General features: G+C 63.6%; 53 protein-coding genes, 1 tRNA gene and 1 pseudogene (1 of these 55 running past the window's edge). 27 read left to right on the top strand and 28 right to left on the bottom strand.

What is annotated here, in order from left to right; translation table 11 throughout:
- The 8 genes from K678_RS06375 to K678_RS17620 all read left to right on the top strand — a co-directional run.
- On the top strand, window positions 1-1,759 hold the 3' portion of the coding sequence (locus K678_RS06375) for a chemotaxis protein CheA (RefSeq protein WP_021131638.1). 386 nt of this gene lie to the left of the window's left edge; only the last 1,759 of its 2,145 coding nucleotides appear in the window; the start codon falls outside the window, past its left edge; its stop codon occupies window positions 1,757-1,759.
- 40 nt (window positions 1,760-1,799) lie between these two features.
- Entirely contained in the window at window positions 1,800-2,264 is a 465-nt protein-coding gene (locus tag K678_RS06370) for a chemotaxis protein CheW (RefSeq protein WP_021131637.1), read from the top strand.
- A 59-nt stretch (window positions 2,265-2,323) separates the two neighbouring features.
- On the top strand, window positions 2,324-4,750 hold the full coding sequence (locus K678_RS19720; RefSeq protein ID WP_021131636.1) for a methyl-accepting chemotaxis protein: 2,427 nt from the start codon (window positions 2,324-2,326) through the stop codon (window positions 4,748-4,750).
- Window positions 4,751-4,764: 14 nt separating this feature from the next.
- Entirely contained in the window at window positions 4,765-5,661 is an 897-nt protein-coding gene (locus tag K678_RS06360) for a CheR family methyltransferase (RefSeq protein WP_081673183.1), read from the top strand.
- Window positions 5,658-6,293 carry a chemoreceptor glutamine deamidase CheD gene (gene cheD / locus K678_RS06355; RefSeq protein WP_021131634.1) on the top strand — a complete coding sequence of 212 codons (636 nt, stop codon included), beginning with the start codon at window positions 5,658-5,660 and terminating at the stop codon, window positions 6,291-6,293. Before K678_RS06360 ends, cheD begins: the two co-directional genes overlap by 4 nt.
- Window positions 6,294-6,301: 8 nt before the next feature.
- Window positions 6,302-7,354 (top strand): protein-glutamate methylesterase/protein-glutamine glutaminase, encoded by a 1,053-nt coding sequence (locus K678_RS06350; RefSeq protein ID WP_021131633.1) that lies wholly within the window; start codon window positions 6,302-6,304, stop codon window positions 7,352-7,354.
- 64 nt (window positions 7,355-7,418) lie between these two features.
- Complete coding sequence (locus K678_RS06345; RefSeq protein WP_021131632.1) at window positions 7,419-7,937, top strand: hypothetical protein; 519 nt, start codon at window positions 7,419-7,421, stop codon at window positions 7,935-7,937.
- Entirely contained in the window at window positions 7,937-9,061 is a 1,125-nt protein-coding gene (locus K678_RS17620; RefSeq protein ID WP_021131631.1) for a ParA family protein, read from the top strand. Before K678_RS06345 ends, K678_RS17620 begins: the two co-directional genes overlap by 1 nt.
- Before the next feature lie 107 nt (window positions 9,062-9,168).
- Here the strand turns inward: K678_RS17620 and adhE are convergent, their stop codons facing one another.
- From adhE to K678_RS06315, 5 genes and pseudogenes are all read right to left on the bottom strand, one after another.
- The gene (gene adhE / locus K678_RS06335; RefSeq protein ID WP_039852251.1) at window positions 9,169-11,829 is read right to left on the bottom strand and encodes a bifunctional acetaldehyde-CoA/alcohol dehydrogenase; all 2,661 of its coding nucleotides are present in this window, start codon (window positions 11,827-11,829) and stop codon (window positions 9,169-9,171) included.
- A 285-nt stretch (window positions 11,830-12,114) separates the two neighbouring features.
- A complete protein-coding gene (locus K678_RS06330; RefSeq protein ID WP_021131629.1) occupies window positions 12,115-12,918 on the bottom strand; it encodes a glycoside hydrolase family 25 protein in 804 nt (267 codons plus the stop codon).
- A gap of 174 nt (window positions 12,919-13,092) precedes the next feature.
- Window positions 13,093-14,511 carry an efflux transporter outer membrane subunit gene (locus tag K678_RS06325; protein ID WP_021131628.1) on the bottom strand — a complete coding sequence of 473 codons (1,419 nt, stop codon included), beginning with the start codon at window positions 14,509-14,511 and terminating at the stop codon, window positions 13,093-13,095.
- A gap of 9 nt (window positions 14,512-14,520) precedes the next feature.
- Window positions 14,521-17,657 (bottom strand): annotated as a pseudogene (locus tag K678_RS06320) (multidrug efflux RND transporter permease subunit).
- 24 nt (window positions 17,658-17,681) lie between these two features.
- On the bottom strand, window positions 17,682-18,827 hold the full coding sequence (locus tag K678_RS06315; RefSeq protein WP_039852231.1) for an efflux RND transporter periplasmic adaptor subunit: 1,146 nt from the start codon (window positions 18,825-18,827) through the stop codon (window positions 17,682-17,684).
- A gap of 138 nt (window positions 18,828-18,965) precedes the next feature.
- Here K678_RS06315 and K678_RS06310 point away from each other — a divergent pair, with 138 nt between their 5' ends.
- The 4 genes from K678_RS06310 (at window position 18,966) to K678_RS06295 (ending at window position 22,653) form a co-directional block, all read left to right on the top strand.
- Window positions 18,966-19,685, top strand: a complete 720-nt coding sequence (locus K678_RS06310) for a response regulator (RefSeq protein ID WP_021131626.1) — start codon at window positions 18,966-18,968, stop codon at window positions 19,683-19,685.
- Window positions 19,682-20,737: a sensor histidine kinase gene (locus K678_RS06305; RefSeq protein WP_021131625.1), complete on the top strand. Its 1,056-nt coding sequence runs from the start codon at window positions 19,682-19,684 to the stop codon at window positions 20,735-20,737. The genes K678_RS06310 and K678_RS06305 overlap by 4 nt, the downstream gene beginning before the upstream one ends.
- A gap of 131 nt (window positions 20,738-20,868) precedes the next feature.
- A complete protein-coding gene (locus K678_RS06300; RefSeq protein ID WP_021131624.1) occupies window positions 20,869-21,681 on the top strand; it encodes a hypothetical protein in 813 nt (270 codons plus the stop codon).
- A 159-nt stretch (window positions 21,682-21,840) separates the two neighbouring features.
- A complete protein-coding gene (locus K678_RS06295) occupies window positions 21,841-22,653 on the top strand; it encodes a hypothetical protein (RefSeq protein ID WP_021131623.1) in 813 nt (270 codons plus the stop codon).
- A gap of 102 nt (window positions 22,654-22,755) precedes the next feature.
- Here the strand turns inward: K678_RS06295 and K678_RS06290 are convergent, their stop codons facing one another.
- Window positions 22,756-23,397 (bottom strand): TetR family transcriptional regulator, encoded by a 642-nt coding sequence (locus K678_RS06290; RefSeq protein ID WP_021131622.1) that lies wholly within the window; start codon window positions 23,395-23,397, stop codon window positions 22,756-22,758.
- A gap of 92 nt (window positions 23,398-23,489) precedes the next feature.
- On the opposite strand from K678_RS06290, the gene K678_RS06285 reads away from it, so the two are divergent.
- The 3 genes from K678_RS06285 to K678_RS19715 all read left to right on the top strand — a co-directional run bounded on the left by K678_RS06285 (window position 23,490) and on the right by K678_RS19715 (window position 27,658).
- Complete coding sequence (locus tag K678_RS06285) at window positions 23,490-24,158, top strand: O-methyltransferase (RefSeq protein ID WP_021131621.1); 669 nt, start codon at window positions 23,490-23,492, stop codon at window positions 24,156-24,158.
- Window positions 24,159-24,427: 269 nt separating this feature from the next.
- A complete protein-coding gene (locus K678_RS06280) occupies window positions 24,428-25,321 on the top strand; it encodes a LysR family transcriptional regulator (RefSeq protein ID WP_021131620.1) in 894 nt (297 codons plus the stop codon).
- A 297-nt stretch (window positions 25,322-25,618) separates the two neighbouring features.
- Complete coding sequence (locus K678_RS19715; protein WP_039852228.1) at window positions 25,619-27,658, top strand: methyl-accepting chemotaxis protein; 2,040 nt, start codon at window positions 25,619-25,621, stop codon at window positions 27,656-27,658.
- A gap of 54 nt (window positions 27,659-27,712) precedes the next feature.
- On the opposite strand, the gene K678_RS06270 is transcribed toward K678_RS19715, so the two are convergent.
- The 3 genes from K678_RS06270 to K678_RS06260 all read right to left on the bottom strand — a co-directional run bounded on the left by K678_RS06270 (window position 27,713) and on the right by K678_RS06260 (window position 31,766).
- Window positions 27,713-28,975, bottom strand: coding sequence for an ABC transporter substrate-binding protein (locus K678_RS06270; protein ID WP_021131618.1), 1,263 nt, complete (start codon window positions 28,973-28,975; stop codon window positions 27,713-27,715).
- Between the two features lie 9 nt (window positions 28,976-28,984).
- The gene (locus K678_RS18545; RefSeq protein ID WP_021131617.1) at window positions 28,985-29,260 is read right to left on the bottom strand and encodes an energy transducer TonB; all 276 of its coding nucleotides are present in this window, start codon (window positions 29,258-29,260) and stop codon (window positions 28,985-28,987) included.
- 499 nt (window positions 29,261-29,759) lie between these two features.
- Complete coding sequence (locus K678_RS06260) at window positions 29,760-31,766, bottom strand: TonB-dependent receptor plug domain-containing protein (RefSeq protein ID WP_196802544.1); 2,007 nt, start codon at window positions 31,764-31,766, stop codon at window positions 29,760-29,762.
- Window positions 31,767-32,252: 486 nt separating this feature from the next.
- On the opposite strand from K678_RS06260, the gene K678_RS06255 reads away from it, so the two are divergent.
- The 6 genes from K678_RS06255 to nikR all read left to right on the top strand — a co-directional run bounded on the left by K678_RS06255 (window position 32,253) and on the right by nikR (window position 35,351).
- Window positions 32,253-32,786, top strand: a complete 534-nt coding sequence (locus tag K678_RS06255) for a hypothetical protein (protein WP_155804475.1) — start codon at window positions 32,253-32,255, stop codon at window positions 32,784-32,786.
- Complete coding sequence (locus K678_RS06250) at window positions 32,783-33,319, top strand: hypothetical protein (RefSeq protein WP_021131614.1); 537 nt, start codon at window positions 32,783-32,785, stop codon at window positions 33,317-33,319. The genes K678_RS06255 and K678_RS06250 overlap by 4 nt, the downstream gene beginning before the upstream one ends.
- A gap of 4 nt (window positions 33,320-33,323) precedes the next feature.
- Entirely contained in the window at window positions 33,324-33,788 is a 465-nt protein-coding gene (locus tag K678_RS06245; protein ID WP_021131613.1) for a hypothetical protein, read from the top strand.
- Window positions 33,789-33,822: 34 nt separating this feature from the next.
- The gene (locus tag K678_RS06240) at window positions 33,823-34,347 is read left to right on the top strand and encodes a hypothetical protein (protein ID WP_051185858.1); all 525 of its coding nucleotides are present in this window, start codon (window positions 33,823-33,825) and stop codon (window positions 34,345-34,347) included.
- Complete coding sequence (locus tag K678_RS06235) at window positions 34,344-34,784, top strand: hypothetical protein (protein ID WP_021131611.1); 441 nt, start codon at window positions 34,344-34,346, stop codon at window positions 34,782-34,784. The genes K678_RS06240 and K678_RS06235 overlap by 4 nt, the downstream gene beginning before the upstream one ends.
- Window positions 34,785-34,856: 72 nt before the next feature.
- Window positions 34,857-35,351: a nickel-responsive transcriptional regulator NikR gene (gene nikR / locus K678_RS06230; protein WP_021131610.1), complete on the top strand. Its 495-nt coding sequence runs from the start codon at window positions 34,857-34,859 to the stop codon at window positions 35,349-35,351.
- Between the two features lie 27 nt (window positions 35,352-35,378).
- Here nikR and K678_RS06225 read toward each other — a convergent pair whose 3' ends face one another.
- From K678_RS06225 to K678_RS06190, 7 genes are all read right to left on the bottom strand, one after another.
- Entirely contained in the window at window positions 35,379-36,035 is a 657-nt protein-coding gene (locus tag K678_RS06225; RefSeq protein ID WP_039852225.1) for an energy-coupling factor ABC transporter ATP-binding protein, read from the bottom strand.
- Window positions 36,036-36,037: 2 nt separating this feature from the next.
- Window positions 36,038-36,853 (bottom strand): cobalt ECF transporter T component CbiQ, encoded by an 816-nt coding sequence (cbiQ, locus tag K678_RS06220; RefSeq protein WP_021131608.1) that lies wholly within the window; start codon window positions 36,851-36,853, stop codon window positions 36,038-36,040.
- Window positions 36,850-37,455: a hypothetical protein gene (locus K678_RS06215; protein WP_021131607.1), complete on the bottom strand. Its 606-nt coding sequence runs from the start codon at window positions 37,453-37,455 to the stop codon at window positions 36,850-36,852. Before K678_RS06215 ends, cbiQ begins: the two co-directional genes overlap by 4 nt.
- Entirely contained in the window at window positions 37,452-38,093 is a 642-nt protein-coding gene (cbiM, locus tag K678_RS06210) for a cobalt transporter CbiM (RefSeq protein ID WP_021131606.1), read from the bottom strand. The genes K678_RS06215 and cbiM overlap by 4 nt, the downstream gene beginning before the upstream one ends.
- A gap of 53 nt (window positions 38,094-38,146) precedes the next feature.
- Window positions 38,147-38,926, bottom strand: coding sequence for a DUF4198 domain-containing protein (locus tag K678_RS06205; RefSeq protein WP_021131605.1), 780 nt, complete (start codon window positions 38,924-38,926; stop codon window positions 38,147-38,149).
- Between the two features lie 347 nt (window positions 38,927-39,273).
- Window positions 39,274-39,504, bottom strand: coding sequence for a hypothetical protein (locus K678_RS06200; protein ID WP_021131604.1), 231 nt, complete (start codon window positions 39,502-39,504; stop codon window positions 39,274-39,276).
- Window positions 39,505-40,640: 1,136 nt separating this feature from the next.
- Window positions 40,641-40,716, bottom strand: a tRNA-Lys gene (locus tag K678_RS06190).
- Between the two features lie 186 nt (window positions 40,717-40,902).
- Between K678_RS06190 and K678_RS06185 the strand changes: the two genes are divergently transcribed.
- The gene (locus K678_RS06185; RefSeq protein WP_021131601.1) at window positions 40,903-41,574 is read left to right on the top strand and encodes a glutathione S-transferase family protein; all 672 of its coding nucleotides are present in this window, start codon (window positions 40,903-40,905) and stop codon (window positions 41,572-41,574) included.
- A 27-nt stretch (window positions 41,575-41,601) separates the two neighbouring features.
- Here K678_RS06185 and K678_RS06180 read toward each other — a convergent pair whose 3' ends face one another.
- On the bottom strand, window positions 41,602-42,507 hold the full coding sequence (locus K678_RS06180; RefSeq protein ID WP_021131600.1) for a lysylphosphatidylglycerol synthase transmembrane domain-containing protein: 906 nt from the start codon (window positions 42,505-42,507) through the stop codon (window positions 41,602-41,604).
- Window positions 42,508-42,726: 219 nt separating this feature from the next.
- Between K678_RS06180 and K678_RS06175 the strand changes: the two genes are divergently transcribed.
- Window positions 42,727-42,924 (top strand): hypothetical protein, encoded by a 198-nt coding sequence (locus K678_RS06175; protein WP_021131599.1) that lies wholly within the window; start codon window positions 42,727-42,729, stop codon window positions 42,922-42,924.
- Window positions 42,925-42,967: 43 nt separating this feature from the next.
- On the opposite strand, the gene K678_RS06170 is transcribed toward K678_RS06175, so the two are convergent.
- The 7 genes from K678_RS06170 to K678_RS06140 all read right to left on the bottom strand — a co-directional run bounded on the left by K678_RS06170 (window position 42,968) and on the right by K678_RS06140 (window position 47,626).
- Window positions 42,968-43,300, bottom strand: coding sequence for a cysteine-rich small domain-containing protein (locus K678_RS06170; RefSeq protein WP_021131598.1), 333 nt, complete (start codon window positions 43,298-43,300; stop codon window positions 42,968-42,970).
- 160 nt (window positions 43,301-43,460) lie between these two features.
- Window positions 43,461-43,961 (bottom strand): thiol peroxidase, encoded by a 501-nt coding sequence (gene tpx, locus K678_RS06165; protein ID WP_021131597.1) that lies wholly within the window; start codon window positions 43,959-43,961, stop codon window positions 43,461-43,463.
- A 74-nt stretch (window positions 43,962-44,035) separates the two neighbouring features.
- Window positions 44,036-44,374, bottom strand: a complete 339-nt coding sequence (locus tag K678_RS06160; protein WP_021131596.1) for a hypothetical protein — start codon at window positions 44,372-44,374, stop codon at window positions 44,036-44,038.
- Between the two features lie 89 nt (window positions 44,375-44,463).
- Window positions 44,464-44,700: a DUF1178 family protein gene (locus K678_RS06155; RefSeq protein ID WP_021131595.1), complete on the bottom strand. Its 237-nt coding sequence runs from the start codon at window positions 44,698-44,700 to the stop codon at window positions 44,464-44,466.
- 32 nt (window positions 44,701-44,732) lie between these two features.
- The gene (locus K678_RS06150) at window positions 44,733-45,797 is read right to left on the bottom strand and encodes a 5-oxoprolinase subunit C family protein (protein ID WP_021131594.1); all 1,065 of its coding nucleotides are present in this window, start codon (window positions 45,795-45,797) and stop codon (window positions 44,733-44,735) included.
- The gene (gene pxpB / locus K678_RS06145) at window positions 45,794-46,513 is read right to left on the bottom strand and encodes a 5-oxoprolinase subunit PxpB (protein WP_021131593.1); all 720 of its coding nucleotides are present in this window, start codon (window positions 46,511-46,513) and stop codon (window positions 45,794-45,796) included. The genes K678_RS06150 and pxpB overlap by 4 nt, the downstream gene beginning before the upstream one ends.
- Window positions 46,514-46,528: 15 nt before the next feature.
- Window positions 46,529-47,626: a response regulator gene (locus K678_RS06140; RefSeq protein WP_021131592.1), complete on the bottom strand. Its 1,098-nt coding sequence runs from the start codon at window positions 47,624-47,626 to the stop codon at window positions 46,529-46,531.
- A gap of 357 nt (window positions 47,627-47,983) precedes the next feature.
- Between K678_RS06140 and K678_RS19400 the strand changes: the two genes are divergently transcribed.
- A complete protein-coding gene (locus K678_RS19400; protein ID WP_021131591.1) occupies window positions 47,984-48,493 on the top strand; it encodes a DUF2155 domain-containing protein in 510 nt (169 codons plus the stop codon).
- 178 nt (window positions 48,494-48,671) lie between these two features.
- A complete protein-coding gene (locus tag K678_RS06130) occupies window positions 48,672-50,189 on the top strand; it encodes an acetyl-CoA hydrolase/transferase family protein (protein WP_021131590.1) in 1,518 nt (505 codons plus the stop codon).
- Window positions 50,190-50,267: 78 nt separating this feature from the next.
- Here the strand turns inward: K678_RS06130 and K678_RS06125 are convergent, their stop codons facing one another.
- Window positions 50,268-50,675, bottom strand: a complete 408-nt coding sequence (locus K678_RS06125; protein ID WP_021131589.1) for a hypothetical protein — start codon at window positions 50,673-50,675, stop codon at window positions 50,268-50,270.
- Between the two features lie 332 nt (window positions 50,676-51,007).
- Here K678_RS06125 and K678_RS06120 point away from each other — a divergent pair, with 332 nt between their 5' ends.
- Complete coding sequence (locus tag K678_RS06120; protein WP_021131588.1) at window positions 51,008-54,571, top strand: ATP-binding protein; 3,564 nt, start codon at window positions 51,008-51,010, stop codon at window positions 54,569-54,571.
- A gap of 79 nt (window positions 54,572-54,650) precedes the next feature.
- Window positions 54,651-55,463 carry a universal stress protein gene (locus K678_RS06115; RefSeq protein ID WP_021131587.1) on the top strand — a complete coding sequence of 271 codons (813 nt, stop codon included), beginning with the start codon at window positions 54,651-54,653 and terminating at the stop codon, window positions 55,461-55,463.
- Window positions 55,464-55,661: 198 nt separating this feature from the next.
- Here the strand turns inward: K678_RS06115 and K678_RS06110 are convergent, their stop codons facing one another.
- From K678_RS06110 to K678_RS06105, 3 genes are all read right to left on the bottom strand, one after another.
- Entirely contained in the window at window positions 55,662-56,078 is a 417-nt protein-coding gene (locus K678_RS06110; protein ID WP_021131586.1) for a hypothetical protein, read from the bottom strand.
- A 76-nt stretch (window positions 56,079-56,154) separates the two neighbouring features.
- Entirely contained in the window at window positions 56,155-56,298 is a 144-nt protein-coding gene (locus K678_RS18540; RefSeq protein WP_155804474.1) for a hypothetical protein, read from the bottom strand.
- A gap of 63 nt (window positions 56,299-56,361) precedes the next feature.
- Window positions 56,362-57,185: putative bifunctional diguanylate cyclase/phosphodiesterase (locus K678_RS06105; RefSeq protein WP_021131585.1), on the bottom strand; the 824-nt coding region annotated here is incomplete at its 5' end.

Below are 57,185 nucleotides of genomic sequence, written 5' to 3'. Positions count from 1 at the left end.
GATCCTGACCGGCGAGGCTTCGGCCGTCGCCGCCGCGCCGGTTCCGCCGGTGTCGGCCCCGCCCGCCGCTCCTGAGGCGATGCGGTGGGATATCCGTCTGACCCCCGCCGCCGGTCTGCTGCTGACCGGCAACGATCCGCAATTGCTGTTTCGCGAACTGGCCGCGCTGGGGCCGCTGGAGGTCGTTGCCGATCTATCGCGTCTGCCCGACCTGACCGAGATGAATCCCCGCGATACCTATCTGTCCTGGACGGCGAGCCTGACCACCGAGCGCGACCGTGCCGCGATTGAGGAGGTGTTCGAGTTCGTTGCGGGCGAATCCGCCGAAGTCGAGATCACCCCGGCCCTGTCTGGCGAAACGGTCGAGTCCGGCCAATCCGACGGCGGCGCCGTGGCGGACGAGGGATGGGGGCTGTTCGAGCCGTCGCCCGATTCCACTCCGGCCGAAGCGTCGGCGGCGGTCGCGTCGGCTCCGTCTCCCGCGATTGCCCCGGCCCGGCCCACGCTTGCGGCCCCGACGGCGCCCGCCAGTGTCGGCGGCAGTGGTGGCAGTGGCATTCACACCTCGTCGATCCGGGTCGATCTCGACCGGATCGACCGGCTGGTCAATATGGTCGGCGAACTGGTGATTACCCAGGCGATGCTGGGCCAGCAGACCACCGGATTCTCGGTCGAATCCCATCCCGAACTGGTGCAGGGCCTTCAGGAACTCTCGCACCATACCCGCGAGCTTCAGGAAAGCGTGATGGCGATCCGCGCCCAGCCCGTCAAGGCGCTGTTCTCGCGTGCGCCGCGTCTGGTCCGCGACCTGTCGCTGAAGCTGGGCAAGCAGGCCCGGCTGGTGATGAGCGGCGAGACCACCGAAGTCGATAAGACGGTGATCGAGCAATTGTCCGATCCCCTCACCCACCTGATCCGCAATTCGCTCGATCACGGGCTGGAACCGCCCGATGAGCGTCTGGCCGCGGGCAAGCCGGTCGAGGGGACGATCCATCTCGGCGCGGCGCATCGCTCCGGCCGGATCATCATCGAAGTGTCGGATGACGGGCGCGGCATCAACCGCAAGCGGGTGTTCGAGAAGGCGGTCGAGCGCGGCCTGATCGACCGCAACGCCCAATTGTCCGACGAGCAGATTGACCAGTTGATTTTTGCACCAGGATTTTCGACCGCGGAGACGGTTTCGGATGTGTCCGGACGCGGCGTCGGAATGGATGTGGTGCGTAAGAACATCCAGGATGTCGGCGGCCGGGTGGTGGTGCAGAACAATCCGGGCCAGGGGGCGCGCTTCGTGCTGTCCTTGCCGCTGACGCTTGCGGTGATGGACGGGATGCTGGTCGCGGTCGGGGGCGAACGCTATGTCTTGCCGCTGACCAACATCGTCGAATCGCTGCGCCCGACACCGCAACAAACCCGGACCCTGGTCAATGTCGGTGACGTGCTGACCCTGCGCGGCGATTACATCCGGCTGATCCGGCTGTACGAATTGTTCGGGATCACGGGCGCGATCACCGATGCCACCCGGGCGCTGGCCGTGGTGGTCGAAACCGAGGGCGGCGACCGCATCGGCCTGCTGGTTGATGAATTGCTGGGACAGCAGCAGGTTGTCATCAAAAGCCTGGATTCTAATTTCCATCCGGTTGAAGGAGTTTCGGCGGCGACCATCCTGGGCGATGGGCGGGTGGCGCTGATCCTGGATGCCGGAGCGCTTCGCATCATGGGCGAGCGTCTCAGCCGCGACGCCACCGTGGCGGCGGAATAAAGCAACCTGGCCGGAGCAACGGCGCGAAGGGGAGGGTGACGTGGCGGAGAGCAGCATCAGGCAGTTCATCTCGTTCACCATCGGCGACGAGGAATATGGCGTCGATATCATGGCGATCCGCGAGATCAAGGGATGGACGGTCAGTACCGAACTGCCCAACACCCCGCCCTATATTCGGGGCGTCATCAATCTGCGCGGCGCGATCGTGCCGATCCTCGACCTGCGCGCCCGCTTTGGCCGGGGCGTCACCGTCACCTCGCCCCGCCATGTCATCATCGTCGTCGCGGTGGGCAGCCGGGTTGCGGGAATCCTGGTCGATGCCGTTGCCGATATCCTGGCGGTCTCGGCCGATGAAATTCAGCCGCCGCCTCAGATCGAGCGTACGGATATCGGCTTTCTGACCGGCTTGGTTACCGTCGAGGGGCGGATGGTCGCCCTGCTCGACCTCGATCATGTCTTTGCCTTTGACGATTTGGATTTGACCGACGGCGTCGTGGCGGCCTGATCCTCCGCCCGACCAACCCGACCTGACGCGCCTGTCGCGACCAGAAAATGGAGTGTGCGATGATCACCTGGATGGCCAACTTCAAGATCGGAAGCCGTATCTTTGCGGGCTTCCTCCTGGTCCTGGCCCTGCTGTGCGTTCTGGGCGTCACCGGGTGGCAGAGCCTGGAAAGCGCCGTCGGTCGAACCCACGAATATGCCCGTCTGACTGGGCAGGCTCAGAGCATCCTTAAAATCGAGTCCGATGTCGCCAATCTGCGGCGGCTGGTGCGGATTTACGAAAAGAGCGGCGAGGACGAGGATTACAAGCGCGTCCACGATGCCAATCTCGCGTTGATCGACGCGCTGAAAACCGCTCAGGCGGCGTTCAAGTCCGAGTCCCGGCGGGAAACTACGGGCCGCATGATCCGGTTGGCCGAGGAATATCTGGCTGCGACCGAGAAGATGAAGGATTTCGACCATAAGCGCGACGCCAGCACGGCCCAGATGAGCCGCAATGGCGCGGCCGGGTACGAGGAATTGGGGCGGTTGATCGAGTCCCAGCATGCCGCCCACGAGGCGGAACTGACGTTGGATCTGGCCGATCTGCGCACCGAATGGGTCCAGTCCCGTCTGCTCGCTGCCAAATATCTGCTTGATATCAATCCCGAAAATGCCGATGCCGGGATCAAGCAAATCGACAAGCTCACGCAATTGCTGAATGCGGTTGCGACCAAGACCAAAAATCCCGAGGTCGCCCGGCAAACCCGCACGACCCTTGATCTGGCGACGCAATATCTGAAGTCTTTCAACGAGATCGTGACTGATAACGCGAAGTCCCAGGCCCTTATCAATGGGACGATGCCCAAGATGGCCGCTGATTTCGCTGATCTGGCCAACCAATTGTCGACCGAACTCGACCGCTCGCTGGCCAAGCTGACCGAGGACACCGAATCCGCCAATGCCACCGCGATCACCATTCTGTTGCTGGTGTCTGGTCTGGCGGTTTTGTTGGGCATCATCTTTGCCTGGGTGATCGCGCGCGGCATCACCGTTCCGGTCCAGGCGATGACCGAGGCGATGACCCGGTTGGCCGGGGGCGACAACACCGTCACGGTTCCGGCGCTGGAGAATCACGACGAGATCGGCCTGATGGCCAAAGCGGTCCAGGTGTTCAAGCAGAACGCCATCGACAAGCTGCGGATGGAAACCGAGCAGAGGGAGGCCGAGGAGGCCCAGCGCGCTCAGGAGGAACAGCAGCGCAAGCGCGAAGCCGCGATCGTCGCCGAGGTCGCCGAGGTGGCGAAGGCCGCCAGTTCGGGCGATCTTGACCGCCGCATCGATCTGCTGGGCAAGGAAGGCTTCCTGCTCAATCTGTGCGAGGGCGTCAACAACCTGATCGCGCTGACCGGAACGGCGCTGAAGGATGTTGCCGGGGTGCTGTCCGCCGTTGCCGACGGCGACCTGACCCGGCGCATCAACGGCGATTACGCCGGGGTGTTCGGCCAGTTGAAGGCCGACGTCAACCGCACCGCCGACAAGCTGTTCGAGGTGGTCAGCAACATCAACGAAGCCACTGTCCAGATCACCAGCGCCGCTTCGGAAGTCGCCGCCGGGAGCCAGGATTTGTCCGAACGGTCGGAGCAGCAGGCCAGCGCGCTGGAAGAGACGGCGGCCTCGATGGAAGAACTCGCCGCCACGGTTCGCCAGAACTCGGCCAACGCCCAGCAGGCTAACCAACTCGCCGCCGGTGCCCGCGAGGTTGCGGCGTCGGGCGGGCAGGTGGTGACCGACGCGATCGGGGCGATGGCCCGGATCGAATCCAGCTCGCAGAAGATCGAGGATATCGTCGGCATGATCGACGAGATCGCCTTCCAGACCAATTTGCTGGCGCTGAATGCCGCCGTCGAGGCGGCGCGGGCTGGCGATGCGGGCAAGGGCTTTGCCGTCGTCGCGCAGGAAGTCCGCAACCTCGCCCAACGATCGGCCCAGGCATCGAAGGAGATCAAGGGGCTGATCGCCGAAAGCTCGTCCCAGGTCCGCAACGGTGCCGATCTGGTCAAGGGCGCGGGCCGGACGCTTGAAGATATCCTGGGCTCGGTCAAACGGGTTGCCGACATCGTTGCCGAGATCGCGGCGGCCAGTGCCGAACAAGCCAGCGGTATCGATCAGGTCAACGAAGCCGTCACCCAGATGGACGAAATGACCCAGCAGAACGCCGCCCTGGTCGAAGAAAGCACCGCCGCCGCTCACTCGTTGGAGGAACAATCGCGCCATCTAGGCGAGGTGATGGCCTTCTTCAACACCGGTGCGGCTGCGGCTCAGCCGCGTGCCGCTGGCAGCCGGGCTCCGGCGCGGGCTGCTGCGACCAAACCGGCGGTGCGCAAGCCGACGCCTCCGCATGTCGCCAAGGCTCATCCCGTCGCCGCCCGGGGTGATCATCCCAAGCCTGCCGCCACCCCATCGCCGAAGGCGTCGGCTGGGGATGAGGATTGGGCTGAGTTCTGAGCCTGAAATCCCGCATCGGGTCCGGTCGCCCCCGTGGCCGGACCCTTGCCGGAGAGGGGGAGGCTGGTGCGAGTAGCGCGCCACCTCAACGTGAATTCGAATTAGGCGACCGCGAATTCCGCTATCTCGCCACCTTTCTGACCCGCGAAACCGGGATCGTCGTCACCGATCACAAACGCCAGATGGTATCGGGCCGCCTCGTCAAGCGTTTGCGGGCGCTGGGGTTGCGCAATTTCAGCGATTATTGCGATCTGATCGAGGGACCGGACGGTCATGCCGAGATCGAGAATCTCGTCAATGCCCTCACCACCAACATCACTCAGTTTTTCCGCGAACCGCACCATTTCGAGCATTTGCGGACCCGGGTTCTGATGCCCCGCTTTGCCGAACTGCCGCGCCGTCCGCGTCTGCGGATCTGGTCGGCGGGCTGTTCCTCGGGGCAGGAGCCTTATACGATCGCGATGATGGTGGCCGAAATCATGCGCCCGATCGAGGGGTGGGACGCGGTGATTTTGGCCACCGACATCGACACCAACATGCTGGCACGGGGTGAGGCCGGGCTTTATTCGGCGGAGGAGGGGGCGACGATCCCCGAGACCTACCGCAAGCGCTATGTGAGGCGCGTCCATGGCGATCCCGACCGGGTGCAGATGAGCGACGATCTCCGTCGTCTGATCCGTTTTCGTCGGCTCAATCTGCACGAAGCCTGGCCGATGAAGGGTTTGTTCGATGTCATCTTTTGCCGCAATGTCGCGATCTACTTTGATAAACCAACGCAGCATCGCCTGTTCAACCGTTACGCGGACATCCTTGTCCCCGGAGGTATGCTATACCTTGGACATGCGGAATCGCTGATCGGCCTGACTGATCGGTTCGAGATGTCCGATAAGACCGTTTACAGGCGAAAATGAAAGAGACGGATCAGGTTTGGGGCAGTCAGGCGGAAGAAGCGGAACGTCGTCGCTGGTTCGACCCAACCTTCAAGATCATGGCGGTCAAGGTTCTACCCGGCGAGCATTACGTCTCAACGGCGGGACAGGAAATGATCGTGACCGTATTGGGGTCCTGTGTCGCTGCCTGCATCTGGGACCCCCGGATGAAGATCGGGGGTATGAACCATTTCATGCTGCCCGATAGCGGCGCCGAGTATGCTCCGATTGACAAAGCGATGCGCTATGGCAATTACGCGATGGAACAATTGATCAACGATCTGCTGCGGCGGGGAGCGCGACGCGAGGCGCTGGAGATCAAGGTGTTCGGCGCCGGCAACGTGATTCCCGGCATGGTCGGCGGGACGGCATCGGTCGGCGACCGCAACGCCCAGTTTGTCCGTCGCTATCTGGGCGAGGAAGGGCTGCGACTGGCCGCCGAGGATCTGGGCGGGCCGTATCCCCGCCGCATCCACTTCTTTCCCCGTCTGGGCAAGGTGATCCGTCTGTTTTTGAAAAAGGATGTCGAGCGGGCGGTTCTCACTCGCGAAATGTCCTACCGTACCCGACTAAAAGACGTGCCGGTCGAAGGCGACGTCGAACTGTTTACGTGAGAGTGCCCATGGCTCGTATCCGTGTTCTGATCGTCGACGATTCCGCTCTGATGCGACAGATGCTGTCGTCGATCCTGACCTCCGATCCGGGGATCGAGGTGGTGGGCACCGCGCCCGATCCGTTGGTTGCCCGCGACAAGATCAAAACCCTCAATCCCGACGTGATGACGCTCGACGTCGAAATGCCGGGGATGGACGGGCTGGCTTTCCTCGAACGGGTGATGGCGTTGCGGCCGATGCCGGTGGTGATGGTGTCGTCCCTGACCGGGCAGGGGGCTGCCGTTTCCCTTCGTGCCCTCGAATTGGGGGCGGTCGATGTGTTCTGTAAGCCCGCCGATGCCGCAGCGGGGGGCTTGACCGCCTATCGAACCGAACTGATCGAGAAGATCAAGGCCGCTGCCATGGCGCGGTTGCGTCCGCCGCGCGATCCTGCCGCCCGGTCGATCACCCGCCTGTCGGTGACTCAGATTTACCGCTCCAGCGACCGGCTGGTGGCGATCGGCTCGTCAACCGGCGGGGTCGAGGCGTTGCGCGACATCATCGTTGCCTTGCCCGCCGACGCGCCGCCGGTGGTGATCGCCCAGCATATTCCGCCCCGCTTTTCCGCCAGCTTCGCCGAGCGGCTCAACGGTCTGTCGGCGGTTCGGGTCAAGGAAGCGGTCGATGCCGAACGGATTCTGGCCGGTCATGTCTATATTGCTCCGGGCGACCGCCATCTGCGGGTACGCCGGTCGGGGGCGGCGCTGGTCACCCATGTTCAGGACGGGCCGTTGGTGAGTGGGCACAAGCCCAGCGTCGATGCCTTGTTCCACTCGGTGGCGCAGACCTGCGCGGGCAAGGCGGTTGGAGTGATTTTGACCGGCATGGGGCGCGACGGGGCCGATGGATTGCTGGCGATGCGCGAGGCGGGAGCCGATACGCTAGGCGAGGACGAATCCTCGTGCGTCGTTTATGGTATGCCGAAAGCGGCCCACGAAATCGGGGCGGTTCAGCGTCAATTGCCACTCTCGCGGATCGCCGATGAAATTCTGCGGTTGTGTCGAGCGCAAGGCGATGATTGATGCCAAGCCGCGCTTAGGCCACAGTGGGGGGAGTGCGAATCGGCGCACAAGGGGATCGGAGACGATGACCACATCCGGGGAAGGAGAGGACAAGACGGCGCTTCTCGGCCTGCTGGCTCGTTGGCAGGCTTTTTCCGAGTTGCAGCAGCGCGCCTTTAGCTTTCTCGCCGCCGAAGCGCTGGCCACCGGGCAGGAATTCGAAAACTCGACCGATGGGGCCGCTGCCGTGTTGGGACAGATGGGTGGTCGTTTGGACTCGACCGATCCGGCTCTGCTTCAGGCCGAAACTTTTTCGGTGATCCAGCGCCTGCAATCGGCCGACCGCTCCCGCCAGGGGTTGGAGCAGGTCGCCTCGGTGCTGGAGACGTTCCGGCGGCTCGAAGCCGAACTGGTCGAAGAAACTCAACGCCACCCGCCGTTGCCGCCGATCCATGTCGTGCTGGAGACCTGGAGCCGGCAATTGAGCGAGTGCATTTCTCTGTCCGACTGGCGACGGCGCTTTGCTGCCGCGCTGGACGGCCGCGACCCCGGGCCGCGTTACCCCGCCCCGGCTGAAACCTGTGACGAAGAACTGTTTTTCTGATGGACGAGACCGAATCCACTCCTGCTGCCGCTTCCGCCCCGCCGCTTCCGCCGGTGATGGTGGCTGTCTTCAATCAAAAAGGCGGCGTGGCGAAAACCACCACCGCCTGTAATCTGGCCGTCAGCCTGACCGCGTTCGGCTATCGGGTTCTGTTGGTCGATCTCGATACCCAGGGCAACGCCACCGCCAGCTTCGGTGTTGCGCCCCTGCCCGCCGAAGGGGCCTTCGAGGTCATCACCGGACGGGCCGATATCGCCGATGTCGCCCTCGATACCGCGTATGAGGGGCTGTGGCTGCTGCCCGCGACCCAGAGCCTGCGCGACAACGACCATCTGCTGACCCCGTCCGGGCGGCGGCGTGGGCTGCTCGAAGCCCGGCTGGCCGGAACCGGGGTGGATATCGTCGTCGTCGATTGTCCGCCCTCGCTGGCCGCCGCGACCTCGACCGCGCTGGCTTCGGCGACGGCGGTGCTGATGCCGGTCCATCCCGATCCCTTCGCCCATGATGGGCTGGTCAACACCTGGTACGAGATTTGTCGCGTTCGCGAGACGGTCAATTACCAATTGGGCGTTGCCGGGATTCTGCTGACGATGACCGAGCCGGACCCGACCGGGGCCGATGTTGCCCGGGTGATCCGTGCCGAATTCGGCGATCAGGTTCTCGATGTCGAGATTCCGGCCAAAGCCAAGGTCGCCGAGGCGGCGCATCTGGGGCTGCCGGTGACGGTGCTTGATCCCGATGGTCCTGCCGGATTGAGCTATGTCGAGGCCACCCGCGAGATGCTGGCTTTGCTGGCGCGGCAGAACCGTCATTGGGCGCATCTGCCCGAAGCGGCCAGCCTGGAAACCGCGTTGGAGCGTTTGCGCGAATGGCGCGCCACGCTTCATGCTGATCTGTTGAACCGTCTTTCCCCGGCGGTGCAGCCGGGTGAGGTGCAGCCCCGACGCGGGGCGGAGCGTGCGGTCGCGCCAGTTGCAGCGGCTGGTCCGGCCGGACAAACCGGGACGAAACGGGCGTGGTGGCAGGTGTTGTCGCTTAACCTGTTCATCGCCCTGACCGCCGCCTTCGTCGCCGGGATGGCGGTCGATGCGCTGGTCAATTATCTGGGGCAGATGGCGCGCTGACGCGGGCGGTTCGCCGCCTGTCTCTGATGGTCAAAGCCTGATGACAATCGCACCGGGATACGGGGACGCTCCCCCGTATCCCGGAACGTTGTTCGGTGTCCCCGGCTTTACGCCAGGATTTTCTCCGCAAGCGGGGTTTCGCTCTCGTCCTCGCTGTGGTCGTACAGGCGTTCTTCGCTGAAGGGACGGCCGTAATAGCTGTCGAGCAGGATCGCCTTGAGTTCCGTCACCAGCGGGAAGCGCGGGTTGGCCCCGGTGCATTGGTCGTCGAACGCTTCGACGGCCAGGGTGTCGAGTTTGGCCAGGAAGTCGGCCTCGGCCACACCGGCGGCCTGGATCGACGGCGGAATGCCCAACTCGTGCTTCAGTCCATCCAGCCACTCCAGCAGCCGTTCGATGCGGGCGGCGGTGTTGACGCCGTCCAGACCGAGCGCTATCGCGATCTCGCCATAACGATGACGTGATTTCGGCCGATCGTATTGCGAGAACGCGGTCTGCTTGGTCGGATTGTCATTGGCGTTGTAGCGAATGACGTTGCTGATCAGCAGGGCGTTGGCCAGACCGTGCGGCAGATGGAAGGCGGCCCCCAGCTTGTGCGCCATCGAATGGCACACCCCCAGGAAGGCGTTGGCAAAGGCGATCCCGGCGATGGTGGCGCCGTTATGGACGCGTTCGCGCGCAATCGGGTCCTTGGCCCCGTTGGCATAGGCCGACGGCAGGCTTTCCTTCAGCAGCTTCAGCGCCTGGAGCGCCTGCCCGTCGGTGTATTCGCTGGCCATGATCGAGACATAGGCTTCCAGCGCGTGCACCACCGCATCGATGCCGCCGAACGCGGTCAGCGATTTGGGCAGATTCATCACGAAATTGGCATCGACGATGGCCATGCTGGGGGTCAGCTCGTAATCGGCGATCGGATACTTGATCCCGGTCGCATCGTCGGTGACGACGGCGAACGGCGTCACTTCCGATCCGGTGCCCGAGGTGGTGGGAATCGCCACCAGTTCGGCCTTGATCCCCAGTTTGGGGAATTTGTAGATGCGCTTGCGGATGTCCATGAAGCGGAGCGCGAGGTCGGCGAAATTGACCTCGGGATGTTCATAGAGCACCCAGATCAGCTTGGCCGCATCCATCGGCGAGCCACCGCCCAGCGCGACGATCACGTCGGGCTGGAACGCCTGGGCGATCTCGACACCCTTGTTGATGATCGAAAGCGTCGGGTCGGCTTCGACCTGGAAGAAGGTTTCCACCTCCATTCCGTTGCGCTTCAGCAGGGTGATGGTGTCGTCGACATAGCCGTTGCTGAAGAGATAGCGGTCGGTGATGATCAGCGCCCGCTTTTTCCCCGCGAGGTCCTTCAACGCCTCGGTGATCGCGCCGCGCCGGAAATAGATCGACTTGGGCAGTTTGTGCCACAGCATGTTTTCTGCTCGCTTGGCGACGGTTTTCTTGTTGATCAGGTGCTTGGGGCCGACATTTTCCGAAATCGAATTGCCGCCCCACGATCCGCAGCCCAGCGTCAGCGACGGCGCCAGACTGAAATTATACAGATCGCCGATCCCGCCATGCGAGGAGGGGGTGTTGATCAGGATGCGGGCGGTCTTCATGTGCTTGCCGAAATCGAGGACCCGCTGCGGCTGGAGATCCTGGTCGGTATACAGCACCGAGGTATGGCCGATGCCGCCCAGTGCCACCAGGTCCACCGCTGCGGCGACCGCCTGGGCGTAATCGGCCCGGCGATACATCGCCAGCGTCGGCGACAGCTTTTCATGGGCGAACGGTTCGGCGACGACGGTGTCCTTGACCTCGCCGATCAGAATCTTGGTGTCGGGCGGCACCGAGATCCCCGCCAGTTCGGCGATGCGGCTGGCCGGCTGGCCGACGATGTTGACGTTGACGTTGCCGTCGACCAGCAACACCTTGCGTACCGCGTCCAATTCGACGGGGTTCAGGATATAGCCGCCATGGCTGGCGAAGCGCTGGCGCACCGCCTCGTACACCGAATCGACGACGATGACGGATTGTTCCGAGGCGCAGACGACGCCGTTATCAAAGGTCTTCGACATCAGGATCGAGGCAACCGCCCGCTTGATGTCGGCGGTTTCGTCGATCACCACCGGGGTATTGCCCGCGCCGACGCCGATCGCCGGTTTGCCCGACGAATAGGCCGCCCGCACCATGCCGGGACCGCCGGTGGCCAGGATCAGGTTGACGTCGGGGTGATGCATCAGCCCGTTCGACAGTTCCAGAGACGGCGCGTCGATCCAGCCGATGATGTCGGCGGGCGCACCGGCGGCGACGGCGGCATCCAGCACCAGCTTGGCGGCGGCGCAGGTCGAGCGCGCCGCGCGGGGATGCGGGCTGAAGATGATGCCGTTGCGGGTCTTCAGGCAGATCAGCGCCTTGAAGATCGCGGTCGAAGTCGGGTTGGTGGTCGGCACGATGCCGCAAATCAATCCCACCGGCTCGGCGATGGTGATGGTCCCCGCCTCGTCATTGATTTCGACGATGCCGCAGGTCTTGTCGTCCTTGTAGGCGTTGTAGATGTATTCCGAGGCGAAGTGATTCTTGATCACCTTATCCTCGACGACGCCCATCCCGGTTTCTTCGGCGGCAAGCCGTGCGAGGGGGATGCGGGCATCGGCGGCGGCCAGGGCGGCGCTGCGGAAAATCAGGTCCACCTGTTCCTGGGAATAGGTAGAGAAGGCCAGTTGGGCGGCCTTGACGCGCGCTACCAATTGGTCGAGGTCGGACAGAGCAGAAAAGGTCACCGTCAACCCCCGTTGTGATTGTTTAGAAAGATGTGATATGAACCCTGAAGTTTGATTCAGTGTTGGATTGGAGATCGATAATTATTCATAGAAAGAAGTGGGGGTCCAGTCCTGAATGGGATTGGGTAAGATTATTACCGGAACTGTAACTTTTTTCTCGATCCTTGGCGGTTTTGTTATGCATCCGTCAATACGCATTATCCCTGAAACGCATGGCTATTCCTTCGGGTGGCTGGGGGCCACACGTTGGTGCAGGTTGGCAGAGGGCAGGAGCGGTGCCGGCGCTTAGCCGCGGGCCGATGGCGGGCGGGAGGATCGTCCCGCTTCGTGCCGCCAATAGCGTTCAAGCGCGGCGATATCGCCACGGAACAGGTTGCGGTCGCATCGTTCGATGCCCGATACCGCGCGGGTCCGATGGTGGCGGGGACCGCCGTCACCGGCATATTGCCAGAAATGCCACCCCTTGCCCTTCCAGGCGCTGGGGACTTCGGGTTGCATCCGGTAATCGCCCAGCCACAGCGGGCAATTGGCCAGGATCGAACGCGGCGTGATCGGGCCGCCCAGGCTGTGGTGGGTCCGTCCCATCGGCCGCCCGTCGGCCCAGGCGGCATTGGTGTAAAGCAGGGGATAGCGCCCGGTCGCGGCGAAGACAGTGCGGACGAAATCCTCGGCCTGATGGAGATGCATGCTGTTGGCCGGGTTCAGCTCGTTCAGTTCGAGATCGAGCGCGATCAGCGTGGCCGGGCCGGGGCGGGCGGTGTCGAGGAAGGTCCGCGCCTGCTCCTTGCCGGAATATTGGCGGGTCCCGAAATGATAGGCCCCCCACAACAGCCCCGCCGCCTCGGCCTGGGCGCGGCGCTTGGCATAATAGGGGTCGCGCCAGTCGCCGCCTTCGCTGGCTTTATGGATCACGCCCAGAATGTTGCTTTTCTTGCGGGCCAGGGTGAAGTCGCGGACGGTGGTCATGTAGCTGATGTCGATGACAACGTCGGCGTGGGGGATGGTCTTGGCGGTCGCAGGCATCGCCATCAGGCCGAGCAGCCCGGTCAGAACAGTTCTGCGGGTGAGCATGATATCGAAAACAGGCATTCGATCACTCAAGACACTGCCACCGGGACTGGATCGGTCGCCGTCGGCAGGGGGAGCAGCACAGGGACGGGTTAATCTTCAGACCGATTAAGCACGATCCGACACTGATCGTATCGCCCTCTAGCCTTCTTTTCCAGTCTTCCCGACCCTTGACCCTATCAGAAAAGGGGGATTTCAGGCCGGGCCGTCATCCGTCTGCCCGTCAAGGCCGCCGCCCAGGGCTTTGTACAAGCCGATTGCGTTGCTGATCTCGTCTCGCTTGATGTCGAGCAGGGTCTGGCGCGCGGCGTAAAGCTGGCGTTGCGAATCGAGCAGTTCGAGGCGGCCTTCCTGCCCGGCGCGATAGCGCAGGGTGGACAGTTCGACCCGTCGCTCGGCCGAGGCGACCATCCGGGTTTGCGCCTCGATCTGACGGCCATAGGTGGCGGTCCCGGCCAGCCCGTCGGCGACTTCGCGGAAGGCGGTCTGAATCGCGCGTTCATACTCGGCGATCGCTTCGGATTTGCGGATTTCCGCCAGCTGCAATTCGGCTTGCAACTGTCCATCCAGGAACAGGGATTGGGTGATCTGCGGGGCAAAGCTCCACACCCCCTGGCCGCCGTCGAACAGGCTACCCAGCATCGGGCTGGCAGTGCCCAGCGAGGCGGTCAGCGACAGACGGGGGAAAAAGGCGGCGCGGGCCGCTCCGATATCGGCATTGGCGGCGACCAGCGCCTGTTCCGCCCGCCGGATGTCAGGGCGGCGGGTCAGCAGGTCGGACGGCAGCCCGGCGGGCAACCGGGTCCGCACCGACGTGCTGTCCAACATTCCCGGCGGCGGCAGATCGGCGGGCAGGGCGGTTCCCACCAGCAGGGTCAAGGCGTTGGTGGCGCGGGCCAGGGCGCGGGTGCGTCCTTCCAGATCGGCCTCGGCGGTGGCGACCTGACCTTCCGCCTGGGTGATGTCCAATCCGCTGGTCTGGTCGGCGGCCTTGAGGCGGCGGGCCAGATCAAGCGATTGCCGCCAGTCGGCCAGGGTCTGTTCGGCCAGGTCCAGTTGCTCGCGGGCCAGACGCTCGGCGAAATAGGCGTCGGCCACCGCGCCGACCAGGGCGATGTGGGCGGCGCGGCGGCCTTCCTCGCTGGCGAGGTAGCGGGCGAAGGCCGCCTCGCTCAGCGAGCGGACCCGGCCGAACAGGTCGATTTCAAAGCCACTGATGCCGAGGCCAAGGCTGTGCTGGCTTTGAATCCGGGCCTGGGTGGCGGGATCGGTCGTCCGGTCGGCGGCGATGCGCTGGCGGGTGGTGCCCGCATTGGCGTTGACCGCCGGGATGCGGGCGGCCCGCTGGATCATGTATTGCGCCTGGACCGCCTCGACATTGAGCGCGGCCAGCCGCAGATCGCGGTTGTTCTCTAACGCCAGATCGATCAGCCGGTGCAATCTGGGATCGCCGAACATCGTGCGCCATCCGAGGTTGGCGGCAGGTTCGCCCTCGGCGGCCACTGGCCCGGGCGCAGGGTAAGCCGCAGGCACCGGCAGGTCGGGCTTGGTCAAATCGGGGGCCAGCGAGCAGGCCGACAGCGCCAGAAGCAGGGGAAACGCGGTCAATCGCATCGAATCAACTCAACTCTTGTTGTGCGGCGGCGCGCTGGAACGACGGGCACGCCGCCAGTCGTCCAGCCGTTCCAATCCGCCGATGACGAAAACGAAGAAGGCGGGAACGAACAGCACCGCCAGCACGGTGGCGGTAATCATCCCGCCGAAAACGCCGGTGCCAATCGCGTGCTGGGTCTCGGCACTGGAGCCCCAGGCCAGCATCAGCGGCACCACGCCCAGCGTGAACGCCAGCGAGGTCATCAGGATCGGACGCAGCCGCAGCCGCGCCGCCGTGACCGCCGCGTCCCGCACCTCCATACCCTGGGCGTGCAATTGGCGGGCATATTCGACGATCAGGATCGCGTTCTTGGTCGACAGGCCGATCACCGTGATCATGCCGACCTTGAAGAAGACGTCGTTGGGCATCTCGCGCAGGATCACTGCCGCGACCGCGCCCAACAGGCCGAGCGGGACCACCAGCATCACCGAGAGCGGGATCGCCCAGCTTTCGTACAGCGCCGCCAGCACCAGGAACACCACCAGCATCGACAGGGCCAGCAGCAACGGGGCCTGGGCCGCCGATTGCCGTTCCTGCAACGATTGCCCGGTCCATTCCACCGCGAAGCCGGAGGGGAGTTGCTTGGCGATCCGTTCCATCTCGGCCATCGCCGCGCCACTCGACGCGCCGGGGGCCGGGCTGCCGGAGATGCGGACCGATGGGATGCCCTGATAGCGCACCATCTGTAACGGCGCATCTTCCCATACCGGCGTCACCACTTCGGCCAACGGCACCATGCCGCCGTTTGCGTTGCGGACATACAGCTTCAGAACGTCGTCAATCTGCATCCGGGCCGGGGCGTCGGCCTGGACGATCACCTGCTGCATCCGTCCGGCATTGGGGAAGTCGTTGATGTACAGCGAGCCCATCGCCGCCGTCAGTGTTTCGCTGATCGCGGTGAAGGGAACCCCCAGCGCCTCGGCCTTCTGGCGGTCGATGTCGAGATGAAGGCTGGGACCGGTGGGCAGGCCGTCGGGATAGACATTGGCAACGATGCTGCTTTGCGCGGCTAACTCCAGCAATTGTGTCTCGGCTGCTTTCAGGGCGGCGTGGCCCCGGTTGGCGCGGTCCTGCAAACGCAGGCTGAAGCCGGACGACGTTCCCATTTCATCAATCGACGGCGGCAGCAGACTCATCACCGTACCTTCGGTGATGTCCGACATCGCCGCTTGGGCGCGGGCCGACTCGTCGGCGGCGGTGGCACCGTCCCGCCGGTCCCAATCCTTCAGCATGGTGAAAGCCAGTGCGGCATTGGGGCCGGACCCGGAAAAGCTGAAGCCCAGGATCGAGATGTTCGACTGGATGCCCGGCCGCGCCGCGACATGCGACTCGAACTGGCGTACCTGATCCAGCGTGCGTTCCTGCGTCGCATCGGACGGCAATTGGAACGAAGTCATGAAATAGCCCTGGTCTTCCTCGGGCAGAAAGGCCGAGGGCAAGGCGCGGAAGGCCAGGATCAGCACGACAGACAGGAGGACGAACACCGCCATCATCCGGCCCGAGCGGCGAACCAGGCCGGTGACCCGGTGTTCATAGGATCGGGTCATGCGGTCGAAGCGGCGGTTGAACCAGCCAAAGACCCCGCCTTTTTCGTGATGGCCGGGATCGACCGGCTTGAGCAGGGTGGCGCACAAGGCCGGGGTCAGGCTGAGGGCGAGGAAGGCCGAGAACAGGATCGATACCGCCATCGACAGGGTGAACTGGCGATAGATCACTCCGACCGAACCACTCGCCAATCCCATCGGAATGAACACGGCGGTCAGAACCAGGGTGATGCCGATCACCGCGCCGGTGATTTCGGTCATCGCCTTAACCGTCGCCTCCTTGGGCGAGAGGCCCTCGGTTGCCATCAAGCGTTCGACGTTTTCGACCACGACGATCGCATCATCGACGATGATGCCGATTGCCAGCACCATCCCGAACATCGTCAGGACATTGATCGAGAACCCGGCCATCAGCATCACGGTAAAGGTGCCGAGCAGGGCAATCGGGGCGACAATCGCCGGAATCAGGGTGTAGCGGATGTTTTGCAGGAACAGCAGCATCACCAGGAACACCAGAACCATCGCTTCGAGCAGGGTGTGGACGACCTTCTCGATTGAAATCTTGACGAAGGGAGCGGTGTTGAACGGGACGGCATAGCTCATCCCCGACGGCAGGGTGTGGCTCAGTTCCGCCAGCCGCTTTTGCACCCCCTCGGCAGTGCGGACGGCGTTGGCACCGGGCGATTGCTGCACGGCGGCGACAGTGGCGGTCTTGCCGTTCTCGCGATTGACGAAGCTGTAGGTCTGGGCCCCCAGCTCGACCCGCGCCACATCGCCCAGAACCACCTTTGAGCCATCGGCATTGGCTTTCAGCACGATCGCGGCAAATTCCTCGGGCGTGCGCAATTGTCCCTGCACGGTCAGCGGAATGGTGACGCGCTGCCCCGCCACGGTGGGGGAATCGCCGACCCGGCCGGGCGCGATCTGGGCGTTCTGCTGGGTAATCGCCGTCGACAGATCGTTCATCGACAGGCCAAAACCGATCAGCCGCGACGGATCGACCCAGATGCGCAGCGCCTGTTCGGCCCCGAACAACTGGACCCGGCAACCCCCTCGATCCGGCGCAATTCCTCGATGATGTTGCGCGCCATATAGTCGCTCAGCGTCGTTTCATCGAAGCGGCCATCCTCGGATTTGAGGGTAATCAGCATCAGAAAGCCCGAAGAGGCGGATTCGATGTTGAGGCCGTTTTGCCGCACCGCCTGAGGCAGACGCGGCTCGATCGTCTTTAACCGGTTCTGAACATCGACCTGGGCCAGTTCCGGGTCGGTCCCCGGCTTGAAGGTGACGGTGATCTGGGCCCAGCCCGAGGTGTCGGCGGTCGATTCGAAATAGAGCAGGTTCTTGACGCCCGACAATTCGCGCTCGATCAGGCTCAGCACCGAATCGTTCATCGTCTGGGGGGTGGCGCCGGGATAGTTGGCGTAGATGTTGATCGTGGGCGGCGCCACCGAGGGATAGCGCGCGATCGGCAATTGCGGCAGGGCGATCAGCCCCAGCAAAATGATGAAAAGCGCGACGACCCAGGCAAAGACCGGCCGTTCGATGAAAAAATGCGGCATGGTAAAAAGGCTCCGGGGGGACTCTTAGCGCGCGGCGGTTTTGCTCGGTTGCCACGTGCGTGGGGCGACGGCGGTGCCGTCGAGCAGGCGGTCCAGCCCCTCGACCACGATCCTCTGCCCGGCGACCAGCCCGGTCTGAATGCGATAGCGGCGGTCGATCAACTCGCCCAGTTCGACCGGGACTGACCAGGCCAGATCGCCTTCGCCCACCACCCACACTTTCGCCTTGCCGCCAAGGCGGACCACCGCCTGCTGCGGTACCATCAAGGCGTCGTCATAGCTGGCGCGCGGGACGCGGGCACGAACGAACATCCCTGGCAACAGGTCGCGCTTGGGATTGTCCACCAACACCCGCAACAGCACATCGCCGGTGCCGGAATCGACGTTGATGCCGGAAAACAGGATGCGGCCGCGCACGTCGTAGGGGGTGCCGTTGCTGCGCAGTACGGTGACCGGCAGGCCCGAGGTTTTCGCGGCTTGGGATGATGCCAGGGCTTCGCGCACCGTCTCCAGCGAGGAGGCGGGCTGACGCACATCGACATAGACCTGATCGACCTGCTGAATCCGGGCCATCGGGTTGCTGTCGGTGGGGGCCACCAGCGCGCCTTCGGTGATCAGGGCCTGATCTATCCGGCCCGAGATCGGGGCATCGACCGTCGCGAACTTCAGATCGAGCTTGCGCCGGGCCAGGGTGGCGCGGGCCTGGGCGACGTCGGCGGCAGCCTGATCGCGCTGTGACACCGCGTCGTCATAGGTCTGGCGGCTGATCGCGTCGGCCTGCACCAGCGGCTCCAGCCGCTGGGTCTGAATCCGGGCGCGGGCCAGGGCGGCCTCGGCCCGTTGCAAGGCGGCGGCTGCCATGTCGGCATCGGCCTTGAACGGAGCCGGATTGATCTGGAACAACGGCGCGCCCGCCCTGATTTCCGCGCCCTGTTCGAACAGGCGGCGCTGGACGATGCCGCTGACCTGGGGGCGGATTTCGGCGATACGGACGGCGGCGACCCGGCCGGGCAGATCTTCGGTCAAGTCGGCCCGCGACGGGGCCAGGGTCATCACCGCGACCTGAATGGGTGGCAATGCCGCCTCGGGGGCGGGATCGCCACAGCCCGCCAGCGCCAGCGCGGCCAGAATCAGGACCCCGCCGGTGCGGGGTAGGCGTTTCACTCTCATGCTTCGATCTTTCACCGACACTCAATAGAACCACCCGCCGCCTTTGCGGGCGATCGCACCCTAGGCCGAGGGGATGGCGTTTGCGTCGAGCCTTTGTGGAGATACAATGGAGATCGAACAGAAATGTGCAGACCCGCTATGTCTCCCCCAACCGCCGCGCCGCAGGCCCTGGTGCTCATTGCCGAAGATGAGCCCGAAATCGCCGATATCCTGTCCGCCTATCTGGGCCGTAGCGGCTTGCGCAGCGTGCGCGCCGCCGACGGTCGCCGGGCGTTGGACCTGCATTTGTCGCTAAAGCCCGATCTGATCCTGCTCGATGTCCAGATGCCGCAACTCGACGGCTGGCAGGTGCTGGCCGAAATCCGCCATCGTGGCGACACGCCGGTCGTCATGTTGACCGCGATGGATCAGGACATCGACAAGCTGACCGGGCTGCGGATCGGTGCCGACGATTATGTGGTCAAGCCGTTCAATCCGGCCGAAGTGGTGGCCCGCGTCCAGGCGGTGTTGCGCCGCGTCCGCCCCGGCGGCGAGGCCCCGAACCGCCGTTTCATCCGGATCGGTCGGTTGCAGGCCGACCTGGAAAGCCATGAAATCACTCTGCATGGCGAGGACGGCGACCATCTGTTGGCGCTGACCCCGACCGAGTTCAAGCTGATGGTTCATCTGATGCGCGCGCCGCGTCGGGCGTTCGGGCGCGAGGAATTGCTGGTTGCCTGTCTGCCCGAGGGCGAGGCGTTGGAGCGCACGGTCGACAGCCATGTCAGCAAGCTGCGCAAGAAGCTGGAGGCGGCGGGGCTGGACGGGGTTCCCGCCAACGTGCGCGGCGTCGGCTATCGGTTGGGAGAGGGGACGTGACGGCGGCGGGGGGCCTCAGCCGCCGCATCATCCGTTCGATGGTCTCCCTGGCTTTGGCCACCACCTTGCTGACGGTGCTGGGATCCTACGCCTTTTATACCCTCTGGCTCATTCTCTCCCCGGCCAATTTCCCCGGCGCCAACAGCGAGAGTTTGTTTCCCACTCCGCTGGAATGGGGCTGGATGGCGTTGACCGCGCTGGCGGCGCTGGGGCTGGCGGTGGTCTCGGCGCTGGGGCTGGCGCGGCAGATTCTGGTGCCGCTTAATTCCGTCGCCGAAAGCTTGCGTCAAGTCGCGCTGGGCGATCTGACGGTACGGGCCAGTACGGACGACCAATCGCTGGGGGAGGTGGCGCATCTGGTGCGGGACTTCAACGCGATGGCCGAACGGCTGGACCGGATGGAGCGCGAACGCCAGTTCTGGAGCGCGGCGATTGCCCATGAACTGCGCACCCCGGTGACGGTGTTGCGTGGCCGTCTGCAAGGACTGACCGAAGGGGTGTTCGAGCCGGACCCGGCCTTGTTCCGCTCGCTGCTGACCCAGGTTGAGGGATTGGGGCGGCTGATCGAGGATTTGCGGCTGGTCGGGCTGGCGGAAAACGGCCGACTTGACCTTTATTGGGAACAAACCGACCTGTCTGCCGAAATCGCGGCGGTGGTGCAGGCGTTCGAACCCAGCCTGATTGAAGCCGGGTTCTTGCTGTCTTGCCAATTGGACAATCGCCCGATGCTATGCGATCCGGTCCGTATCCGCCAGGCCTTGCTGGCCCTGCTCGAAAACGTCCGTCACCACGCCATTCCCGGCCCGGTGCGGATTTCAGTGCGGGTCGAGCCGGAGCGCTGCCATCTGGTGGTCGAAGACAGTGGCCCCGGCGTGCCCGAGGCCGAAATCACCCAGATTTTCGTGGCGTTCCAGCGCGGCCAGTCCCATGGCCGGGGCAGCGGGCTGGGGCTGGCCGTGGTCCAGGCGATCGCCCATGCCCATGGCGGCGATGTGATTTGTGGGCCGTCCTCCTTAGGCGGAACCGCGTTCGACCTTTCCTGGCCGATCTGAACGATTATACCGTAATTTTACCCATAGGAATTTCGCGCGTTCCGTTTGTCGCGGTTTTTCGTTACCATGCCCTTCGTCATGTCCGGCTATCCGATCGGCCGGGGCCTCATCACGTACATTCGGGAGGGCATATGCAGACAGGCAAAACAGTTCTGGTCGCATTCGCCGCGCTGGGCGCAACGGCTTCCGTTGCGCTGGCGGACGGTGTGAAAAGCGATGCTGCGGTCTCGGCGCCAAGCGTGACGGTGATGGGGATCGCCGGATCGGCCAGCGGCAAGGCCACCGGGGGTGGTGCGGCCAGCGTCGCCCTGCCGGTGACGGATCGGATCGGGGTTCAGGTCGATGGCGCGCTGACCAATGCCGGTGGAACCGGCGGCATGGATGCCGGTCTGCACCTCTTCACCCGCGATCCCAACGCCTATCTGGCGGGCGGAACCTTCGAATGGTCTCGCTTCGGCAGCACCAACGCCTATCGCTATGGTGTCGAACTGGCCGCCTATCTGGGGGATGTCACCCTCGGCACCACTGGCGGTATCCAGCGCGGCGGTGCCAACCACGCCACCACCACCGCTGGCTATGCCGCCGTTCAGGCGGATTATTACCTCTTCGATACCTTGAAGACCTCGGTGTCCTTCGGCGGTTACAGCAATTACCGCGCCGTGCTGGCACTGGTCGAATGGCAGCCGGTCAATGATACGCCGCTCAGCCTGTTCACCGAGGGCGGTGCCTCGGTGGCGCATGAGCATCGCGGCATCGTCCTGGCTGGGGTGCGCTATACCTTTGGCGCGCCCAACTCGACCATCAAGGACCGCGACCGCCACGGCGATCCGGAAGTCTTTCTCCAGTCTGGGATCGCCTCGTCCAACCTGATGGGCAATACCAAGGCGTTCGAGCCTGCCGTGACCCCCGCCGCGCCCCAGCCCGCGCCTTTTAATCCCATCTAAGCCGTCTTTGGGGCGCCTTCACGCCGATTAGGACGCGGTGGGGGCGCTCCAGGGCAGTATTTCGCTCGTTCCGTTTGTTAGGTTTATTCGTTACCATTCCTCTCGTCATGACCGGCACCCGATTGGGCGGGGCCGGATCATGTCTATTTGGGAGGGGAAATGCAGGTAAGAAACGCAACTCTGATCGCGTTGGCCGCGTTGGGCGCGACGGCATCCGCCGCGCTGGCAGACGGTGTGAAAAGCGATGCCGCAGTCTCGGCACCAAGCGCGACGGTGATGGCGATCGGCGGATCGGCCAGTGGCAAGGCCACCGGCGGTGGTGCGGCCAGCATTGCCCTGCCGGTGACGGATCGGATCGGGGTTCAGGTCGATGGCGCGTTGACCAATTCTGGCGGGACTGGCGGCATGGATGCCGGTCTGCACCTGTTTACCCGTGATCCCGACGCTTATCTGGCGGGCGGAACCTTTGAATGGTCCCGCTTCGGCAGCACCAATGCCTATCGTTATGGCGTTGAACTGGCCGCCTATCTGGGGGATTTCACCCTCGGCACCACCGGCGGTATCCAGCGCGGCGGCGCCAACCACGCCACCACCACCGCTGGATACGCCGCGATCCAGGCGGATTATTACGTCTTCGATACCCTGAAGACCTCGGTGTCCTATGGCGGCTACAGCAATTACCGCGCGGTGCTGGCAGAGGTCGAATGGCAGCCGGCCGAGGAAACCCCGTTCAGTCTGTTCACTGAAGCTGGTGCCTCGGTGGCGCATGAGAATCGTGGCATTGTCCTTGCCGGGATGCGCTATACCTTTGGCGCGCCGAAATCGACCATCAAGGATCGCGATCGTCATGGCGATCCGGAAGTCTTTCTCCAGTCGGGGATCGCCTCGTCCAACCTGATGGGCAATACCAAGGCGTTCGAGTCCGCAACCACTCCCGCGCCGCAGCCCGCACCGCGGCCGCACGATTCCTAAGCCGTCACGGGGTGCCCCCACTCCTTCGTCAAATCAAGACGGGGGTGGGGGCGCTCCAAGCCGGGTCCGGATTGCCCCGTCGATCTGTACCAGCAGGACAGTTCAGTCGGTGTCGCGACTATTCAGGAGTCCCAGGTAGGCGCAGAACATGTCAGCCAGCGCATCGGCGTAAGCCGAGATTTCGGCGGGGGTGCGGGGCACGCTCGAAAACTGCTTTCCCACGGACCCCAACGTCATGGTGATCAGATCGCCAGCCAGAGCCCGCTTGGACTCGGCGACCTCCGGCAACGCCTCGCGAAGAAACGTCTGGACCATCCGCTGCGCCGCCTCCCGCGTTTCCCGCGCTTCGGGCGCATCGCGATAAAGGGGAGCGGCATCGCTGAGGGCTTGGCGCGTCGCGGCCTCCTCGCATTCAGACCGGATGAAAGCGTGAACCAGGGTGCGCAGCCGCTCGGGCGGCGGTTTCTCCGCTTCTCCCAAAATGGTCTGCAACATTTCGGATGTCTGCCGCCACTCGTCGCTCTGAAGGCGAAACAGGATCGCCGCCTTGTTGGGGAAATATTGATAGAGCGAGCCGACGCTGACTCCCGCTTTCTCGGCCACCCGGGCGGTGGTGAAACGGGGCGCGCCGTCCCTGGTCAAAACCTGAACCGCCGCCTCCAGGATGGCGGCGACCAGATCGTTTGAGCGGGCCTGACGAGGCTGTTTCCGCTGGGTAATCAAAGGTTTTCGATGATCGGTCATGGGGGCTTGGCCAATGCGAATCGGAAACATGACGATTTAGTCGTATTTTTGATCCGGCGCAAGGATGCGTCGAACCCGGATCGGAGACCGACATGAAGAATACCCTGACTACCCTCCCGCTTGCCCCTCTGCTGGAGCGCCTGTTCGAAGATGCGGCAGCGATTTCGCCGCTCGCCGATTCGGCTCTGGCAAACGTTTCCGCCGAAGAACTGGCGCGATTGATGCAGAGCAGGACCGACTATGCCGACTTTTACACCCGGCTGAAGAATGCCCCCCTCGCCGTGTCGAAAGAAACCGGCCGGTTGCTGTACATCCTGGCGCGCAGCTGCGGGGCGCGCAGCATCGTCGAGTTCGGCACCTCGTTCGGCCTGTCGACCCTGCATCTGGCGGCAGCGCTGCGCGACAATGGCGGCGGCCATTTGATCACCACCGAGTTCGAACCCTCCAAGGCGGCGCGGGCACGGGCTCATCTGATCGCGGGCGGAGTGGCCGATCTGGTCGAGATCCGCGAAGGTGATGCCCTGCGGACCCTGGCCGATGGTCTGCCCGATCGCATCGACCTGCTGTTTCTGGACGGAGCCAAAGCCCTCTATCCCGATATTCTGCGCCTGGTGGAAGGCCGCTTGCGGCCGGGTGCGATGATTGTCGCCGATAACGCCGATCACAGCCCAGACTATCTCGCCCTCGTGCGGGCACCCGGCCACGGCTATCTGTCCACGCCGATCGGAGCGGAAATCGAACTGTCTCAGCGGATCGGCTGAGACTGAATAGCGTGCGGTGACGGTGCCGCGCTTGCATTTCCTAGCCAAACGCCCGTGCTCTAAGTGCGTTTGGCTAGGGCGCACGCCTCTCAAATGCAGTCAGAGTGGAAGGATGGCAGACAGCAAAATGGCGACCAGGCCGAGCTTCGTCTTCATCGATCGATCCATCCTGTCCATGGGGGACGTTGTGGCTTAGTGCCAGCGTAACGCTGCCGTACTCATGGAATTAGGTGGTATGAATTTCATGAAGCTATGATGGGTGTTCATGAATGTCGCGATCCACCATCAACGACCTGCTGACCTTCATCACCATTGCTCGCGAGCGGAATTTCACCCGCGCGGCTGCCAAGCTGGGGCTGTCGCAATCGGCGCTCAGCCACACTATCCGGGCGTTGGAAACCCGGCTGGGCCTCCAGCTTTTGACCCGCACCACCCGCAGCGTCGCACCGACGGAAGCCGGCGAGCGTCTTCTGAAGGCGGTGGCTCCGCATTTCGAGGGCATCGACGCGGGATTGGCGGCTTTGAGCGAACTGCGCGACAAACCGGCAGGATTGGTCAGGATCACCACGGCGGAACACGCGGCGGAGACCATCTTGCAGCCAGTCCTGGAGAAATTCCTTCCGGAGTATCCGGACATCCAGGTTGATGTGGTGATCGATTCCAGTCTCACGGACATTGTCGCAGGGCAATTCGATGCCGGAATTCGCATGGGCGAACATCTTGATAAGGACATGATCGCGGTTCCCATCGGTCCGGACCTGTGCATGGCGGTCGTGGGGACGCCGGCCTATTTCGCGACCAGACCGAGGCCGGAGACGCCGCAGGATCTAACCAGTCATCGCTGCATCAATATGCGTCTGCTGACCTATGGCGGGCTCTATGCCTGGGAATTCGACAAGGATGGCCGCGAGGTGAAGGTTCGGGTCGAAGGGCAACTGACCTTCAATACGCTCAGTTCAATCCGGTGGGCGGTCCTATCCGGATTGGGGCTGGCTTATCTGCCCGAGGACTATGTCAGGGCGTACCTGGAAGACGGTCGGCTCGTCCGTGTTCTTGAGAATTGGTGCCATCCATTCCCCGGTTACCATCTCTATTTCACCAGCCGCCGTCAACCGAAGCCGGCCTTCGCCAAGCTGGTGGACGCGCTGCGGTATCGGCGCTGAAAGGCGGTGACGTGTCGATCGGTTGCGACGATCACGGTCAGAACGTGCCGGTGTTCCTGCTGACCGTCTTTGCCAAAAACGAGACGGCCGCACTCTGACGAAGCTTGACCGCTACCGGGGACCCCCTGGAAGCCTTGCATGACATGCGCCCGGTCGCGGTGTCGGCGAAGGAGGAGGGGACGGCTGCGGCCTTTCCCGCTGGGCCGCTTCCGAAAATATACTTCTGACCTAGTCTGGAAAGTGGTGTATGACCATGCGCATATACGGAACATCTGAGCTTAAGCTGGGAGGGTTCTTATGCTCTTTCGCCGTCGCACGCCGCCCCTCGTTTTGCAGTCGGCAGAACCTCCGCAACCGACCTCTCCTCTCCCCGCCAAGGGCACCGCTCCGTTGATGCGGGTGTTGCCAACAGACTCGACCCTTTCCGGCCTTGGACAAGACAATCTCCTGTTCGATGGTCGACCGGCGGCGCTGGTGTTGGCTTATGTCTCCCCTCATGTCGATTTCGACGGCGTGGTGCGGTCGTTGCGTCGGCTGACCGGACCGACGGTTCCTCTGGTGGCGGTCAGCACCGCCGGAGAGCTTTGCGCTTGTGGCGACGGGAAAGAAAGTGGGCCGTTCTATCGCCCGACCGGACCGTCCTGGTCCGGAATCGTGGTGCAGGCCTTTTCGCCAGATCTCTTGAAAGAGGTCTGCATCCGCTCGGTGCCGCTGCCCAACGCCGACATTCGCCGGGGCGAAGCGCCCGTGACGCGTGAAGACCGAATCAACCGGATCGTCACCGCGCTGGGATCGGCCATACCGCCGTTCCGGCTTGATCCGCGCGACAGTCTGGCGTTGACCCTGATCGACGGGTTGTCATCGTGCGAAAACTATTTCATGGAAGCGGTGTATCGGAGCGGCCATTTCCCCTGTCTGTTCCTTGGCGGATCGGCCGGAGGCACGTTCGATTTTCGTCGGACCGAGATCTATGACGGCCGCAGCACCGTCGAGAATCACGCCGTGGTGATCTTCCTGAAGCTGGCGTCCGAGGTCAGTTACGGGGTGTTGAAAAGTCAGAATTTCAAAAAGACCGGTCGCTCTTTCGTGGTGGCGGAAGCCGATCCCGACCGTCGCACCGTGATGGCGGCAATCGATCTCGATAGCGGCCATGTCATTCCGATTCTTGATGCCCTGGCCGGGCTGCTGGGCGTGCCGGTGGCCCGGGTCGCCGACCAACTCAAAGGCCACACGTTCGGGATCGAGATTGATGGCGAGTTGTTCGTCCGCTCGGTGGCGGCGATCGATACGGATCAGGGCGTGGTGTCGTTCTTCTGTGACGTCAATGCCGGTGACGAACTGCTGTTGCTGGAAGCCACGGACATCGTCGATCAGACCCGGCGCGATCTCGACGCCTTTTTCCGGGATAAACCGCAGCCGATCGGCGCGATCGTCAACGACTGCATTCTGCGCAGGCTCAATAACCCCGCCGAACTCTCCCGTTTCGATGGGCTCTATAAAATCCCGGTTGGCGGTTTTTCGACCTTCGGCGAATTGTTCGGGATCAATGTCAACCAGACCCTGAGCGCGCTGTTCTTCTTCGACCGGCCGCCGGGCAGCTTCGCCGATCCTTTCCTCGACAGTTTCCCGATCCAGTATGCTCGCTTTTCGGGCTATTACACCCAGGCCCGACTGAGCCGCCTGTCCATCCTCAACCAACTGCGCTCACGCGTCATTAAGCGGCTGATCGATCATTTCTCCAGCGGCGCCACTCTGCGCGAGCGGATTGAGCAGGCGGTGGAGAAGACCAGTCAGGTCCGTCTTACCATCCAGAACGTTCAGCACGTCATTGCAGAGAACGCCACGCTCGAGAGCAGCCAATCGGACTCCGATGCCTTGCTGCGTCAGTTCTCTCATCTTGGCCAGTCGGTCAACAGCCTGCGGGATATCCTCGCGACAATCGACGGCATCGCCGGGCAAACCAACCTGCTGGCATTAAACGCCACCATCGAAGCCGCCCGCGCTGGCGAAGTCGGCCGGGGGTTCGCCGTGGTGGCCGGAGAGGTCAAGCATCTCGCCAATAATACCAAGACCACTCTCGCCCGGACCCAGACTGCGATTTCAGGCATCGAGGCGACCCTGTCGACCCTCGGCTCTGATATTGACTCGACCCGAGTGCGGTTCACCAGTGCCCAGGATCGCTTTCAGGGCATGGCCGACGGGCTTCAGGATGTCCATCTCCACACGGCGGCGATCGAACAAGTGCTGTCCGTGCTGGCCGATGTCATTCGGGATCGTGCCGTGACCCTGAAGAGTATCGAACGGGATGTCGGCATTCTGACCCGCCTCGGCGGGTAATCGGGAAGATCGCCCCCAACTGCGCTTACGGCGCAGTTGGGGGCGAGGACAGTATTATTTCCCAAGAACGGCGAAGGCGCGGGTGGTGGCTTCGTCGGCTTGGCTCCGCCATTTGGCGCGGATTGTCTTGGCCTCATCGCTGTCGGGATTGGTCATCACCGCATTGATGCCGGGATCGGCGGCGGCGGCTTCATCCAGCGGAACACGGGTCGCCAGGGCGCGGGCTTTCTCGGCCTTGGCGCTGTCGCCACGCTTTTCCGCCGCGTGAATGGCGGTGAACAGCTCTTTCAGCCGGGCATGACGGCTGGTGATGACATCATCGAACAGAGCCTTCAGGACGGCTTGCCGGGCGGACGCTTTGGCCTGATCGAACGCATGAGCTGGCGGGGGGGCGTCGAAGGGATGGGGGAATCCGGCGGGTGCCTTGGCGTAAACCGACTTGCGGACCGGCAGGCGCGAGACCGCGGGTTCCATCAGCAGTGACTGTCCGGGGTCCGACAGCAGGAACTTGACGAAGGCCTGGGCTTCGTCGGGGTGCGGTGCCTTGGCGGTGATACCGACATGGGCCGGGCTGACAAAGGTGACCGACGGATACGTGAAGGTGACGGGCTTGCCCTCAAGGCGGGCTGGACGGACGAAGAAATCCATGATCAGGGCGACGCCCTTGGTCCCGTCGAGCAATTCGTTCAACAGCGCGGCACCGCCGCCGCCGTCCATTAGGCTGGAATTGGCGGCGATCTCGGTCCACAACGCCCATCCCTTGTCCCATCCCTGGTATTGCAGCGGAATTTCGATCATCGCCGGGGCATAGCCGACTGAAGACGGCACCGGCATTACGACATGACCCGCATAGACCGGTTTGGCCAAGTCGCTCCACTTGGTCGGTTTGGGCAGATGGTGACGGGTGAGATAATCCGGCCGCAGGGCAAAACCATAGCCGGCGATTTCGAACGGAAGATACGTTCCCGCATCGTCACCCAGCTTCATTCCCCATACAGAGGTCTCGATGCCGTCGCGCAGAGCCCCGAGCGGGCGCAGGCCGCCTTCGCGGGCCAGGACAGGAAAGGCGTTGGCGGCCGGAGCCCACCACACGTCGAATCCCCCTTGGTCTGGTGTGCGCAGCGTTTCCAGCGCTTCGGCCCCGTGGCCCCATTGGAACTCGATCTTGATGTCGGGGCGGACCTTGGCGAAAGCTTTTTCGTACAATTCCATGATGTCGGGAGGATAGCTGGTGTAGACGTGCAAGGTTTCGGCGCGGGCGGTGCCAGCCAGTCCGACCGCGCACAGGGCGGCAAGACACAAACGGGCGATCTTCATTCTGTTCTCCTATTCCAGGTGAAATTGGATGGGGGCGATGATCTCGATCAGCGGGGTGGGCGGCGCTGCCAACACCACCCGTTCCACCGTTTCGAGTGCCCCCGTAATCAACACGGGATGCCCCCCATCCCCGACCACACGGACCGAATCGGGGTCGATGCGGCCGTCGGCAAGAATTCGCATCCGGATTCGGATGTCGCCATGCAGGCCGATCCGGCGGGCTTTGGGGGGGTAAATCACGGCACGTTGCAACCGGGCGCGGACGTCGGACAGATAGGCGGCCATTGAATCGCCATCGTTTCCTCCGGTCCCCGATCCCGTAACGGTGCCCCTACGGCTATTTCCATCCCCCGCAGCCGCATTCGCGGCGGAAGAGGACGGGGAGGAAGCCTCGGGCGAGGCGGCTCTTTCTTCTCCCGGCCCGGTGTCGGATGGCAGAGCCGTCTCTGTCACCGCGGTCGGAACGGGGGCCGTCGGTCTTGCGATCGTGTGAGGACGGCGAGGCGGGCTGACAGGCTCGTGCCGAAGCGGACGTGCCTCTCCCTCCGCCGGACGCGGGTCCGGACGCGGGTCCCGATGCGGGGCCACGGGTGGCACCGGTGCGGGACTCGATGGCAAGATGTCCAGCTCTACGATGATCGGCGGATTGGGCTCCGGCGGTTCCTCGGCGGGTCTTGGTCCCCAGGACAGGACCGCCATCGCCACCGCTCCATGCAACAGGAGAGAGGCGATGGCGGACCGCGACCAGAGCGATCCGTCACCGGATACCGGCCCCAAACCCGCGTCAGAAAGTAACGCGGACATTAGCGAAATAGTTCCGCCCTTCCTCCGGGAAGCCGTCAGTGGTTTGGTAGTTCGCGTCGAAGATGTTTTTCGCTCCACCTTCGACGGTCAGGTCGTCGATCGGTCGCCAGGCTACCTTCAAGTTGGCAACGGCCAGATCGCCGCCGCGATAGTAAGCGTCTGTCGAACTGTTCTGCATCCAGCGTTCCGACGCCATTTCAACCGACGGAACGACGTGGACGGCCTCGACGGCCTCCCAATCGGCAAACATGGTGGTCTTGTGCCGGGGGATGCCCGTCTCGCGCAGGGTCTTGTTGGTGACCTCGGCCAGCAGGAACGTATAATTGGCCCCGATTTCAAGCGAAGGAAGAACCAGGGACGTGGTTTCGAGTTCGAAGCCTTTATGCCGGGCGCTTCCCACATTGATGTTTTGCGTATAGGTGTCGGCCCCAACCTTGATCGAACGGCTTGTGATCGCGTCATCGATATAGCTGTGAAACAAGGTGGCTCCGACTTTGGTGTCGGCCCCGATCTTGTCCTTGATCGCGATCTGGGTGTTGATCGACTTTTCCGATTTCAGGGTCGGATTGTTGTAGGCGGTGCCGAACTTGTTGCTGTAGCGCTCGCTCAGCGTTGGGAACCGGGTCCGCCGCTCGATCGAGGCACTGACATTGCCGCTGTCGCTATAGCGATAGACCGTCGCCATCTGCGGATTAAGGGCATGATCGTTGGCGCGGTCGTAATGGATCGCGCTGCCATTGTTGCCGGTGATGCCCCAATCGTCTGCTTTGTTGAGAACCCTCAGGTCATAGCTGATACCGGCGATCAGATCCCAATCCTTGGTCGCCTTGAAGGTGTTTTCCAACGCGGCCGAATAGGTGTCTTCGTTCGATTCCTGCCATGGTTCCAGCACGGTGGCGCTGACCCGCGAACGTTCTTTGTGGGTGTCGGACCGTCCATGCAACGCCGCGCGCAGCATGTCGCGGCCACTGAACATGTTGAGGCCGCCCTCGACGCTGCCGCCCCATGCGGAATCGTTGTACGTGCTCCAGACCCCCTGCTTGGCATGTGGGGTCGTGTATGTGTTGTTGGCGTAGAAATCGATCGTATTGTCCATCTGGTCGTAGAAGGCGCGAACCTTGAGGTACGACCCGTCGTCGGCGGTGGTTTTCGAGAGCCAGTACAGGCTTTTCTTGCCCCACTCCGGCCAGCGCCAGTAGCGATTGTTATAGACCGTATTCGGCGGCGCACTCTTGCGGCCATTTTGATCGATGTAGTTGATGCTGTATTCGTCGTCAGCGTTCGGGACGTAGCCGACCTTCAGATTGATCTTGTAATCCTGCTTCTGCGATTCGTTGCGGTTGCCGCCGTTTTCCGACGGGGTCGCCTTGAAATCGTCGGAGAGGGCGAAATGATCTTTCTGCGCCCATTGGCCCGAGCCCTGGATGTACCAGTTCTTTTGCATCGACCCGACATACGCATCGGTGGTGAAGCCGTTGAACGCTCCGTTCGCGTCAAAACTGGTTCCGGTACGGACGTCGCCGCTCAAGGCCGAGGTCGGACGACGGCTGACCAGATTGACCGAGCCTCCCATCGCGCCGGGACCGTTTATGACCGAGGTATAGCCCTTGGTCACCTGGATTTCGGCAATGTCCGAGGTGGTGAACCGGGCCATGTCGAGCCGGTTATCATAGGGCATATAGACCCGGATGCCGTCGATATAGAGCGGAACGCGCAAGCGATCCATGCCCCGGATGAAATAATTGGATTCGTTGCGGGATGTACCGCCATGAGTGATCGATGTGCCCGACATCGCATTCAGGGCGTCGTCGAGCGTTTCGCGATTTAACAACCGCATCTCGTCCATGGTTAGAACGGATGATCCGGGAATCTGACTTTCCACAGGTGCGTTTACATGAACTTCTCCCAGGGTAAAGACCCCGGCTTCTTCGCCAGCCTGGGCCGAAATCGACCCTAAGGCTGTACAGGCCAAAACCGTGACCGTCATCGGTCTTATCATGATGGTTCCCCCACATCGTCATTGGCTGGCCTTGCGTCCCGGGGTGCAAAGGCACTCTGGGCGGCCCCAATCCAGCCACATCGCGTAGCGCTATATAGTTTTTATATATAGCGATAACCTCATTACGGTTATGGGATTGATTGGGCAAGAAAAATGTCATGAAAGCTGCCCTATCCAAACGGCAGGGTGGTGCAGCGGGCCGCCACCGCTGTTGTCCTTAATCGGTTCAGCTGGAATTATTCTTGGTTGTTATCGGGCAGAGATGAGAGGGCGATTCCGCCGATCAACAGAGACGCTTCAGGGAGTGAGGATCACGCACCTTGGCCCGATAAAGTGGGCGTCTCGGGAGGAATTTTCTGACATTCCGGTAAGACTTGTGTGCTGTTTCATTTGATCAATTGTTGCACGATCGTGTGAGAAAATTACAAACTCGGATTGTTCGATCGGGGGCGGTTGATGGTAAAGGGGCGTATTGTGGCCGCGACGCTTGCCGTGGCTATCTGTTTGACAGCGTGTCAGACGCCAAATGACATCGCGATGAGAATCGGAGTGGCGCCCGAAGGGGCGGTAAAGTTGCGGGCGTTGGAAACAAGGCGCTACGATACGACGGACCAGACGGCGATCCTGTCGGCTGCGACCCAGACTTTGCAGGATCTTGGCTTTACGCTGACCGAATCATCGTCCGAGGTGGGGGTTCTCGTTGCCTCGAAACAACGCGATGCCGAGGAAGCAGGAGAAGTGGCGGGGCAAGTGGCGCTGACCATTGCAATGGCCCTGCTTGGCAGCTACCACAATCCGGATTGGGCTAAGGATCAGACTATCGTGGTCACACTGGTCACCACGCCGATCGCAAACTCCAAACAGGTCGATGTGAGGGTCAGCTTCGATCGAATTATTCAGACCAAAAACGGCCTCTCTCGTGCGGAACTGATCCAGGATCCTGAAATCTACCGAGAGTTTTTCACCAAACTTTCCGGTGGGGTTTTCCTTGAGGGGCACGAGATATGAAGCGTCTGACGACAATCGTTGCGGCTGCCGCCATGGCGCTGTCGCTTTCCGCCTGTCAACGGCCTGACCAAGTCGCCCCCGATGTGCTGAGCGCAAAGCCCGCCGTTGAACTCCGGGCCATGCAGACTCGTGCCTATGACACGACAGACCGTAACAAGACGCTCCGTGCCATCGTCGCCACGCTGCAAGATATGGGCTATACCCTCGACAAGGTGGAACCGTTGGCGGGAACGGTTTCGGCCACCAAATTGTCTACCTTGCGGCTGACGGCCACGGTTTATCCGCGCGGGACGTCGCAGATGACGGTCCGTGCCAACGCGATGGTCAAGATCGAGGCGAGGAATACCCAGGTCGACGACCCGCAATTTTATCAGAAGCTGTTTTTCGAGCCTTTATCGAAGGCGATGTTCCTTCAGGCGCTTCAAGTCGAAGACAGTGGGGGTGGACAATCCGTTGCTCCGAATAAAGCGGTCAGCGGTTCCATCCCAGCGTCTGAACCTGTTTCCAAACCGACACCAGCACAGGGGAATTAACGCGATGCGTACCATCATCGGACCTGCCGCCATTGCTTTCGCCATGACGGTTTCGGGGTGTCAAAGCGCGTCGGAACACGCCGCCGAAGTCCATAAAGCCCAGGACGCCGGAAGCAAAATCACGGTGGGAAAAGTGCAGAGGGAGATTCGCGTCGGGATGAGCGGCTCCGATGTCGTCGAGGTCTTGGGGGCACCCAACATGGTGACCACCGATGACAAGCGTCGTGAAACCTGGGTCTATGACAAAATCTCGACCGAGACGGTGCATTCGTCCAGTTCCGGCGGGGTCAATGCGCTGATTTTGGGCGGCGGGCTGATTGGCGCCGGTCTTCTCGGCGGCGGCGGCGGTGCGGGCTACCAAAGCGGGGCCGGGGCCACCAGCACGTCGCAACGGACGTTGACCGTCATCGTGAAATTTGACGAGAACAATCTGGTCCGCGATTTCGCGTATCGCTCCAGCAGCTTCTGAGCGGGTGCTTCCTGTGCGCGCCCTTTTTCTGGCTATGATGGTGCTCACGCTCGGAGGCTGCCAGAGCGACGATCTGCAACAGCAGAAATCGGCTCTGACTCTGGCCCCGGAAAGCATGGCCCAGCGGCAGATGCAGACCCGTCGTTTCGATACCAAGGACGAGTCGGCCATCTTGTCCGCGACGTCGGCGGTGCTTCAGGATTTGGGGTTCACCATTGAGGAAGTGGCGACACGCAGTGGCCTGATTGTCGGTTCCAAAGACCGTGACGCGATCGAGTCGCAGCAGATGGCCGGACAGGTGTTCATCGCCGCGCTGATTACGGCTCTGGGCGGCCGAGCGGACCCGGAATGGGATCTGTTGCAGAAAATCCGCGTTTCTATTGTTACCCGGCCAGCGTCCGATAAGGCGGCGGTGGTGGTTCGCGTCACCTTTCAGCGAATCGTGTGGAACAACAAACGCCAGGTGTCACGGGTCGAGGCCATCGCCGATCCGGTGATCTATCAGCGGTTCTTCGACAAACTGTCTGAGTCCGTGTTTCTGGAGGCGCACCAGATATGACCCGGATTTCAGTCAGGGGGCTGTTTTCGCTGGTCTGCGGGTGCGCCCTCCTTCTTGTCTTGGGGGGGTGTCAAACCGATTCACGCCAGCAGGTTCTCCTGACAGACAAGAGTCAGGTTGAATTACGCGCGGTTCAGACCCGTGCCTTCGATACGACCGACAAGATGCTGACCCTGCGCAACGTTATTGCGACGCTCCAGGATCTTGGTTTTGTCGTCGATAAGGCGGACGAGACGCTTGGAATGGTCAGCGCGACAAAGTTATCCGGTTATGCGATGCGGATGACCATTACCATCCGTCCGCGCGGCACAACCCAAATTGCGGTGCGTGCCAGCGCTCAATACAATTTGTCGGCGGTTTCTGATGCGGCTCCGTATCAGCAATTTTTTGCCGCTCTCGAAAAGGCGATGTTCCTGACGGCAAATGAGGTCGATTAGGTTTTTACGTAAGCCGGGACGTCATCGGCGTTGTCTTGTGCTATCGAAGGAGCATAACAGGGAGGCACGCCGATGGACCGCTTCACGGTTTCGCTCGACGAGACATTGCTGGCGCAATTTGACGATTACATCCACCGCCGGGGATACGATAACCGCTCGGAAGCAGTGCGCGATGTCCTGCGCCAGGTTCTCGAAAACGAGCGGTTGGCCGATGCTGACAGCGGCCAGTGTATCGCCTGCCTGTCTTATATCTACAATCATAACGAGCGGGATCTGTCGCGGCGGCTGGTCCAGGCCAGCCACGCCCATCACGATCTGACCCACTCGACCCTGCACCTCCATCTCGACCACGAGAATTGCATGGAGGTCAGCATCCTCCAAGGGGCGACGGCGTCGGTGCGGCGTTTCGCCGATGCGATCATGGCGGAAACCGGGGTGCGCCACGGGGCGCTGAACGCCGTGCCGGTCGAGGTGAAGGTGACCGACAGCCACCACCATCACGATGACGGCGACGGACATGCCCATCCGCACTCGCATCCGCATGTCCACAGCAGTCCGAAGACCTGATCGGACCCGCGAACGCCGGGGCGGCGATCAGCCGATCTCGCTTAACCGGCCGTGGTCGAGCCGCACCCGCCGCGTCGCGATGCGGTCGAGAAAGGCCCGGTCGTGCGAGATGATGACCATCGCCTGGGGCAGACCCAGCAGGATCTCGGTCAGCCGCGCCTCGGTGGCTTCGTCGAGGGCGTTGGTGGGCTCGTCGAGCAGCAGCACGTCGGGACGCATCGCCAGCACGGTGGCCAGCGCGACCAGACGCTTCTGCCCCCCCGACAGGGTGTGGGTGATCCGGGTCTCGAACCCGTTCAGGCCCAGCATCTCCAGCGTCTGGCCGACGATGATGCGGGCGTCTGCCGGGGATTGGCCCAGATTCATCGGACCGAAGGCGACGTCCTCGGCCACGGTCGGGCAGAACAATTGGTCGTCGCTGTCCTGAAACAGGATGCCCGCGCGGGCACGCACCTCTTTGAACTCCCGTTCGGTCCGGCGCGGCGCGCCAAAGGCTTCGATGGTGCCGGACGAGGGCTTCAGCAGGCCGACCATCAGATGGAACAGCGTGGTCTTTCCCGCCCCGTTCGGGCCGGTCAACGCGACCTTCTCGCCGGGAGCAAGGCGGAAACAGGCCCCCGCCAGCACCGGATGGGCGTGGTCATAGGCGAAGCTGACGCCGTCCAAACGAAAGAACGGGGGCATCGTCACAGGCTCTCGATCGTCATCAGCATGACCATACCGGCGAGCGACGCCAGCGCGAACAGCCCATCCGGGCGCTGAAAGCGGGTCGGCGTCTCCAGGCTCGGAAAGGTGCCGTCAAAGCCCCGGCAGCGCATCGCCGCGACGATCCGTTCCGACCGCTCGACACTGCGCACCATCAGCATCCCGAACAGATAGCCGATCGAGGTCCAGGTATGGCGGTTGCTGCGCATCGTGAAGGCGCGCGCCCGCATCGCGGTGCGAAGGCGGCGATATTCCCGGTGCAACACATCGAGGTAGCGGACGGTGAACAGATAAAGCTGCACCAGCTTTTCCGGCGCGCCCAGCCGCCGCAGCGCCTGGCCCAAGGTGACGGTATCCATCGACCCGACCAGGGCCAGCACCATCAGCACCACGGCATTGGCCTTCAACAGGATCACCAGCGCCTGCACCGCTCCCTGGCGCGAGGCCTCCAGCCCGCCGACGGTGAACAAGGGGTCGCCCGGCACGGTGAATGGCAGCATCATCAGGGCCAGCACCATGAAGCCCTCCAGCGCCAGCAGACGGCGGAGGGTCGTTCCCACCTCCAGCCGCGCCAGCACGGCGGCGACCACCGCCAGCGCCACCGCCACGGCCAGCGTCGGCAGATGGGACAGCGCCACCACCAGCAGGGCGAAGCTAACAGCGGCAAGGACGCGGCTGCGCGGATCGAGGCGTTGGATCAGCCCGCCGCGTTCCAGCGGCGGATGCAGACAGGCGTGATCGGCGCACGCCTCATCCAGCAGGCAGGTGCTCCCGGTGTGGCGATGCAGCCCGCTCACGATGGCTCCGTCACCTGGGGGCGTCGCCTGCGATTGGCGAAACCAAAGGCCAGCCCGGCCACGCCGACGATATAGCCGATGCCGCCGATCACGTCGTGCAGCCAGATTTTTTCCTGATAGGCGTCGATCTGTTCGCGCAAGGGGCGCAACTGGCGCGAAACGCTCTGGTCGATGAAGTTCCGCAGATCGTCGGACCCAACCACCGTTGCCGCAGCGGCAGCCGGAACCGCCGCCGCCGGGGCCGGTGCCGCGCCTCCGGCCGGGGGCAGGCTGTCGGGCAATTCGGCGGCGGTGACGGTGAAGGTGGCCATGTGGCCGTCATCGCCGATCACGGAGATATGGTGGTCCATCCGGCGAGTGGCCTGGACGGCGAACTGCCCCTTGTCGTCGGTCACACCGGTAAAGACCGTGCTGCCGTCGGCGCCACGCACACTCACCTTGGTCTGCACGGCCCGGCTGTCGGCATTGAAATAGGCATAGCCAAGGATCGTCGCGCCGGTGGCCGAGGCGAAAATCTTCATCTTGTGGGCCAGGGCGGGCGGGCTGCCCGTCCCCAGCGCCAGCGCGATCACGGCGATGACGAAGGCAAACCGTCTTATCATTCGACGCGCTCCCAGGCGGGGGATAGGCCGGGCCGGGCGATGAAGCCCGGCTTGACCCGAAGCACCAGACCGATCGCGGCGGCGGTGAACACCGCTTCGACGACCATCACCGGAACATGGGTCAGGACGATCAGTTTGGCGGCGGGGAGGAACTCGCGCCCGCTCACGCCCAGCGACAGCGCGACCGCCAGCGTGGTCAGCAGCACGCCCAAACCGCCGCAGAACCCGGCGGCCAGCGCGGCCAGCCGGGGGGAGTCGCCCGTGCGCCGGTACAGGACATCGAACAAAAGCCCGCAGATCACTGCCGGGACCGCCATATTCATGACGTTGACCCCCAGCACCACCACGCCGCCAAAGCCGAACAGCACCGCCTGGAGCAGCAGGGCGATCAGGATGGCGGGAAACGCGGCCCAACCCAGGATCACCCCGGTCAGCCCGTTGAGGATCAGATGGACGGAACTGGGGCCGACCGGGAAATGCACCAGCGAGGCGACGAAGAACACCGCCGACAGGATGGCGGCCTGGGGAATGCGTTCCGGAGGCAGGCGCTTCAGCGCATAGGCGCACCCGGCCACCGTGACGGCGGCACCGACGGCCAGAACCGGAAACGAGACAACGCCGTCGGGGATATGCGCCATGCCTGGGCTGCTCCGGAAATCGGGGCGGGGCACAAAGGTCGGCCCCGCCCGTCTTATTTCATATCGACAGCCTTGACCCAGATCAGGCCGCCCACTTCGACCTTGGCGGGTTTGCCGTCCGGCCCCTTGATCGGCTTGTCGCCCTCGGTCAGAGCGGCGAAGCCCCACCAGCCGGCGCGCGGCATGGTGTAGGAGAACTGGCCCGACGCGTCGGCCTTGATGACCTGGGTGACGAAAGGATCGGCCGGAGCCTTGACAGAGCCGTCATTGACCCATTCGACCTCGATCTCGGCGAACGGAACCGGCTTGCCGTTCTTGCGGACGATGCCGCGGAACTGGTTGCCGGTCCACAGGCCATAGGGACGCACCAGTGGCTCGATTTCGACGGGCAGACCGACCAGCTTGTCCCAGCCTTCGCCCAAGCCGAAATCGACCACCACCTTGGAATGATGGACGATGTATTTCTTCTCGGCTGCTTCCCAATAGGGCGCGGGCTCGACATAGAAGACGTAATCGCCCGGCGCTTTGATCTGATAGGACGCTTCATAGCCGGTCTTGCCCTCGACCGGCTTCTTGGCGAGTGCCGCGCGCAGGTCGGTTTTCTTGCCATCGGCCAGCACGCCGAACTGTACCGGCGGCCCCATCTCCATCACCGGCCCGCCCTCGAACGGATGGGTGAAGAGAAGGTCCAGCCGGACGGTGCGGTCGCCGCTTTCGGCGACGATGTCGGTGGAGGGCAGGATTTCCTGGAAATGGGCCTGGGCGGACGGGGCCAGGGGCAGCGAGGCCAGCAGAAGGGCAGGGAGCAGCGATTTCCGGGTGAAATTGGTCATCGGAACACTCCTAAGCGGATCATAAGGAATGTAATACGATTTTCTGAAGATTCATACCGGCGGATATTGCGTCACGCCTTCCGGGTTTTCGCCACCCGCCCGGTCTCGTGCTCTCTGGCGCGGCGGTTCGTTTTGCCGTTTGAGGGGGGGCGCGGGCGTGTAGATTGGTTTCAGTCCCCGACCGAAGGGCGCTCTTCGGAGCGGCGTTAGGCAATGATGGCCGTACGGCGCGGTTAACCTCGGCGGGGACTTCCTCATTCTGAAACGATCGTTTTCCGCCCACGGCGCGTGCCGTGGTCAGGGTTATGGATCGAGATGGGCGGAACGAGTTCCCCCTCTTGCGGTACCTATTGGTGGAGATGGCGAGCACACGGCACGACATGCCATTCCGGCGACGACACAAGAGGGGGAAGCCAACGATAACCGAGGGGGGCTGAAAAGCGAAAGGCCCGCCGTTCCAGCAACGAGTGGATCAGGTCCAGGTCATTCTGCGCCAGCCCCGCCATCGTGTCCGCCGCGGTAAACCGGCCCATCATCGACACCGCCTTGTCGATTTCCTCGGGCGACCACGACCCCACCTGGGCGTCCGGGATCTCTGTCGGGCTTGAACTGACGCTCCTGCCGCTTGAGACGCTTATCACGCGAGAGTATATTGACGCTGGTTCCCGCGCGAGGAAACGCCCCTTCGGGGGCGGCGTCAGGCAATGATGGCCGTACGGCGTGCAGCACCTCGCGGGGAACCATTCCATCCAGAGACGATCGTTTTCCCGCCCACGACGTGCGTGGCGGTCAGGGCGTGTAGATATTTGATGACACGGACCTTCGTTCTCCCGTCCTCGCGCTGTCCCCACTTACAAAGCGGGCAGTGGCGAAGAGAGGAAAACGAAGGCCCTCTCTCCACACTAAGCCGGGAGATGATGGGCTGTCAATTTGACCGCAGAGCTAAAAAGCGAAATTACCGCCGTTCCTGCAATCCGTAAATGTGGTCCAGATGCATCCTGTACCAACTCCGTCATCGTGTACGCCGGGGTAAGTCGGCCCATCATAGACGCCGACCTGTCGATTTCCTCGGGGGGCAGGCGGAGGATGCCGCACTTCTTCTGCCCCAGGGTTGGCAGCAATTCATTGCCGTCCGATCCCTTGACGTCGGTCTGCAATTTCCTCCACCCTTATTGTGGAGCCTCCCACTGGCGGGATAGAGGATGCGGCATGAGCCGCGGATGCGCCTGAGCTGTACGGGGGCTTCGCTTTTTCACCGTCGTATCGTCGACGCGATAGGCCGGGATGGCTTCGGGTTAGATGATGTCGGGCTTGAACTGACGCTCCTGCCGCTTGAGACGCTTATCGCGCGGGAGTATGGTGATGCTGGTTCCCGCGCGAGGAAACGCCCTTTCGGGGGCGGCGTCAGGCGCTGATGGCCGTACGGCGTGCAGCACCTCGCGGGGAACCATTCCCATCCAGAGACGATCGTTTTCCGCCCACGGCGCGTGCCGTGGTCAGGGTTATGGATCGGGGATGAAGAGGGCCTTCGTTCTCTCGTCCTCGTCCTATCCCCACTTACAAAGCGGGCAGTGGCGAAGAGAGGAAAACGAAGGCCCGTACGTACGGTGGCTTAGGGATGATGCGCTGTCAATCTGGCTGAAGGGCCAGAAAAGCGAAAGGCCCGATCTTGCGATCGGGCCTTGGCCTAAGACGCCGGTGCGTCTTTAAAACTTGGTGGGCGCGCACGGACTCGAACCGTGGACCCGCTGATTAAGAGTCAGCTGCTCTACCAACTGAGCTACGCGCCCGCAATGCCGTTCAAACGAGAGCGGCGATCACCGGAGGCCCGGTTTATAGGGAACTCCGCCGATCGGTGCAAGCGAAAAAACACGAGGTCGCAGGAGTTTTTTCAATTCGCGTCCGAGGCGGGCAAGACGGGGGGCGGTGTCTCTCGCCCTCTGGTGGGACGGGGAAAAAAGCGTTAAGAAGACGGCATGAGAACCTTGTATCATCACCCGCTGTGCCCGTTTTCGCGTCTGGTCCGCGTCGTTCTCGGCGAGAAGAAGCTGGAGTTCGATGCGCAGATCGAAAAGTTCTGGGAAGCGCGCCCGGACTTCGTCGCTCTCAACCCCTCCAGCGAGGTTCCGGTTCTTGTCGAGGATAACGGCACGGTTCTGGCCGACGCCATTGCCATTGCCGAATATCTGAACGAGGTCCACCGTGATCTGCCGTTGTTGCCGAGCGATCCCGCCGCGCGGGCCGAGGTCCGGCGTCTGGTCGGCTGGTTCTGCTACAAGTTCTATACCGAGGTTACCGACAATCTGGTCGGGCAGAAGGTGTTCCGCCGTCTCGGCAGTCGGCATTCCGAGCCGGATTCGGGGCGGATCCGTCTGGCGTTCTCGTTGATCCGCGCGCATCTCGATTATATCGGCTGGTTGACCGAGCGGCGCGCCTGGCTGGCCGGGTCCGCGTTCTCGCTGGCCGATATTGCCGCCGCCGTTCAATTGTCCTGTCTGGATTTCATCGGCGACGTGCCGTGGGAAGAGCATCCCGCCGCCAAGGATTGGTATGCCCGGGTCAAGTCGCGCCCGAGCTTCCGGCCGTTGCTGTCCGACCATCTGCCCGGGATGCCGCCGCCCCGCCATTACGCCGACCTGGATTTCTAGGGCGGTTCGGGGGAGCGTCCCCCGGCCCTAGTTTGCCTCGGCCGATTCGGCCTGTTTCTGACGACGGATATCAGACAGCAGCCACACCACCCCGCCGGGAAGGGCGGTGACGGTGCAGACCAATCCGAACAGCACCGACAGCACCAGGGCGGAGTGGGTTTCGACCCCGACATAGCCGAACGCGGCAACCATCGCGGTTTCGCGCACGCCCCATCCGGCGATCGAGATCGGCAAGGTCATGATCAGGATCACCGGCGGCACCAACACCAGACAATCAATCACCGACACGTCGAGTCCCAGGCCCAGCGCCAGGGCATAGACCTGAAGCGACAGATTAACGTGGCCCAGCATCGCGACGATCAGGGTGGCACCGCCCCAGGTCGGGCGGAAGAACAATTGCCGGGTATCGCCCGCCAGATGGGTCAGCCCGCGCACCACCCGCCAATGATGCAGCGAGGTGGGCAGACGGTCGAGCGAGGCCAGGACCAGAATGCCGATGAATCCCAGCACCGACAGCACCGGAAAGACCCAGCTTCCGGGGATGGTGGGGACGCGGGCCAGCAATAACGGCTGGGTTATTGCGACCAGCAGGACCAGGGCGAGCACGGTGGCGGCGCGTTCGAGCATCACCGAATTGATGCTGGCGGATAGCGACAGGCCCGACCGCCGCGCCGTCCACATCCGCACCGCATCGCCGCCGACGGCGCCGGGCAGAATGATCGCGAAGAACACCCCGATGTAATAGACGATAAAGGTCTGTACCGTGGTGAAAGTGGCTTTGAGGGCGCGGAGCACCAGCCACCAGCGGAAGGCCCCCAGCCAGACCTGAAGCAGCCCGAGAAGCAGGGCGACGATCAGCATCGAGGGGTCGAGGGTCCGGGCCTGAGCCCAGGCAGAAGTCAGATCAATCTTGCTGAAGACAAACCAGATCAAACCGACGGAGAGCGATCCCTTTAAAACCCAGGGCAACCACCGCTTTAGCATTGAAACGATCACCGCGTCAGAAGCGAAAGACGGTTTCTATATCACGAAACACTGGGGCGGAGATACCGCGCCTCGGCCTAGGGACGTCGCGGCGAAACAGCAGTGGAAACCTCGCCAGGACGGCGATATTCTCCGGTCTTTACCGGGGTAGGGGGATCGGTTCCGGCGATGGACGATAGTACCGCAAAAATGGTTGCCGAAGCCTATGACGAGACCTATTCGGAATCCCTGGCCCAGGGACGTTCCCCCGACGTTGCCCATCGCGAAGGGGTGACGGCGGCGGCGATGTTTTTGGCGTCGATGACCGGGCAGGACGATTCGGTGGCGATTGCCGAGGTCGAAAAGCTGGGGCTGGCCCCGCAATAAGGCTAGAGCGCGGCCAGCCGGTCAAATCGAGGGTTGGCCGGTCTTATTCCGTTGGCTCGTCGGATTCGCGCGGCCACGGCCGGGTCTGTTCGCCCCCATCCCACGGCACCGGCTGGGCCAGCCACTTTTGGATGAACGCCCAGGATTGGGTGTGGCCGTCATGGGGCAGGGTACAGGCAGAACAATCCTTCCGCCGCACCCCGTTCTTGCTGGTGAACGCCTTGTACGGGCCCGGACAGTCGTAAGCGTTGAGCGGGCAATAACAGAACAAGCAGTTGAAGGCCCGCTTTACCCCCTGGTGACAGGGATAGAACGGGCATTCGCTGTTGGTGAAGCCCTTGAAGGCTTCGTTGGCGGTGCTGTCCTTGGGTTCCACGGGCACGTCTCCGCTGTTGTGTTGAGAGCATCGTGCGCCAAACATGACGCACGATGCGCTTGCGGCCATTGAGGCCGCGGCCAAGTGCCCGAAGGGCACACTTAGGCAGAGGGGGATGTATGAATCGGCTAAAGCATGGTGCCGATTAATGCATCACGCTTTAGCCGCGGACCGCAGCCAGAGCCGCGGCGTAATCCGGCTCGTCAGCAATTTCGGCGACCAACTGAGTGTGGACGACCTTGCCGTCCTTGATCACCACGACGGCGCGGGCCAGCAGCCCGGCCAACGGGCCGTCGACGATCCGCAGACCGTAGCGGTCGCCAAAGCCCTTGTCGCGCAGGTCGGACAGCGGCTTGACCCGCTCCAATCCCTCGGCACCGCAGAACCGGGCCTGGGCGAAGGGGAGATCGGCCGAAATGCACAGCACGGCGACGGTGCCCAGAGTGTTCAGTTCGGCATTGAACCGCCGCACCGACGCGGCACAGGTCGGCGTGTCGACGCTGGGGAAAACGTTCAGAACCACCGTCTGACCGGCGAACGCGGCCAGGCCGACATCGGCGAGGTCAGTTCCGGTCAGGGAGAAATCCGGGGCGGCGGTTCCGAGCGCGGGCAACTCGCCGCTGGTGTGGACGGGGTTGCCCTTAAGGGTGATAGTCGCCATGAGGTATCATCTCCGTAACGGATTCGAGAGCAGCGACTGTGCCCCATCCTCGGCTTCGGAGCAACGAGGGAAGGCTACTCGATTCTCCGGCGCACCGCCGTCCAGACGATCCAGGCGGTGATGGCCGGAGCGCACATCAGCATCAAACGGTTGAGCGCGACGGCAAAGCCCCAGCGTTCACCGGACAGCAGGAACGCCTGCTTGCACTCGAAGCGCTGCTGAAAGGTGCCTTCGCACACCCGCATCCGCTGCTGCATCGTCTTCGAGGTGTGATTGTCGACGATTTCCGGCGGCACGGTGCCAAAGAACATCCAGCCCGACACCAGCAGCCAGATCACGCAGCCAAGCGCTACCACCCGGTCGCCGGTGCGGCGGCGGCGTTGGGTTTCGCCATAGGTGCTGGACAAGAACATCGTCATCGGGCCGAGACAGCAAAGACGTGAGGGGGAAATAGAGTGTGACAGAGCGCGGTTAAGGGGGGATTAAATCCCCCCGTGCGCGGTCAGTGCTGGTTGGCGAAGGCGCAGCCGCCACAGCCCTGGGGCGGGCAGGCCGGGGCAGGGGCGGCGGCCTTGGTCCGGCCGACATTGGGGGCCATGATCGCCTTGGCGATGCTGGTATCGCCGCATTCGGGGCAGGTCAGCGAGCCTTCGGCGGCGCGACTGTCATACTCGGCCCCGTTCGAGAACCATTCTTCGAATTCGTGGCCGTGGGCGCAGCGCAGACGGTAGAGAATCATCGGGGGCCATTCCTTTGGGTGGAGCCGCCCCGTTATATCGTCTCGGCCTCGGGCGGTGCAACCGGCTCTTCGTCGCCGGTTACCACTCCAGAAATCAGCTCGGCACGATAGAGCGCGGCAAGGTCGATCCGGCCGCTTTCCTCAATCGAGGCAAGGCTGTCGAGGCAGTCTTGCACCGCTTGTTCCTGGGCGCGCCGTGCGGCCTCGGCCTCGGCGATGGTGACGGCGCGAAAGACCAGCCGATCGCCCGGCACGGCCCGGCCCAGCCGGGGCAGATCGGCCGAGATCGCGGTGGCGATCTTGGCATAGCCGCCGGTGGTCTGGTGATCGGCCAGCAGCAGAATCGGGCCGCCGTCGCCGGGAACCTGAATGCTTCCGGCGACGATGCCGTCTGACGCAATGTCGGCCCCGGCGCGGTGGTGCAGCGTTGGACCTTCCAGCCGCATCCCCATCCGGTCCGACCGGGCTCCGACCGTGTAGGGGGACGAGAGCAGGGTGGCCAGAGAGTCTTCAGTGAATGCGTCGGCCTGCGGCCCCGGAACCAGCCGGATCGGGCCGTCGCCATAGGGCAGGGGACGGGTCAGAATCCGCTCCGGTCCGGGACCGGCATCGTTGCGGCGCAGCGGCAGCATTCCGGTTTCCAGCGCCCGCCCGCCCAGCGGTCCCAGACCGGCCCCCAGATGAGTCGACAGACTGCCCAGCACCGGGGCGATGGCGAACCCGCCTTCGACCGCCAGATAGGCGACCAGACTGCCATTGATCGGACCGATCTCAAGCCGATCGCCGCGCACCAGCCGCCACGAGCGATCGGGAGCCAGCATCCGCCGCGCCCCGTCGGCCTGGGTCAGGGTCAGCCGGGCCGGACCAGCCACCGCGATCCGGACCGAGTCCGCCTCGACCTGCACCAGCGGGCCGGACAAGGTCAGTTCCAGGCATCCCTCGCCGGGGGGATTGCCGACCAGGGCATTGGCGAGGCGCAGCCCGATCCGGTCCATCGCTCCGGCCACCGGGATTCCCATCGCCCGCAATCCGACCCGCCCCAGATCCTGAAGACTGGTGCGTGGCCCGGGCCGCAGGATATCAAGCGCCGGGCTCATCGGCCCAAATCCGGTTCGAGACGGGGACGGGTGGCGGCCAGGGCGGCGAAGCGGTCGGGATCGATCGGCTCGAAGCGGACCCGGTCCCCGGCGGCCAGCAATGCCGGAGGCGACCATGCCGGGTCGAACAATGGCAGGGGGCAGCGCCCGAGCAGATGCCAGCCGCCGGGGCTGTCGCTGGGATAGATTGCCGCCATCGTGTCGGCGATCGCGACCGATCCGGCCGGGACGCGGGGGCGGGGATCACTGCGACGGGGCAGGCGCAAGGCGGGGTCGAGCCCGGTCAGATAGGCAAAGCCGGGCAGGAAGCCCAACATCCGGACGACATAATCGGCGGCAGAATGGCGGGCGATCACGGCATCGGGGGACAGGCCGGTTGCGGCGGCCAGTGCGGCCAGATCGGGGGCGAACGTCTCGTGATAACAGACCGGCAGCCGCCACACCCGCGATGGCGGCGGGGGTGTGCGGGCGGTTTGAGCCTCCAGCGCGAGGAGAGCGGCTTCGATCTCGGCCCGGCTGGTGGTCAGCGGATCATAAAGGATTTGCAGCGAGCGGAAGGTCGGCACCAGTTCGACCAAACCGGCCAGTTCGCCCCGCTGGTGGGCGGCGCGGGCGGCGGTATTCAGGGCGGCAATGCGCGATCCGGCGTCCGGCGCGTCGCCATAATCGATGTTGAAGGCGGTGTCGCCCAGGCTGGTGACGCGACAGGGGGCCATGGCCGCCTCGGTGCCTTACCGGACCGCGTCCAGCAGCATCGAGCGGAACATGCGAAGAAGATTTTGGTCGAGATGCTGGCTCATCTGCTCGGTCATCAGGGTCAGCGCGGCTTCCGCCTCCATCGCCGGTTTATAGACCCGTCGGTCGGTCAGCGCGCTGAACACATCGGCGATCGAGGCCATCCGGGCCAGTTCGTTCAGTTCGCCCTTGTGCAAACCGCGCGGATAGCCGGTGCCGTCCAGTTTCTCGTGATGCTGGGCGGCGACGATCACCACCGGCTTCGGGATCGCGGCACCAGCATCAAGATAGCGGATGGTTTCGGTCACATGCCCCTTCATCACCGTGAACTCGCTTTCGGTCAGGCGGCCCGGTTTGTTGAGGATTTCATGCGGGATCGCCACCTTGCCGACATCATGCAGCAATCCGCCGCTGGCCAGCATCATCAAATCGTCGCGGGGCAATCCCATCGTGTGACCGAACAGCGACAGCAACGTCGCCACCCGCAGGCTGTGGGCATAGGAGTAATTGTCATGCTCCTTCACCCCGTCGAGAATGCCGCGAACGTCGCTGGTGCCGATTGCGTCGACCAGGGGGGCACAGGCGTCCTTGACCGAGACGAACGGTACGGGCTCGCCCGCCGCGATCGAGTCGGAAATGTCGTTGAAAATCGCGACCGTGCCCTTCAGGGCCAAGCGTGACGGTTCGGCCAGATCATCCCACTGTGCCTCGACATCCTGATTGAGCAGCGACGAAATCGTCCGAATCAGGTGGTTGCGCCCATAGGGCTTCGACAGACAGGCCTTGGCACCGCTTTGTTCCAAGGCAACGGCGATTTCGGCCTGGGGGCGTCGCGAGGCGATCACCACCGCCACCTCGGCCAGGACCGGCTCCTGCCGCATCTGGTGAACCAGGGCAAACCCGCCATGGGGGGGAATCTCGTCGTCGATCAGCACGACGCGGGGAGGGGCGACGCGCAGACCGTGCCATCCCCGCTCGGCATCGGGATATTGATTGACCCGATACATCGACATCAACACCTCGGCCACCTTCGCCCGGTTGGTGGCATTGCTGTCGATGATGGAGATCAGAGGGACGTGTTCAAGGGGAGGCATGGGCCAAACATTAAAACCAAGGTGATAGGGGGGACCTGTCACTGGTTCGAAGATAGACCGAACGTAGGCGGCGAAATAAGAACAAATTACGCCATAATGCAACGAATTCCGCCGGGTTTGTTCGCTGTGCCGGACAATATCGCCCCACGAGGGATGACGCGCCGGACTCCCTTCTTTGCGGTTGCGTTCAGACCCGATGTGCGTGACTTAAGAAGCGGATCAGACTTCCCGTCGTCTGTCGCGGCGGTTACCGTGCGCCGCCCGATCCTCCCTGGCGGAGGCGGCTACCCGGCGAGGGATATATAGAGGGGCTCGGTCATTGCCGCCCCGGTATTTAAGGTAAAGGGAGATCGTCGCATGCGTCCGACACTGGTCTTAATCGCCGCCGCGCTTTTTGCCGTGCCGTTACCCGGCTGGGCCCAGGTCGCGGGGCCCGGCGGCAATCCGGAATCCGCAACCCAGGCTCCGGTGCTGACGCCGCCGCTCCAGCCGCCCGCGCCCGCCGCCGTGCCGGTTCCGGTGCTGCCCGCGCCTCCGGTGCATATGGGGGCGGATTTGTCGTTCGGTACCGCCGTGCTTCAGGGGCTGGACAAGGTCAGCGCCCGGGTTCAGACGATCGAGGCCCCGGTCGGCGTGCCGGTCCGCTTCGGCTCGCTGGAAATCATCGCCCGCGCCTGCAAGAAACGCCCGCCCGAGGATTTGCCGGAAAGCGCTGCTTTTCTTGATGTTTGGGAATTACGACCGGGTGAACCGACAGAGGAATTGTTCCGTGGCTGGATGTTTGCCTCCAGCCCGGCGCTGTCGGCGATGGAGCACCCGGTTTACGACATCTGGGTGCTGGATTGCAAAGGCGCGGCTGGGCGCTGATTTTTTATGGCGCAGCGCAACATAATTTCTTCCCGGCCCAAGCGGCGAAACAAAATATCGATTTTTAGTGCGGATGCAAGCCCCTCGTGCGAATGTGCAACCTGCCCATTCGACATTGGTGGTAGCGGTGACGGGGGGGTAAAGAACCCGAATGGACATCTGTGTGGAGCCGCCGTGCATGTATAGAGATCGTATCCTGCTCAAGTCGCTGTGGGGCAAGGTGGTTGGCGCGGAAGAAGCCGCCATGCACATTCAGGACGGTATGACCGTCGGGATGAGCGGCTTTACCCGTTCCGGCGACGCCAAGGTCGTACCGATGGCTTTGGCCGAACGCGCGACCGAGCACCCGCTGAAGATCAGCCTGATGACCGGTGCCAGCCTGGGCAGCGACATCGACAAGACCCTGGCCGAAGCGCATGTGCTGTCGCGTCGCCTGCCGTTCCAGGCTGATCCGGTGCTGCGCAAGGCGATCAACGCCGGTGAGGTGATGTTCGTCGATCAGCACCTGTCGGAAACCGTCGAGATGCTGCGCTCGCGTCAGCTGCCGAAGGTTGACGTCGCCGTGATCGAGGCGGTGGCGATCACCGAAGATGGCGGGATCATTCCGACCAGCTCGATCGGCAATTCCGCGACCTTCGCGATCCTGGCCGAGAAGATCATCGTCGAGATCAACATCCATCAGAGCATGGATCTGGTCGGTCTCCACGACGTCTATATCCCGACCCGGCGTCCGCATCGCGAGCCGATTCCGCTGATGACCCCCAGCGACCGCATCGGCCTGCCCTACATCCCGGTCGATCCCTCGCGTATTGCCGCGATCGTGATCACCGAAAAGATGGATTCGTTCGCGACGATCACCCCGCCGGACGAGGAAACCAACGCGATCGCCGGTCATCTGGTCGAGTTCTTCCGCCACGAAGTGGGCAAAGGCCGTCTCTCGACCTCGCTCCAGCCGCTTCAGGCCGGGATCGGGTCGATCGCCAATGCGGTGCTGCACGGCTTCCTCGACAGCCCGTTCCACGATCTGACGATGTATTCCGAAGTGTTGCAGGATTCGACCTTCGAACTGCTCGACGCGGGCAAGATGACCTTTGCCTCCGGCTCGGCCCTGTCGCTGTCGGGCGATTGCGCCCGCAAGTTCTTCGGCGACGTCAAGCGCTACAAGGACCGGCTGGTGCTGCGTCCGCAGGAAGTGTCGAACCATCCCGAGGTGATCCGTCGTCTCGGCCTGATCGGCATCAACACCGCGCTTGAGGCCGACATCTACGGCAACGTCAACTCGACCCACGTCAACGGCACCCACATGATGAACGGCATCGGCGGTTCGGGCGACTTTGCCCGCAACTGTTATCTGTCGGTGTTCGTCACCAAGTCGGTTGCCAAGGGCGGCAAGCTGTCCTCGATCGTGCCGATGGTCACCCACGTCGATCATTGCGAACACGACGTCGATCTGATCGTCACCGAACAGGGTCTGGCCGATCTGCGCGGGCTGGCCCCGCGTGAGCGCGCCTCGCTGGTGATCGAGAATTGCATGCATCCGACCTACCGCGACCTTGCTCGCGATTATTACAAGCGGGCGTTGACCCGTGGCGGTCACACCCCGCATCTGATCGAGGAAGCCTTCTCCTGGCACCTCAACGCCCAGCGCACCGGCAGCATGCTGGTTGAAGCGAAGGCCGCCGCCGCCGCCGAGTAAATCCGGCGAGGGGAGACGAAAAAAGGGGCGCTCCGGGTTACCGGGGCGCCCCTGTTTTTTGGGCCAAAAGCTGCGGTCTCAGCCCAAGGCGTTGTCGAGCAGATAGCGGGCGATGTCGGTCGGCTTGACCTTGATCTCGTTGACCTCGCGACCGTTTTCGAGCGCGAAGCGAATCCGCATCGAATTCTCGACCGAACTGGGATTGATCTTGACGATTCCGGCCTCGCCCTTGAGGCGGGGGTAATAAGCCGGATCGACCATCTTTTCCTTGCGCGCCATCCGCTCCAGGATCGCCGCTTCGGAAACGGCGTCGGCGGGGCGGGCGGTCACCACCACCCAGTCGGTGACTCCGGCCAGACCCTCGGCCAGATGCTCGGCGGGCGTCCCTTCGGCGAGATAGCCCAGTTTATAAAGGTGCTTGCCCAGTCCGACATCACCGCCCCAGGCTTGCAGGATTTTGCTTTTGGCGACGTAGGCTGTCCCCATTCCTTCCCCCTTGCGATCGGGGCGAACCCGACCCGGTCCGCCGTTCGTGTCCCGATTCCGAAGTTCGTATCGTCGAAATCCGGCATCTTTCGAACTTCGGAATCGATCAGGACACGAATAACTCTATGTTTTCTAGTGTGGTTTTCGGATTCGAAGCTCCTAAAATCGTTCGCGGCACGAATGATAGGAACTTCGAATCCTCCACACGAGCGAACTGGTAGCACGCGGCCGGGCTGCGGCAAAGCCTTGCCGCCGGGCTTTGCCGAATGCGTCCGGCTCGGGCATGATGGGGCGGGGCGATCAGCGGAGGACGGGATCGGGTGCCGGGTGCGATGACGCAGAACGGGCCGGAAGGCACCCCGCCGCGACCGGGTCGGGCGGTGGGCGGCTGGCGATTCGGCATCCGCGCCAAGCTGGTGGTGGCGATCGGCGCGGTCGGGGCGATGATCCTGTTCGGGGCCAGCCTGACCTGGTTCAGCTATACCGAGATCGAGCGTCTACTGGCGGCGATGACCCGCACCAATCTCCCCAGCGTCTCGAACGCGCTGAAACTGTCCGAGGCGACGGCGCGATTGGCGGCGGCGGCGCCCGCGCTCGACGGGTCGATGTCGCAATTCCAGCGTCAGAGCAATTTCGTCGCGCTGCAACAGCAGACCGAGGGGTTGCTCGGCCTGCTCGACGGGCTGGCCGGGGCGGCGACCGACCAGAATCGGGTCGAAGAATTGCGCTCGATGATCGCCGCCTTTGCCGACAATGTCGTTGACCGCAACATCCTGGTCGATCGCCGCCTGCAATTGTCCGAGCGCGCCCGCGCCGAAGCGATTTCCCAACTCGATATCGAAGTGCGCGGGTCGGTCGAATGGCTGAACAACGACCAATTGCTGGCGGCGGTGGTCCTGGCCTCGACGATCCTGCGCGAAACGGTGACCGCTCCCGATATCGAGAAGATCGGCGAATTGCGCGAATCCTATGACGAGCAGGTGCGCCGCCTCGCGCTGCTGTCCGACGGAATCGGCGAGGGCCCGGCGGCGGATCGGGCCCGGGCGCTGACCCGTCGGGTGCTGGCGTTGGGGACCGGGGCGGAAAACGTGTTCGAGTTGCGCACGCTCCAGATGCTGACCAACGCCCGGCTGGCCACCGCCAACGACGAAGGCCGCGATCTGGTGGCGCGGACCTCGTCGGCGGTGGGGCGGTTGGTATCCGCCGCCGAGGCCGACGCCACCGACAATGAACGCCGGGCCGAAGCGGCGGTGCTGAACGGTCGCTATACCCTGCTGGTGGTGGCGATGCTGACCTTCATCGGTCCGCTGCTGTTCGTCTGGCTGTATCTCGGCCGCAATCTGGTCGGGCGGCTGACCGGGCTGGCCGAGGCGATGCACCGGATCGTGCTGGGCGATTTCCACACCCCGATCCCTGACGGCGGCAAGGACGAGATCGCCGACATGGCCGCCGAACTGGTGGTGTTCCGCGATGCGATGGCCAAGGTCAGCGATTCGACCCAGGCCCTGATCGAAAGCGAAAACCGCCTGCGCCGCATCCTCGATACCTCGCCGCTGGCGCTGGCGATTTCGACGGTGGCCGATCATCGGCTGGTGCTGGTCAATCCGCGCTGGACCGAGCTGTATCAGGTTGCCGACCGTCAGGCCGTCGGGCTGGATGCCTCGACCGTCTATGCCGATCCCGCCAATCTGCGCCGTCTGGTCGATCTGGTGACCCGGAACGGCTTCGTCACCGGCTTTGAATGCCGGATGCGAACCCGCGATGGCCGCGATTTCTGGGCGATGCTGTCGGCGGCCGAGATCGAGATGGATGGCGAGACGGCGGTGATCGTCTCGTCGATCGACATTTCGCGTCACAAGGAAGAGGAAGCCGCACTGGCCGAGGCCAAGCGGATGGCCGAGGATGCCAATCAGGCCAAGTCGCTGTTCCTCGCCACGATGAGCCACGAAATCCGCACTCCGATGAACGGGGTGCTGACGATGGCCCATCTGCTCGAAGACATGCCGTTGCCGCCCGAACAGCACGAGATGTCGCGGGTGATCCGGGATTCCGCGACCTCGCTGCTGACGATCATCAACGACATCCTTGATTTCTCGAAGATCGAGGCCGGGCGTTTGCCGTTGGAGGTGATGGAGCTGTCGCCGGTCGATCTGGTCGAAGGCGTGGCCGAATTGCTGGCTCCCCGCGCCCGTGAGAAGGGGATCAGCCTGATCACCCATATCGATCCCGATTTACCGGCCCGGGTGTTGGGCGATCCGGTGCGGATGCGCCAGATCGTCACCAATCTGGTCGGCAACGCGATCAAATTCACCGATAGCGGCTATGTCAGGATTTCGGTCGAAAGCGCCGATCCGCACGCCCGGCCGCTGGCGCTGACCCTGTCGGTGATCGATACCGGGATCGGTTTGGACGAGGAGCAGAAGGCGCGTCTGTTCGAACCCTTCATGCAGGCCGACGCCACGATCTCGCGCCGCTATGGCGGGACCGGGCTGGGCCTGTCGATCTGTCGCCGTCTCGTCGAGTTGATGGCGGGTGAGATCGCGGTCGAGACAATGCCCGGACGCGGTTCGACCTTCCGCGTCACCGTGCCGCTTGACGTCGCGGATTCCGCGCCCGAACCCGGTCCCGATCTGGCCGGGATTGCCGTTCTGGTGCTGGCCGAGGGGCCGGTGGTGGCCGAGGGATTGCGCCGCTATCTCGGCCATCTGGGGGCCCAGGTCGCGGTGGTGGTCACCGCCGAGGGCGCGCTGGCAGCCGTGCGGGCGGCGGCGCTGGCGGGGTGGAGCTACGACGTGATGCTGCTCGATGGCGGCCAGGATTACCGGCATTGTCTGGGACTGGCCGGGGCGTTGATGCAGACCGCCGCCGCCGAAGGGGGAATGCGGGTGGTGGCGATGGCGGCTCCCCGCGGTCTGCCCGCTGCTACCGCCGAGGCCCGCGCTGCCGGTCTGTTCGCCCTGTTGCCAAAGCCGGTGCGCCGCCGTGCCTTGTGGCGGACGGTCGCCGCCGCCGTCGGACGCGGTCGGCTGGAAGATGTCGGCGGGGGGGGCGACAATCCCGCCGGGGCCGAAGCCCTGTTCGAGGCCCCCTCGGTCGCCGAGGCAGCCGCTGCCGGGGCGCTGATCCTGATTGCCGAGGACAATCCGACCAATACGGTGGTGATCCGCCATCTGATGGAGCGGCTGGGCTATGCCTGCGAGATCGTCGCCAACGGGGCCGAGGCGTGGGAGCGGATGCGAATCCGCGATTTCGGTCTGCTGCTGACCGATTGCCACATGCCCGAGATGGACGGGTACGAACTGACCCACCGGGTGCGCGAGGCCGAAATCGAGACCGGGCGGCGGATGCCGATTGTCGCCCTGACCGCCGATGCCCTGTCCGGGACGGCGCGGCGCTGCCGGGACAGCGGGATGGACGATTTCCTGGCCAAGCCGATCGACCTTGCCCAGCTTGACGATACCTTGCGGCGGCTGCTGCCCGCCGCCCAGACGCTGCGCCGCCGCCGTGTTGCCGTCGCCGCGCCGAGTATGGCTGCGCCGGTCGTGCCCTCCCAGGTTGGCGACGCCCCTCCGGTGCTCGATCTCGAACCGATGCGCAGCCTGTTCGGCGCGATCGGGACCGAAGCCCGCGAGATGCTGGCGCTGTTCGTCGAGTCCACCCGTCCCCAGGTCGAAGAGATGCAGGCCGCCTTGGCCGAGGGTGACATCGCGACGGCGCGCGAGGCGGCCCACGCTGCCAAGGGGGCGGCGTTCAGCGCCGGGGCGACCCGCTTCGCCCGTCTGTGCGCGACGATCGAGGTCGCCTGTGCCGAGGACGACCGCACTACCGCCGTCGCCGCGTTGCCGCAGGCGGTGGCCGCCTTTGCCGAAACCGAGGCCGCGGTCGCCGCACTCTGAGGCTGGCGACCCGATGGTCTGACGTGCAGAGTGGAGCGAGGGGACCCGTCGGCAGGACGGGAGAGAGGGAGAGGGGACGATGAAGGATATTCTGGTTCATCTCGATGACAGCGAGCGCTGTGCGGTGCGGCTGGCCCTGGCGATCGGGCTGGCGCAGCGGTTCGGGGCCCGCCTCACCGGGCTGTTCGCCCGCGTTGACAGCTTTACCCCCGGTGCGGTCGCTCATCAGGCCAGCGATTTTCTGATCGCGGCCCGCACGATCGTCCGCGCCGGGTTCGAGGCGGCGGTGGCCGCCGCCGGAATCAATGGGCGCTGGTGGCATCTGTCGCATGGCGAACCGGGTCATGTGCTGGCCGAAACCACCTTCTGCGCCCGCTTTGCCGATCTGGTGGTGATGGGGCAGGTCGAACCGAAATCGGCCTTGGTGCCGAACGATCTGGTCGAGCATGTGATCTTGAATTCCGGCCGCCCCGTGCTGGTGGTGCCCTATAGCGGCAGCTTTGCCACGATCGGCGAGCGTATCGCCATCGCCTGGAACGCCAGCCGCGAAGCCGCCCGCGCTCTGGCGGATTCCGTGCCGCTGCTGGCCGGGGCGACCTCGGTGACGGTGCTGTCGTTGCGTGGCGCCCACGAGGACTCGCGCGGTCTTCCCGAAGTGCCTCACGTCGATATCATCGACCATCTTGCCGTCCGGGGGATCAAGGCCGAGGCGGATCATCTGTCCGGCGAGCAAATCGGCAAGATGGATATGTTGCTATCGCGGCTGTGCGATCTGGGGGCAGATCTGGTGGTGATGGGCGCCCAGAGCCCCGGTGTGCTGTCGCTGACCCGGGGCAGCGGAACCCACTACATCCTGTCTCACATGACGGTGCCGGTGCTGATGGCGCATTGACAGACTATGGAAACACGCCGCTGCGCGGCCGGGCGACTGCCCGGACCCGTCCGGAGGCGAAAGCCTCCGAACCTCCATTTCTTTTTTATATCAATTAATTAAAACTACGGAGGGGTCGGGAGGCTGTGCCTCCCGATGGGGGGCGGGGGCGGGACGCCCCCGAAATACGTCCGATCCAGATATCCCCGTGCCGTATTTCTACCGCGCCAGACGCTGACGGATTTCGTCGTCGCACTGGAACAGCCAGGCAAGCCTGCGCATCCGGGCCGATTGCCGGGCGATGTCGCGCCGTTCTTTTTCGGCGGGATCGTCGGTTTCTTCGCGGGAAAGCCGGGTCATCCGGCTTTCGATGCCGCCGGTCTGCTGGGCGGATTCCTCTTCCAGCCGGGCGCGGCGGGCGGGTTGGGCCATCAAATCGTTGCGTTCGGCGGCGATCGCCTCAAGCTGGCCGCGCCAGAACGGACCAGGGTAGATCAGGGCGGCAAGGCCGGGCGGGCCTTTTTCCGGCTCGCAGCGGTCGGTCAGGGCGATCCGCGACGGCGGTAAGGTCGCCCAGATCAGCACGATCACGCCCAGCCCCAGCAAGATTAAAGTTCGGACGCGCGCCCGGTTCATCGCTGTTCCCCCGCCGTTTGGTCAAGGATACGGCGAAGGCGGCGGTGCTGACAATCCGACGGGAGAGGGGGGGCGGTCAGGTGGCGGGGGACAGGTCGTTCTTTGCGGCGGCGCGCTCGGCGCGGACGGCATAGCGCCATGCGCTGAACAGAATAACCAGTCCCGCCAGTGCCATAATGACAATGGCGGTAATCGCGATGTCCTGGGCCGTCAGGGGCATGATGTCCTCTAAACATGTCGATCTCGCAGGATGACATGTTTTTTGCAGGTGCGAAAGGGGTGGTCAGGCCAGCCAGTCGCGCTGGTCGCGGACCAGTTGGGCGAAGTCCTCGGCGGGAACGGCGCGGCTGAAATAGAAGCCCTGAGCCTCATCGACGCCCTGGGCCAACAGGAAGTCGAGCTGGTTGCGCCTTTCGACGCCCTCGACATTGACGCGGGTGCCGAGCGAGTGGCCGAGATCGACGATCGCCTTGACCACCGCCGCATTGTCGGGATGCTGGCCGATATCGACGACGAACGAGCGGTCGATCTTCAGCTTGTCGACCGGGAAGCGCTTCAGGTAATTGAGCGACGAATAGCCGGTGCCGAAATCGTCAATCGAAACCAGAACCCCCATCGTGCGCAGCGATTGCAGCACCTCGATGGTGGTCTCGACATTTTGCATCGCGATGCCTTCGGTGATTTCAAGCTGAAGACACGCAGGGTCGAACCCGGTCTGGTCCAGGATGTCGGCGATCATCGCCAGCAAGGTCTGGCTGTGCTTGAACTGGACCGGGGACAGATTGACCGCGATCTGCATCGGTCCCAGCCCCTGGCGCAGCCAGGTGCGGCCCTGAAGACAGGCGCGATGGAGAATCCAGCGCCCCAGCGGGGTGATGAGGTCGGTCCGCTCGATCACCGGGATGAAGTGAGCGGGCGGCACCCAGCCCCGGGTCGGGTGGTTCCAGCGCAACAGCGCCTCGCAGCCGACGATCTGCCCGGTCTTGAGGTCAAGCAGCGGCTGGTAATGCAATTCAAGTTGATCGGTGCCCAGCGCCAGTCGCATGTCGCGTTCGGTCGCCTTGCGGGCCTGGACCTCGGCGTCCATCGCGGCAACATAGAAATGAT

Origin of the sequence: Magnetospirillum fulvum MGU-K5 (assembly GCF_000442515.1) — a bacterium.
GTDB lineage: Bacteria > Pseudomonadota > Alphaproteobacteria > Rhodospirillales > Magnetospirillaceae > Phaeospirillum > Phaeospirillum fulvum_B.
This window is presented reverse-complemented; position numbering and strand designations above follow the sequence as displayed.

Excerpts from the sequence above, each read along its gene's own strand:
- K678_RS19720 (WP_021131636.1), top strand. The coding sequence starts at position 2,324 with ATGATCACCTGGATGGCCAACTTCAAGATCGGAAGCCGTATCTTTGCG.
- cheD (WP_021131634.1), top strand. The coding sequence starts at position 5,658 with ATGAAAGAGACGGATCAGGTTTGGGGCAGTCAGGCGGAAGAAGCGGAA.
- K678_RS06350 (WP_021131633.1), top strand. The coding sequence starts at position 6,302 with ATGGCTCGTATCCGTGTTCTGATCGTCGACGATTCCGCTCTGATGCGA.
- K678_RS06345 (WP_021131632.1), top strand. The coding sequence starts at position 7,419 with ATGACCACATCCGGGGAAGGAGAGGACAAGACGGCGCTTCTCGGCCTG.
- K678_RS17620 (WP_021131631.1), top strand. The coding sequence starts at position 7,937 with ATGGACGAGACCGAATCCACTCCTGCTGCCGCTTCCGCCCCGCCGCTT.
- K678_RS06330 (WP_021131629.1), bottom strand. The coding sequence starts at position 12,918 with ATGCCTGTTTTCGATATCATGCTCACCCGCAGAACTGTTCTGACCGGG.
- K678_RS06325 (WP_021131628.1), bottom strand. The coding sequence starts at position 14,511 with ATGCGATTGACCGCGTTTCCCCTGCTTCTGGCGCTGTCGGCCTGCTCG.
- K678_RS06315 (WP_039852231.1), bottom strand. The coding sequence starts at position 18,827 with ATGAGAGTGAAACGCCTACCCCGCACCGGCGGGGTCCTGATTCTGGCC.
- K678_RS06310 (WP_021131626.1), top strand. The coding sequence starts at position 18,966 with ATGTCTCCCCCAACCGCCGCGCCGCAGGCCCTGGTGCTCATTGCCGAA.
- K678_RS06300 (WP_021131624.1), top strand. The coding sequence starts at position 20,869 with ATGCAGACAGGCAAAACAGTTCTGGTCGCATTCGCCGCGCTGGGCGCA.
- K678_RS06295 (WP_021131623.1), top strand. The coding sequence starts at position 21,841 with ATGCAGGTAAGAAACGCAACTCTGATCGCGTTGGCCGCGTTGGGCGCG.
- K678_RS06290 (WP_021131622.1), bottom strand. The coding sequence starts at position 23,397 with ATGACCGATCATCGAAAACCTTTGATTACCCAGCGGAAACAGCCTCGT.
- K678_RS06285 (WP_021131621.1), top strand. The coding sequence starts at position 23,490 with ATGAAGAATACCCTGACTACCCTCCCGCTTGCCCCTCTGCTGGAGCGC.
- K678_RS06280 (WP_021131620.1), top strand. The coding sequence starts at position 24,428 with ATGTCGCGATCCACCATCAACGACCTGCTGACCTTCATCACCATTGCT.
- K678_RS19715 (WP_039852228.1), top strand. The coding sequence starts at position 25,619 with ATGCTCTTTCGCCGTCGCACGCCGCCCCTCGTTTTGCAGTCGGCAGAA.
- K678_RS06270 (WP_021131618.1), bottom strand. The coding sequence starts at position 28,975 with ATGAAGATCGCCCGTTTGTGTCTTGCCGCCCTGTGCGCGGTCGGACTG.
- K678_RS18545 (WP_021131617.1), bottom strand. The coding sequence starts at position 29,260 with ATGGCCGCCTATCTGTCCGACGTCCGCGCCCGGTTGCAACGTGCCGTG.
- K678_RS06260 (WP_196802544.1), bottom strand. The coding sequence starts at position 31,766 with ATGACGGTCACGGTTTTGGCCTGTACAGCCTTAGGGTCGATTTCGGCC.
- K678_RS06250 (WP_021131614.1), top strand. The coding sequence starts at position 32,783 with ATGAAGCGTCTGACGACAATCGTTGCGGCTGCCGCCATGGCGCTGTCG.
- K678_RS06245 (WP_021131613.1), top strand. The coding sequence starts at position 33,324 with ATGCGTACCATCATCGGACCTGCCGCCATTGCTTTCGCCATGACGGTT.
- K678_RS06240 (WP_051185858.1), top strand. The coding sequence starts at position 33,823 with ATGATGGTGCTCACGCTCGGAGGCTGCCAGAGCGACGATCTGCAACAG.
- K678_RS06235 (WP_021131611.1), top strand. The coding sequence starts at position 34,344 with ATGACCCGGATTTCAGTCAGGGGGCTGTTTTCGCTGGTCTGCGGGTGC.
- nikR (WP_021131610.1), top strand. The coding sequence starts at position 34,857 with ATGGACCGCTTCACGGTTTCGCTCGACGAGACATTGCTGGCGCAATTT.
- K678_RS06225 (WP_039852225.1), bottom strand. The coding sequence starts at position 36,035 with ATGCCCCCGTTCTTTCGTTTGGACGGCGTCAGCTTCGCCTATGACCAC.
- K678_RS06215 (WP_021131607.1), bottom strand. The coding sequence starts at position 37,455 with ATGATAAGACGGTTTGCCTTCGTCATCGCCGTGATCGCGCTGGCGCTG.
- cbiM (WP_021131606.1), bottom strand. The coding sequence starts at position 38,093 with ATGGCGCATATCCCCGACGGCGTTGTCTCGTTTCCGGTTCTGGCCGTC.
- K678_RS06205 (WP_021131605.1), bottom strand. The coding sequence starts at position 38,926 with ATGACCAATTTCACCCGGAAATCGCTGCTCCCTGCCCTTCTGCTGGCC.
- K678_RS06185 (WP_021131601.1), top strand. The coding sequence starts at position 40,903 with ATGAGAACCTTGTATCATCACCCGCTGTGCCCGTTTTCGCGTCTGGTC.
- K678_RS06175 (WP_021131599.1), top strand. The coding sequence starts at position 42,727 with ATGGACGATAGTACCGCAAAAATGGTTGCCGAAGCCTATGACGAGACC.
- tpx (WP_021131597.1), bottom strand. The coding sequence starts at position 43,961 with ATGGCGACTATCACCCTTAAGGGCAACCCCGTCCACACCAGCGGCGAG.
- K678_RS06160 (WP_021131596.1), bottom strand. The coding sequence starts at position 44,374 with ATGTTCTTGTCCAGCACCTATGGCGAAACCCAACGCCGCCGCCGCACC.
- K678_RS06155 (WP_021131595.1), bottom strand. The coding sequence starts at position 44,700 with ATGATTCTCTACCGTCTGCGCTGCGCCCACGGCCACGAATTCGAAGAA.
- K678_RS06150 (WP_021131594.1), bottom strand. The coding sequence starts at position 45,797 with ATGAGCCCGGCGCTTGATATCCTGCGGCCCGGGCCACGCACCAGTCTT.
- pxpB (WP_021131593.1), bottom strand. The coding sequence starts at position 46,513 with ATGGCCCCCTGTCGCGTCACCAGCCTGGGCGACACCGCCTTCAACATC.
- K678_RS06140 (WP_021131592.1), bottom strand. The coding sequence starts at position 47,626 with ATGCCTCCCCTTGAACACGTCCCTCTGATCTCCATCATCGACAGCAAT.
- K678_RS19400 (WP_021131591.1), top strand. The coding sequence starts at position 47,984 with ATGCGTCCGACACTGGTCTTAATCGCCGCCGCGCTTTTTGCCGTGCCG.
- K678_RS06130 (WP_021131590.1), top strand. The coding sequence starts at position 48,672 with ATGTATAGAGATCGTATCCTGCTCAAGTCGCTGTGGGGCAAGGTGGTT.
- K678_RS06125 (WP_021131589.1), bottom strand. The coding sequence starts at position 50,675 with ATGGGGACAGCCTACGTCGCCAAAAGCAAAATCCTGCAAGCCTGGGGC.
- K678_RS06120 (WP_021131588.1), top strand. The coding sequence starts at position 51,008 with ATGACGCAGAACGGGCCGGAAGGCACCCCGCCGCGACCGGGTCGGGCG.
- K678_RS06115 (WP_021131587.1), top strand. The coding sequence starts at position 54,651 with ATGAAGGATATTCTGGTTCATCTCGATGACAGCGAGCGCTGTGCGGTG.
- K678_RS06110 (WP_021131586.1), bottom strand. The coding sequence starts at position 56,078 with ATGAACCGGGCGCGCGTCCGAACTTTAATCTTGCTGGGGCTGGGCGTG.
- K678_RS18540 (WP_155804474.1), bottom strand. The coding sequence starts at position 56,298 with ATGCCCCTGACGGCCCAGGACATCGCGATTACCGCCATTGTCATTATG.